Raw genomic sequence first — 46492 nt, 5'->3', positions numbered from 1 at the left:
TACCGCCGGCCTCTGGCCCGCGGCGCCGTCGGCTCACTCCGGCGGCACCACCACCCCGAGAACCCTGCCTGGGGGGCGCCGGGCAATCCGGCCCGGGCGCGCACCGCACACCGGTCGCCAGACAGTGAGGTGAGGCAGTGACGACACCGCCGTCCAGGAATTTCGACGAACCCGTACGGCTGCATCCGCTCACCTATCTCGAGGAGGGCGACGAAGTCACCGTCGGCCGCGCCGACATCGATTCCTACGGCCTCTTTCCGCCCGACGGTGCCGCACTGCTGCGCCGCCTGGAGGACGGCACGCCGCCGAACGCCGCGGGGCGGTGGTACACCGAGCAGTACGGCGAACAGGTGGACATGGCGGAGTTCCTCGACGTCCTCGACGAGCTCGAACTCGTCGTGAAGGAGGGGGAGGAAGTGGCCGGGCCCACGGGTCCGGTGCGCTGGCAGCGGCTCGGTCGCGCCGTCTTCTCCCCGGTCGCCTGGGGCGTGTACGGCCTGATCGTGCTCGCCGCGCTCGTGGTCATGATCAGACAGCCCGATGTGGCGCCGCACTACCAGAACCTGTTCTTCACCCGACGGTCCCTGGTGCTGCTCACCCTCGGCATCGTCCTCGGCCAGGTGCCGTGGATTCTGCTGCACGAGGCAGCCCACGCCCTCGCGGGGCGGCGCCTGGGCCTGAACTCCACCCTGTCGATCAGCCGGCGGTTCTACTACGTCGTCTTCGTGACCGCGCTGGACGGCCTGGTCGCCGTGCCCCGTCGCAAGCGCTACCTGCCGATGCTCGCCGGCATGATCACCGACGTCCTGGTCATCAGCGGCCTGACCCTCGTGGCCGCGGCCCTGCAGGGCGCCGGCGGAGCCACTGCCGTCGTCCGGCGGCTGCTGCTGTCGATGGCCTTCGCGGTCGTCCTCCGGCTGGTGTGGCAGTTCTACTTCTTCCTGCGCACGGACCTGTACTACCTCGCCATCACCGTGCTCGGCTGCAACGACCTGCAGACCACCGCACGCCAGATGCTGCGCAACCGCCTCATGCGGCTGCTGAACAAGCCCGAGCGCATGGTGGACGAGAGCAGCTGGGGCGACCGCGACCGGCAGATCGCCCGCTGGTACTCATGGCTGATGGTGGCCGGCTATGTCTTCCTCACCGTCACACTGCTCACCGCCGCGGTCCCCACCGGAATACGCCTCACCGAGGTCGCCGTGCACAAGCTCGGCAGCGATCTCTCACCGGCCAACGCGGCGGACGTACTGACGTTCCTCACCCTCAACTTCTGGGAGCCGGTCTTCGCCGCCTACCTGGCGCTGCGTGCGTGGCGGCGCCGCACCCGCACTCCCGCCACCACCGCAAAGGAGACCGCACATGCAGCAGGCTGACTCCGCGCCACCCGCCCACCTCGGGCTTCGGGGCGGAACACGGCGCGACCGGGCGGCAGCCCTCGACGGCCTTGCGCTGCCGCCCCTGCTCCTGCCTCCGGTCGACGCCCACCGCCGGCTGCGCGGCCCCTACACGGCGGCCGGCACCGTCGTCCGGGCCCTGGTCCCCGACGTACTCGCCGCCGATCCCGAGCTCGTGCGCCGGCATGACATCGAACTGCTGTCGGTGGCACCCGAGTTGGCGGCCATCGTGCCCAACTCGCGGGAGACGCTGACCTCCATGGCGCTGCCCGCCGAACGTACCCGCTTCTACGCCCGGCTGCGCACCCGGCGGATCGCCAACGGGCTGGTGGAGTTCGTCCGCGACGCGCTGCCCGCGCTCGGCCACGACGGGCCACGGCGCCTGGTGGTGGAGAACGCCGAGCACGCCGAGACCACGGACGAGGAGTTCCTCGCCGCGCTGGTGCGCCGCGTCGATCCCGGCACGCTGACCGTCGTGCTGTGCGGCGCGCACACCCCGGACCCCGACGGCGTCCTGGCCCCCGCGCTCGACCGTCACACCACCGCCGTGTCCGTGACACCGACCGAATCCGCCCCGGCAAGCGGCATGGGCGAGCCCGCATGGTGCTGGGTCGCCTCGGACGGGCTGCTCGACGGCCCCGACGGTACGGCCGCCCGCACCGCCTACGACGCCCTGCCCGCCGCCGAGCGTGCCGCCCTCCACGACCGGCGGGCCGCGCAACTGCGCCGGACCGAGGAGCTCTCGCTCACCCTCGGCGCGCTGCCGTACCACCTCGAGCGCGGCAGCGACCCGGTGGGCGAAGCCGTGCCCGTCCTGTGGGCCGCGTCGGACCACTGCCTCGTCAACGGCTTCTACACCGCCGTCGTCGACTACGGCCGGCGCGGACAGAGCCTGGTCGACGGCCGGGAGAACACCGCGCAATGGTGGAAGTTCGGCGTACAGCTCGGCCTCGCCCTGTCCATGCTCGGCAGGACAAAGGAGGCCGAGGCCGTCTACGACGAGGCGCGTCTGCTGTCGACCGACCCCGCTGTGCACATGGCGTGCGCCTACTCCACCGCCATGCTGTACACACGCCACAACGACCCCGCGGACCGGGACGAGAAGAAGGCCAAGTCGCTCCTCAACGGAGCGATCGCGACGGCCGCGTTGCTGCACGACAGAGTGGAGCAGGCCTTTCAGAGCGCCTTCTACAAGAACGGGCGCGCCCTGGTGGAGGTCAACCTCGGCGACCCCGAGGAGGCGCTGCGCCTGGTCACCGAGTGCATCGACGACCTGGACCGGCGGCTGACCCCGGACGAACACCGTCTGCACCGCTCGGTGCTCAAGAACAACCGGGCCCGGGTGTACGCGGGCCTGGGGCGACTGGACGAGGCACTCGCCGACTACGCCGTCGTCATCGGCCAGGACCCCAACCACGCCGAGCACTACCTGGAACGCGGCAACCTGCTGCGCAGGCTCGGCCGCGGCGACGAGGCCCTCGCCGACTACTCGCGCGCGCTGAGCCTGTCGCCGCCCTTCCCGGAGATCTACTACAACCGCGGCGACCTGCGGTTGAGCGAGGGCGACGCGGCCGGGGCGCTCGCCGACTTCAGCTACGTGATCGAGCAGGACCCCGAGTTCGTGGACGCGTACGTCAACCGTGCGGGTATCCACCTCGAGGCCGGCAACCTGTCCGCCGCGCTCGAGGATGCCCGGGCGGGGCTGCGGCTCGACCCCGCCAACGCCCATCTGCACACCGCCATGGGACAGGCGCTCGCGGAGGACGGCGAACTCGCCGAGGCGGAAGCCGCGTACGACCGTGCGCTGGATGCCGATACGACCCTGGTCAGCGCGCTGTCCGGACGTGCGGGGGTGCGCTATGAGGCCGGACGCCTGCCGGACGCCCTGGACGACCTGTGCCGGGCGGTGGAACTCGATCCCAAGGACGCCGCGTTGCGCTACAACCGCGCTTTCCTCTACCAGGAGAGCGGCAGGCGGCGGGAGGCTCTGGAGGACTTGGAGCTGGCCGTCGTACTCGACCCGGAGGACGCGGAGATCGCCGAGGCGCTGGCCGCGTTGCGCGGACGGCTGGACGCCGCGTGAAGGTGTCTCCCGACGCCGCGGTGACGGCCGAGGACACGGCGGGGCCGGCTGAGCTGCGGTGTGCCGCGCCGGCCGGCCCGGGCTCGCGTGCGCTGCGCGATGTCCTCGGCCGATACGCGACCGGAGTCACCGTGGTCACCTGCGTGGGCCCGAAGCGTGCCCCGGTCGGTGTGACGGTCAACTCCTTCACCTCCGTGTCGCTCGACCCGCCCCTGATCCTGTGGTGTCTCGCGCTGTCCTCCCACAGCCGGCCCGCGTTCACGGATGCCGAGTACTTCGCCGTCAACGTGCTCGCGGCCGATCAGCGTGAACTGGCGTCCCGTTTCGCCGGTCCCGGCCAGCGGTTCCAGGGCCTCGCCACGGAGGCCGGACCGCACGGTGAGCCACTGATACCGGGGGCGGCGGCGACGCTGTGCTGCCGCCGCGTCCGCCTCCTCCCGGCCGGTGACCACATGGTGGTACTGGGCGCCGTGCGGTACCACGCGCGTACGACGCACCGGGTCCTCCTCTTCGCGGACGGCGCCTATCACGAGGGCCCGCCAGGAAACCACCTCGCGCGATGAGGCCGAGCAGCAGAGGAGGATGGCGGCGACAGTCCCCAACTCCCGCCCGCTGCCAGGGCTCTGAGCCGGCTGGCCCACATGATCCTGCCGCTGGAGCAGGTCGCCGAGGGCTGCCGGGCCATGGACGAGCGCCGCGCCATCAAGGCACTCCTCAAGCCCTGATCCAGGCCGCGCCTCTGCGGCCGGGCGCTCGTGTGCGCGGGAGGCGGCGTGCCCCGCGTCGTCCCGGACACGCCGTCGCTCACGTGTTTCCGCGGGAGAGCGGCTCGACCGCGCCCGCCCACCCGCACCACTCACTGGGAAGGTACGACCTAGCAGATCACCCGGAGCTCGATCAACCCCCTCAAGGGACCCGCCGACTGGTTCACCGGCGACGTCTACCTCGACGCCGTGGCCGCTGCACCGGCGCCGTCGCGGGTCAGCGCCAACCTGGTGCACTTCATGCCCGGCGCGCGCACCCACTGGCACCGCCACCCGCTGAGCCAGACCGTCTTCGTCACTGGGGGGTCGGCCTGTGCCGGCGCCGGGGCGGGCTGGTCGAGGTCATCCGTCCCGGTGACCTCCTGTTCGAGGCCGGCGAGGAGCACTGGCACGGCGCCGCGCCGAACCGGCTGATGGTCCATGTGGCCATCAACGAGAGCGACGCCGACCACGACGTCGTGCACTGGCTGACTCCGGTCACCGACGAGGAGTACGCCGCCGCCCCAGCCGTCGACCGACACCTGGGCCGACCCACACCGCCACCGTTCCCGGGGAGTCCAGTGCGCGGCACTTGCCACTGCGAGGTCGGCGCAGACCTGAGTGGAGCGTTCAGACCGGGCTCGCGGGGTTCGCCGCCGTCGAGGACCGGGGCGGCCAGGCCTGTGAGGAGAGGATGCCGAGCACATAGGCTCGGGCGACCAGCGCCGGGCGGGTGGCGGCGTCGAGCAGGGCCCGCAGACGGCTCAGGTGGTAGTCCAGCGTCTGCCGGGACAGGCGCAGCGTCCCTGCGATGTCCGCGTTGCTGTGCCCGGCCGCCAGCAGCGCCAGTATGCGGACCTGGGCGGCCGTCAGGTCCGGTCGGGCCTGATGGCGCAGGCCGAGGTGGGTGCCGACGGCCCATACCCCGGACACACCGGGTGTCGTACCGCACACGGTGGTCAGGTGGATGCGGGCCCGGCGCCGCCAGCCGTCCCGGTCGACGAGTACGGCACAGGTGCGGGCGCTTCGGCGCCGGCCGCTGATCAGGTCGTCCCAGATCCGGTGCAGGGCGCTTCGTTCGGGTGTCCTGGCGAGGAGGGTGTCGGCGGGCAGGCCGATCAGGTCGGAGAGCCGGATGCGCAGGACGTCGGCGACCGCGGCGCCGGCCTCGCTGACCCGGCCGTCGGAGGTCAGGCGGACGCAGAGCAGTCCGCTGTGGTCGCGCAGGGCCTGTAAGTCGGCCTCGGCCTGGTGTCGTTGGTCCAGCACCTGGGTGTAGTCGGTGACGTCGACGTAGATGCCCGCGACACAGCGGTCCGCGCCCCAGCGCACGGGGAAGCGGTAGCCGGCCGCGCGTCCGGAGCGACCGTCGACGCGCCGGTAGGTGAGGGTGTGCCGTACCGGTCGGCCGCGGGTCAGGACCTCCTGGTCGAGGGCGAGGAACCGGGTGATGTCACCGGCTTCGTCGACATCGGCGAGGTGACGGCCGACCACGGCGTCGCGTGTGGTGCCGTACAGGTGGGCATAGGCGTGGTTGGCCCACAGGTAGCGGCCTGTGGCGTCGCGCACGAAGGCCGCGGCCGGGGCGAGGTCGGCGAACGTGGCGTAGGGGTCGTCGTCCGACCGGTCGACCATCTCGATCGCCACTCCCCTGCTGCTGTGCCGTCCCGGCCCGCCGCCGAGTTCCGGCCAGTGGACGTGGAAGGTTCTGCCCTCGAAACACGCGTGGTACGGGCCGCAGCCGGACGCGCCGGACGGACCGCCGCCGTCCGCGTGGAGGGCCTCGAGGAAACGGCGGGTGGCGCGCCGGTCGTCGAACGCGGCGCCCCCGCTGTCGACCACGCTCAGGCCGCTGTCGGCTTCCCACCAGGACACCGCAAGGGGCGCGAGTAACGCCTTGAAATCAGCCTCGTCCACGTCCAACTCCTTCAACCCTGCACCACATCACTTTGGGTGATACCTCATGCGTATCCCGTAAGGGATGGGGCATGCGAGCGGGGCGGACGCATCACGCTGTGGCGTCGTCGACCCCCTAGCGCATGACCGCACGTTCTCCCGGCGCGAATCGGCGGCAGCAGTAAGGCATTTGCCTGAGTGCTCCGGGAATCCCGGCGCCTCGGACGCGGGCGGGTGCTGGTTCGCTTGAAGGAGACGACGTGACCGTGGTCGATGTGCCGACGCAGCCGTGGACCGCACACCGGCGCGGCCCCGTGGCCGCCCGACGACATCAAAGGAGTTGGAGTTCCGTGAGCAAGGTGCTGTACGTGCATGCCAAGGGCGGCCCTCCGGTGGGCCATGCCCTGACGCGGGTGGCCGCGAGGTCCGCGGTGCACCTACTGGCCCTCAGTGAACTGCCCGCCTCCGTGGCCCATGACGCGGCGCGGCTGTGTGCGTCGGTCGTCACCCCCGTGGACGCCCGCGGTGCGGACCTGGTCGAGCTCATCACCGCCCGAGCCCGTGAGGTGGGGGCGGATGCCGTTCTCACCTTCTCGGAGTACGCGGTGGTCGCGGTCGCCGAGGCGTCCCGGCGGCTCGGGCTGAGGGGTGCCGGTCCCGCCGCCGCCCTCGCGCGCGACAAGCGCCTGATGCGCGCCGCGTGGGAGCGCCGCGGCATACCGCAGCCGCGGTTCCGCGCCGTCACCAGTGCGGCCGAACTGGAGCGCGCGACCATCGAGTTGTCATGTCCGCTTCTTTTAAAGGCGGCCTGGAGCGCAGGTTCGACCGCACACCAGATCATCGAGCGGCCTGCGGACGCGCTGGACACCTGGCAGCGGTCGCGCGCGGTGATGGCCGAGTCCGCGCTGCTCGGGTTCGCGGAACTGCACGTTCCCGGCGCCTCGGAGGACTTCATCGTCGAGGAGATCGTCAGCGGATGTGCCGAGGAGTGGTTCGACGGTCCCGGCTGGGGTGACTACGTCAGTGTCGAGGGCGTGGTCGTCGACGGAGAATTCCGTCCCGTCTGCCTGAGCGGGCGGATGCCGACGGTGGCGCCGTTCACCGAGCGAGCCGGTATCACCCCGGCCGCCGTGGGAAGCGGGGCCCAGCACACCATCGTGGACCTCGCCCGGCGCGCCGTGGACGCCCTGGGGCTGGAGGACTGCGGCACCCACACGGAGATCAAGCTGGGCAGGGAAGGCCGTATGTGGGTCATCGAGACGGCCGCACGGTTCGGCGGGGCGATGACGGTGCCGCAGATCGAGGAGGTCTTCGGCCTGGACCTGGTCGGTATGTTCACCGACCAGCTGCTCGGCGGCTCCCCCGCCTGGCCCGCACGGGCGCTGACGCCCGAGGATGCCACCGGCGCGGCCGGATCGCTGGTGGTCCTCGCCGTGCAGGGCGACGGCACCCCGTGGCCCCGCCGCCATCGATGGGACTCCTCGGCGGTCGTCCGTTCGGCGCCGGTCGGCGCCGGCAGCACGCTGTCCGTCGTCCGCGAGAGCTCCCTGCCGGACGGGGCTCCCGTGCCGGTCTACGAGCCCGCCGCCGGGGCCAACACCATGGCGGGCCTGTGCCTGTTGTCGGCGGACCGGCCGCAGTCGGTCATCCGTGACTTCACCGCCCTGGTCGACGCGCTGCCGCGCATCCTGCCCACGGACGCCGCCGAGGGGGTTCGGTCATGACCCGCGCACCGCACCAGGCCGACGTCCCCGACACGGCGGGCGATCGTACCGTCGTCGGCGCCAACCTCTCGCTGCCGTTGTTCCGCACGCTGTCCGGCGTGCTCGCCGGACACCCGTACCTGAAGATCGTGGTGGACAGGTCCGAGGACACCTGGCATCTGCTCGACACCTGGGTGCACCCCTTCCACGTCGACTACATCGCCACGCGCATCCTCGGCATGAGGATGGACGAACTCGACACGGCCCTGGACGCGTTCAACGCGTCCGTGTACATGGCGCCCGACCGCCGCTTCCTGCTCGGGGTGCTGTCCCTGCACAGCGACGAGGACACCGAGGGCGCCGAGCGGCCCTTCCTGGTCCTGGAGACGACCGAGGCGGACACCATGCACGCCGCGCTGCTGGAGGAGTTCTACGAGTATGTGCGCGCACGGGTGGACGGACGCCTCCCCCTGCTGCTGAAACCGGCGAACCACGGACAGGAGCACGAACTCGCCACGGTCGGTGAGGCACGGGTACCGCGCATCCTCAGCCAGGAGCTGTTCGGCAACCGGACCCGGACCTGCCTCAACCCGGGCGTGGCCGAAGGCCGGCTGCGCTACTTCCGCCATCCGGCGGAGTACCGCAGCGCCGCCCCGCAGCTCGGCTGGGCGGACATCGTCGCGATGGCCTGCCTGCCCGACGACGTGCCCCGGGTGGCGGGGTTCGTCAACACGGAGCCCACGACGCCGCTTTCGCACACCAACGTCCTGGCGTCGGGCTGGGGCATCCCGAACGCGATCGTCCGCGACCTGGACGCTCTGGTGCGGCGGGACGGACTGGACGGCGCGTGGGTCCGCTACCGGGTGTCCGAGGACGTCATCAGCCTGGAGCGGCTGTCCGCCGCCCCAGCTCTTCAGAGGCCGGTCTGGCACCAGCAGCGCATCCGCATCGACGCCCCCCTGCTGGACGAGGCGCCGATCATGGCGCTGCACCGGCTGCGGCACGCCGACCGCGACAGCTACGGCACCAAGGCCGCCCACCTCGGCGAACTGCACCATGTCCTGGACAGCCGCACGGCGGACCTGACCGCGTTCTACGCGCGCCCGCGCCCGCCGCGGCCCGATCTGCTCAGCCACCTGGCCGTGCGGCTCGGCGAGCCGGGGGCACCCGTGGAACGGCTGCGGGCCGCGGCGGCCGAACGCGTGGCGGCCACCGTCCGGGCACCCGAGGGGGTGGCGCTCCCGTTCCGCCTGCACCATCTCTTCCTGACCTCGTCTCCCGCTCTGCAACAGGGCATCGGCAAGCTGAAGATGGCGCTCGAACTCGAAGCGCTCGACGTGATCGACTCCCTCTGTCTGGACCTGCAGCGCCTGATGCACAGCACACCGGTCCCCGACGAGGTCGCGCGGGCCGTCACCGGCGCGGTACCGGGCCTGCTGGCCGACGGACGACGTCTCGTGGTGCGCTCGTCCTCCAACGCCGAGGACCTGCCGGGTTTCTCGGCCGCCGGGATCTACGACTCCGTGACCACCGTGCGCGGTGCGCAGCAGTTGCTGGACGCGGTGCGGCAGGTGTGGACGTCGCTGCTGTCGCCACGGAGCGTACGTCTGCGGCACGAGGCCGGCATCGTGCTGGACGACACCTACATGGGGGTGATCATCCAGGAGTACGTGCCCGCCGGCCTCGGGGGTGTGCTGGTGACCTGCAATCCGACCCGTCGGGAGGACTTCCGCAACGTGTACGTCAACTGCACGGCCGGTTCGCCGGAGCGGGTGGTCGACGGCACGGTCCTGCCCCACCAGTACCTGTACAACACGGTCGAGGGCGGCGGGCGCACCGTGGACGTCGGCTCGTCGGGGGAGGACCTCCCGTCGGACACGCGCGCGTCACTGGCCGAACTGGCCTTGGTGGGACGCCTGCTGCAGTCCCACTTCAGTGCGGGCGACCCCGACGACGCTCTGGACATCGAGTGGCTCATGACCGCTGAGGGGGCGTTCCACCTGGTCCAGGTCCGCCCGTACGCCCGGTGAGGCGCTCCATGACCTCGGTGTGGCGCCGCTCCCCGGATCCGGCCATGACCCCGGCCGCCCGTCGCATCATCCGCCTCAACAACGGATTCCAGCTGTTGTTCAACCTGTTGTGGTGGATGCCCGTGTTCTACGCCTACCAGCGTGCCGCGGGCCTGTCGGACGGCCAGATCTTCGGCATCCAGAGCATCTACTACGTCGCCTTCTGCCTGTTCGAGATACCCACGGGAGTCGTCGCCGACCGCGTCGGTGCCCGCACCTGCCTGCGCGCGGGCGCGGTGGTCATGACGGCGGCGAACATGGTGCCGGTGCTGGCACCCTCGTACACGGGCTTCCTCGTGCACTTCCTCGCGATCGCCGCCGGGCGCTCCCTGACCTCGGGCGCGGCGAGCGCCTGCCTGTACGACGGCCTGCGCGCCGAGGGAGCGGACGCCCACTACCTCAGGGCGGAGGGCACGGCGCGTGCCCTCGGGCTCGCCGCCAAGGTCGTCTGCTGGCCACTCGTCGGACCGCTGATGTCCCTGGCCCACCAGTCGCCGTACGTGCTCAGCGCGGCCAGTGCGGCGGGCTCGCTCGGCTGCGCCCTCGCCCTGCCCCGGATCGCCGCCGGTGACACGGCCGCGGGGGCGAGCACGCGGGGGCGGAGGAATGGGACTCTGCTGCGGGACACGGGCGCCGCCCTGCGCACCCTTCGGTCGTCGCCGTGGCTGGCCCTGCTCATGGTGCAGGGCGTGGCGGTCTTCACGCTGTCGCGGATCTGCCAGGTCAATCTGTTCCAGCCGGTGCTGCTCGAGCACGGCATCGCGGAGAGCGGCCACGGCGGTGTCCTCGCGGCGATGACGGTCGCCGAGGCGGTGGCCTCCGCCCGGCCCCAGTGGCTGAGCCGCCGGCTGTCGCCCACGGCCTGGGTGTCCCTGTTGAGCATCGCGCTCGCCGCCGCGCTCGCCGGCACCACGGTCGGCGGCCCCTGGGCCGTGGTCGGATTGCTGTGCGCGTTCGCTGCGATCACCGGGTTCGGCTATCCGGTGCAGCGCAAGCTCATCAACGACGCCATCCCGAAGGGGGCCCCGCGCGCCACGCTGCTGTCGGTGGAGAGCATCGTGGACCGCGGCGTGTGCGCGCTGGCCGCGGTGGCCGCGGGCGCGTATCTGGCGGCGGGCCGGCTCGACGCGCTTCTGTGGCAGTCCGCCGCGGTCACCTGCTTGCTGATGCCGGTGCTGCATCTGGCTCTGCGCCGTGCGGGACCGGCGTCGGCCGCGCGGGGGACGCGGGGAGCACACGGTGCCGGCGCGGCCTGCGCCGGGGCAGTCGCGCAGCCGGTGGAGGAGCCCGTTGCGCTGCCCGTCGACGAGGGCGTGGCCCCGCACCCCTGATGGGGGCCGAGGCGACTGGCCGCGCCTGCGACGGTGACCTGCGCGGGGTCCCGTAGCGGCAGCGACGCTGGGGGCCAGGGGCGGCGCCCGGGATGAGTCCCGGACGCCGCCCCTGGCCGGTGGGGATCAGCTCACGTTGACCGCGGACCAGGCTGCCTCGACCGTCTTGTACTCGGTGCTCGAGGCACCGTAGAGGTCGGAGGCCGCCTTGAGGGTGCCGGTGCGGGCGCCCTTGTAGTCGGTCGTCGAAGTGAAGTACGTGGTCAGCGCCTTGTACCAGATCTGCAGCGCCTTGTCCCGGCCGATGCCGGTGACCTTGGAGCCGTCCTGGGTGGGCGAGTCGTAGCTCACGCCGTTGACCGTCTTCGCGCCGCTGCCCTCGGACAGCAGGTAGAAGAAGTGGTTGGCGACGCCGGACGAGTTGTGCACGTCCAGGCCGCCCACGCTGGAGGACCAGTAGTCGGCGGAACCGCCGTCCTTGCTGGGCTTGTCCATGTAGCGCAGCGGCTTGCCGTCGCCGTTGATGTTGATCTTCTCGCCGATGAGGTAGTCACCCGGGTCGGACGAGTTGTTGGCGTAGAACTCCACGCCGGTACCCATGATGTCGCTGGTCGCCTCGTTCAGGCCGCCGGACTCACCGGTGTACTCCAGGCCCGCGGTGTTGGAGGTGACACCGTGGCTCATCTCGTGCCCGGCCACGTCGAGCGCGGTCAGCGGGTCCTTGTTGCCCTCGCCGTCGCCGTAGGTCATGCAGAAGCAGCTGTCGTCCCAGAAGGCGTTCACGTACGAGTTGCCGTAGTGCACGCGGGAGTACGCGGCCTTGCCGTCGTTCTTGATGCCGCTGCGGCCGAAGGCCTTCTTGTAGAAGTCCCAGGTCTCCTGCGCCCCGTAGGCCGCGTCCGCGGCGGCGGTCGCCGCGCTCGACACCGTGCCGTCGCCCCAGGTGTCGCTGGACTGGGAGAACAGCGTGCCGGTGCCGGAGGAGCCGTGGTTGAGGTCGTAGGTCTTGTGACCACCGCGCGAGGCGTCGGTGAGGGTGTAGGACGAGCCTGACTGCGTCGTCGACAGGTCCACCTTGCCGCTGTAGTGGGTGTTGCCGACGCCGGTCTCGACGCCCTGGTACTGGAAGAGCTTCTTGCCGGTGGCGGCGTCGGTGATGACGTGCAGCCGGCTCGGGGTGCCGTCGTCCTGCAGGCCGCCGACGACCGTCTCGTAGGCGAGAACGGGCTTGCCGCCCACCGCCCACACGACCTTCCGCGGAGCCTGGTCCGCGGCAGTCTTCGCCGACCCCGCCGCCTTGGCCAGGCCCAGGGCCTGCTTCTCGGCCTTGGCGGCGGCGATCTGCGGCTTGAGCGACGCGAGCTTCAGCTTCTGCGTCGTCGCTGTGGTCACGCCCTCGGTCCTGCCGGACTTGGCGGTGTGGACGACGAGGTCGCCGCCGAGCACCGGCAGGCCCGCGTAGGTGCGCTCGTAACGGGTGTGGACGGTGCCGTCCACGTCCTTGACGACGTCCTTGACGACCAGCTTCTCCTTGGCACCGAGACCTATGTGCTGCGCGGTCTGGGCCGCGTCGGCCTGCGCCTGCTGTATCAGACCCGTACGGGCGGCCGCCGACAGCGTCACCGGCGCTGCGGCGAGGCGGGCGGCGCCGCTGGCGGGCCGGGCGGTGGCCGTGGTGGTGAGCGTGGTGCTCAGAAGTGCCGTGGTGGCGGCGACGGCTGTGGCCGCGGCCAAGGCGGTGCGCCGGTGGCGTGTGTCACGGGAGGTCACACAAGCTCCTTTGTGGGGGGAACGCCCGGCCGGTATGGGGCCGGCCGGGACGGTTGTGGATGGTGTCGTGCTCGTGCGGCGGTGGGAGAGAGAGTGCCATGGATGTCATGGCCATGCCATTCATTTGAAGTTGGTGTTGATGGCAAAGCGCCAATCCGCGCACGAGGTCCGGGGCGGGCATCACGGCATGCCGACCGGGGCCCTCGCGGACGGTGCGTCCGCGGGCCGATTCCTCCTGGCCGGCGGCCGTCAGCCGCCAGACACACTTGAGGAGCGCGTCGCACATGGCGTACGCGCACCGGAAGACATGACCGCCGGATTCCTGGGCGGTACGGGAGGCTCAGTCAGGGCTCGCGGCGGCACCTGTTCCACTCAGGGGCAGGACGGTGGCGGGCAGGCCGAAAGCGGCGCGGCGCATGAAGTCTCCATGGAGCGTGGGGGGTTGGAGATACACACACGAGACAACCTCAGCCCCGGCAGGATCCGCTACGCGCGTGGACCAGATACGACAACTCCCCCACCCCGCCTTCACCAGGAGTGCACAGAGACGGACCCGGACCGCCCTCACACACGGCTTCGCCCCTCTTCCCGCCGCCGATCACACTCGACGAGGAGGAGATCGGCGCAAGTATGGCTGGAACGGCCCGGTCCGCTTGTCCCGCTCGATGAAGTACCGCCGGACGGGCCGGCGACCGGGCAGGGCCCGCTCCCCCGCGCGGCTCAGTGCGTTGCCTCACCGGGGTGACGATCGCCGGCTGTCAGGCCAGTTCCAGGACGAGCTTGCCGACGTTCTGCCCACGGAAGAGCATCTGCAACGTCTCGGGGAAGTCGTCCACACTTCCCCGCACCACATGTTCCTTGACCTTGATGCGGCCGGCGCCGATCCAGGCGGAGATGTCCTGTGCCGCCTGCGCGTAACGCTTGGCGTAGTCGAAGACGACGAAGCCCTCCATACGGGCGCGGCGCACCAGCAGCGAGAGGTAGTTGGAGGGGCCCTTGACCGGTGTGGAGTTGTTGTACTGGCTGATCGCACCGCAGACCACGACGCGCGCGTGCATCGCCAGCCGGGTCAGGGCGGCGTCGAGGATGTCTCCCCCCACGTTGTCGAAGTAGACGTCGATGCCGTCGGGGGCGTGGTGGCGCAGCGCCTTCCTGACGTCTTCGGCGCGGTAGTCGATCGCCGCGTCGAATCCCAGTTCGTCGGTGAGCAGCGCACACTTCTCCGGCCCTCCGGCGATGCCGACCACACGGCAGCCCTTGGCCTTCGCGATCTGACCCGCGATGGTGCCGACCGCGCCGGCCGCCCCCGACACCACGACGGTCTCGCCGTCCTTCAGTGCCCCGACGTCCAGCAGGCCGAAGTAGGCGGTCATGCCGGGCATGCCCAGCGCACCCAGATACGTGGAGGGCGGAGCGAGGGAGGTGTCGATCTTCATGGCACCCCTGCCGTCGGAGACGACGTACTCCTGGACGCCGAACGTCCCCACCACGTGATCCCCCGGCTGGAAGTCGGGGTGGCGGGATGTGGTGACCTCGACGACCGATCCGGCGCGCATCACCTCACCGATACCCACCGGCGGCAGGTAGGAGGGGCGGTCGTCCAGCCAGCCCCGCATGGCCGGGTCCAGGGAGATGGCGCGCGTCCGGCCCGCGAACCGGCCGGGACCCGGCTCGTCGACCGGTTCGGAACAGTGCTCCCAGTCCTCGGGTTTCACCGCTCCCACGGGGCGGGCTGCCAGACGGATCTGGCGGTTGGTCACGGACATCGCGCCTCCTGCCGTTCAGGGTTTCACCGAAGGGTACCGACCAGTGGGTATGTCGAGGGGTGTGACGCTTGGCACACACCGCGGTCTGGTGCTGCCGATCAGCCGCGGGCCGGACCCGTCAGCGAGTCGAGGTCTGCCGCTCGACCCGGCCCTTGCGGTTTCGCTCGTGGAGCAGTCGTGCGGTCTGTTCGGACACCGGGGCGGCGAGCAGCGCGGTGACCAGGTCGACCAGCCGGCTGGTGAACAACCGGTCGTCCCTGCGGGGGCGGCCGGCGGCCCGGGCGGCGAGTTCGGCATGACAGAACCGCATGGCGGTAAAGCGGGTGTGGAACACCTCGGTCGACTCGGGGGCCAGCAGCGGTTCCACCAGGCGCCGCCAGGGATAGATGCTCGACCCCTTCGTCACGACGGTCTCGACCAGGGGTTCGGGGCGGTTGAGCAGTTCGGCCACGATCTGCAGGAACTCGCGGCCCCCGTCGGGCTCGGCGAGTTTCGCGGCGGCCGGCAGCACCAGTGCGGCAGCGAGGGCCCGAAGGTCGGCGGCGCCACCGTCCTCGTACTGCTGCAGGAGTACCTCGCGCCCGGCGTCCACCGCGGGCAGGTGCTTGTCGAGCACGGCCCGCAGCAGCCCCGCCCGGTCACCGAAGTGGTACTGCAGGGCCATCGCGTTGCGCTGGCCGGCGGCCCGCTTGATCTCGTTGAGCGACGCACCGTCGACGCCCTTCGCCGCGAACAACCGCTCGGCGGCCCTGATCAGGGTGGCGCGCGTGTCACCGGCCTTCCGGCTTCGAGGCGACGTGGCCTGCGTCCCATGTGCTGTCACGGATGCCCATGCTAGCGTCACCCCGCCCAAGTAATACGCGTGCATTAACAACTGATAGAGGCGCCTTGGTGCGCCGCGGGAGTCAATCCAGTGAAGGCACTGACCTACCACGGCCCCCACGACATCCGCTACGAAGATGTCCCCGAGCCGGCCGTCACCAGCCCCACCGACGCACTCGTCCAGGTCACCACGGCCGGCATCTGCGGAAGCGACCTGCACATCTACGGCGGCAACGGGTTCAGCCCCCAGACCGGTTACACCCCGGGACACGAGTGCGTCGGCGTGGTCGTGGACACCGGCGACCGGGTCGCCCGCTTCAAGCCCGGCGACCGCGTCCTGGTTCCCGCATCGGTCGGCTGCACCTTGTGCGCGACCTGCGCGAAGGGACTCACGGCCAGATGCGAGCGAGCCCACGCCCCGACGGACCTCTGCTACGGAGTGGGTCCGCACCTTCCGGGCAGTCAGGCCCAGGCCCTGGCCGTGCCCCATGCCGATGTCAACCTGGTGCACCTGCCCGAAGGGATCTCCGACGAGGCCGCCGTCGTCCTGACCGACAACGCGCCCACGGCCTGGTACGGCTGCCGCCGGGCCCGGATCCAGCCCGGCGAGACGGTGCTCGTCATCGGCCTGGGCCCGGTCGGCCTCATGGCCGCCCAGTCCGCCTTCGTGATGGGTGCCGCCCGCGTGCTGGGCGCGGATCTGGTCGCGGAGCGCCGGGCCTTCGCCGCCACCCTGGGCGTCGAGCCGGTCGAGGGCGACGACGCGCGAGCGGCCGTGCGGGAGATGACCGCGGGGCGCGGACCGGACGCCGTCGTGGAGGCGGTCGGCTCGGACGCCACCATCGAGCTGGCCCTCAAAACCGTCCGGCAGGCAGGACGGGTCAGTGTCATCGGCGTCAGCCAGAGCAAGGCCTTCCCCTTCCACATGGGGCTGGCCCAGATCAAGGAGCTGGAGTTCGCCATCGGACTGTGCTCGATCCACTACGAACTCCCTGCCCTGATCCCCCTCGCCCAGGCCGGCCGGATCACCCCGGAGGTCGTGGTCTCCCACCACTTCGCCCTCTCCGAGGGCCCCGCGGCGTACGAACTGTTCAACAGCCGCACCGCCGGTGTCCGCAAGATCCTCCTCGACCCCACCCGTTGACCCGCCGCCGTGGCCCGAGCTCCGCCGGAGGCCGCGGCATCGACCCCGAAACGTGACCCACAGAAGACTTACAGCCATTCCAACCAGTCGGTATGGTGCGCCGCCTGAAGCATTCCCCACCCGTTCACCTGCACGGTTCGATGCGTAGTGGAAGGCCAGGCGATGACATACGCCGACGAGAACCCCCCATACCCGCCCCCAGGGCCGACGGGATGGCCACCGCCCCGTACCGCGCCCCGGTCGTACGGACACGACACACCCCGACACGGCTGGTACGACCAAGCGGCGCCCTGGGGCGAGCCGTACGCGCACGAGGCTCCCCCGCACCACACCGACCTCGCCGCGCTCCGGTCGGCCTACCGCCTGCTCCGCCGGGTCTCCACGCTGACCGCACTCGGCTCCTTCGTGGTGTACGTCGTGCTGTCCTGCTGTGCGCCGGGGCTGATGGGGTCCAAGCTCGCCGGGGAGCTGAGCCTGGGCATGGCCCTGGGGGTCCTCCAGCTCGTCGTCACCTTCGCGGCGGTCTTCTGGTACGGACGCAGCGCACAGCGCTCGGTGGATCCGCTGGCCCGCGCCGTCCGGGAGCGGGCGGTTCCCACGGGCCGGGACGCGGGAGTGGTGAGATGAACGGCTTCACCACCGGGACGCAGGCCACCGTCCTCGTTCTGTTCACGGCCCTGGTCACCCTCACCCTGCTGATGTGCGTGATGGCGGGTCCGGACCGCGACGACCTGACGAACTTCTACACCGGCTATCGGTCGCTCACCCCGTTCAAGAACGGCCTGGCGATCGCCGGGGACTACATCTCCGCGGCCACGGTGCTGAGCACCACGGGCATCGTCGCGCTCGCCGGGTACGACGGCTATGTCCTTGCGGTCAGCACGGCCCTGTCCCTGGTGCTGCTGATGTTCCTGCTGGCCGAACCGCTGCGCAACTCCGGCCGGTTCACCATGGGCGACGTCCTGGCCCGCACCATGCCCGGGCGGGCCGTGCGTGTCGCCGCGTGCCTGGTGACGCTTGCGGCGACCCTGCCCTTCCTCGTCGTCCAGCTCTCCGGAGCCGGGTCGCTGCTCACCTTCATCCTGAACCTGCCGCATGTGACGGGCGCCAGGACGGTGTGCATCGTCATCGTCGGCAGCCTGATGATCATCTACGCGGCCCTCGGTGGTATGCGGGGCACCGCGCTCATTCAGATGATCAAGATCGTGATCCTGCTCGGCACCAGCGTCGTCGTCGCCGCGCTGGTGCTGAACCGCTTCGACTGGAGCCCGGGTGAACTGCTCAGAGCCGCCCAGCACGGCAGCGGCGCCGGCCCCGCCTTCCTCCAGCAGGGCCTTCAGCTGGGCACCTCGGCAACCGAGCGGCTGGACTTCATCGGTCTGCAGATCACCGTGGTCCTGGGTGTGGCCTGCCTGCCCCACATCACGATGCGTCTGTACTCCGCACAGGACGTGCCGGCCGTGCGTCGCTCCATGTCGTGGGCGGTCGGCACGGTCACCACCTTCTGCCTGCTCGTGATCGTCATGGGGACGGGCGCGGCGGCGCTGGTCGGATCGCGGTACATCACCGCGGCCGACCCACAGGGCAGGACGTCGGTGCTGATGCTGTCGCAGGTGCTCGGCGGGGCACCGGGCTCCACGGGCACGACGATCCTCTACTCGGCCGTGGCGGGCATGGTCTTCATCACCTTGCTGTCGTCGGTCGCGGGGATGACCCTGGCCGCGGCCTCGTCGCTCGCCCACGACCTGTTCGCCCACGCGGTGCGGCGGGGACAGGCCGAACCGCGTACGGAGATGACGGTGGCGGTGTGGACGAGCGTGGCCGTCGGAAGCATCGCCATCGGACTCGCCATCCTGGTCCAGAACTGGAACGTCGGCGTGCTGACCACACTGGCCATCTGCATCGGGGCATCGGCGGTGGCACCCGCGCTCACCTACTCGCTGTTCTGGCGCGGCTTCACGCGCACCGGCCTGCTCGCCTCCCTCTACGGCGGAGCGGCCTGCGCGCTGCTGCTGATGGTCTTCTCCAAGGCCGTTTCCGGTACGCCGTCCGCCGTCTTCCCGAACGCCGACTTCGACCTGTTCCCCCTGCAGTCCACCGGGCTGGTCTCCGTCCCGTTCGGCTATCTGGCGGGCTGGCTGGGCAGCCGTACGGACCACCGGCGGCGCGCCGCCGGCAGCCGCGAGAACCGTCGGCTGTACGAGGAGAGCGAGGCACGGCTGCTCGCCGCAGCCGAATGACACGGCCGCGGGGCGGGCTGCGCAAACGGTCTCGAAAACGGTCAGGCGAGCGCGCCGGCCAGGGGTTGTTCGGTCCACACGGTCTTGCCCTCGCGGGTGTAGCGGGTGCCCCAGCGTTCGGTCATCTGGGCCACCAGGAACAGACCGCGTCCGCCCTCGTCGGTGGTGCGGGCACGGCGCAGGTGGGGTGAGGTGTGGCTGGTGTCGCTGACCTCGCACACCAGACACCGTTCACGGATCAGCCGCAGGGTCGCGGGGCCACTGGCGTAGCGGTAGACGTTGGTGACCAGTTCGCTGACGATCAACTCGGTCGTGAACGCCAGGTGTTCCAGACCCCATTCGCTCAGCTTGGCCGAGGTCAGGGCCCTGGCCCGGGCGGCGCTGGCAGGCTCCGGCGGCAGACGCCAGGAGGCGACGCTGTCGGGTGGCAGCATGCGGGTGCGGGCGATCAGCAACGCGACGTCGTCGGTGGGCCGTACCGGCACGAGTGAGTCGACCACCGCTTGGCATGTCCGTTCCAGCGCCTCCACGGGCCGGGCGAGCGCTGTGCACAGCTTGGCCAGACCGAGATCGGCGTCGATGTGGCGTTCGCCGATGAGTCCGTTGGTGTACAGGCACAGCAGACTCCCCTCGGCCAGTTCGACGTCCCGGGCCTCGAACGGCAGGCCGCCCAGGCCGAGTGGTGGGCCGGCGGGCAGGTCGAGCGGAGCCGCCTCTCCGCCCGGAGGGGTCACCACCGGCGGCGGGTGGCCGGCCCGGGCCACGGAACACCGCCCGGCGACCGGGTCGTAGACGGCGTACATGCAGGTCGCGCCGACGACCTGCTCGTCCATGGGCCGTTCGCCGGCTGCTTCCTGTTCGGCCGCCAGGAGGTTGACCAGGTCGTCGAGGCGGGAGAGGACCTCGTCCGGTTCCAGGTCGAGGCTGGCGAGCGTGTGTACGGCGGTACGCAGTCGGCCCATGGTGGCGGCGGCGTGGATGCCGCGCCCCACCACGTCCCCGACGACGAGGGCGACCCGGGCCCCGGACAGGGGAATCACGTCGAACCAGTCGCCGCCCAGGCCCGGGGCCGCGCTGGCCGGCAGGTACCGCAGGGCCACCTCGACGGCCGACTGGTCCGGTACCGCCCGCAGCAGCAGGCTGCTCTGCAGGGTGAACGCGGCCTGTTGCTGCTGGGTGAAGCGCCGGGCGTTGTCGATGGCGACGGCGGCGCGCGAGGCGAGCTCCTGGGCGAGGGTGAGATCGTCGGCCTCGAAGGGATCGGGGCGGCGCGAACGCCACAGGGTCATCACTCCCAGCACCAGGCCCCGTGCGGCAAGAGGTACCACGATCAGGGAGTGGACACCCAGGTCCGGAGTGTGGGCCCCCTGGCGGCCTTCCGTCGAGAACCGGTCGGGCGGGAGAACCGGTTCCAGGACGGGCCGCCCTTCGGCCAGGCACCTGGCCTGGGGAGTGTCGGGCGCGAACTCCACCGGCTCGCCCTGGGGGTGGGGCGGGCCGGTTTGCTGGGCACCGACGCTGCAGGCCCCCAGACGTACCATCGGCCCTGCCAGGGCCCGCGTCACCTCCTCACCGCGCGTCACCGGCTGCAACAGGTCCACGGACGCGTGGTCGGCGAGGTGAGGCACCATCACCTCGACGAGTTCCCGGGCGGTCTCCGCCGTGTCGAGTGTGGTTCCGATACGGCTGCCGGCCTGGTCGAGGAGCGCGAGCCGACGCTGGGCCCTGTGGCGTTCGGTGATGTCCTCGATCATCTCGGCCACACCCAGGATGCGGCCGGAGGCATCCTCCATCGGGAAGGACGAGACCATCGCGACCCGCTCCCGTCCCGGATCCCACTCCAGGCGAACGAACTGCTCGGAGTAGACCATCGGCCTTCCGGTCGCCATCACCTGGCGCACCCGGTCCACGGCCCTGCGCGCGTCGTCGGGCACGAGGAAACAGCCGGTGGGCAGCCCCCGGAACTCCGCTGCCGGGACGCCGGTGAAGCGTTCGATGGCCCGGTTGACCCGCAGGAGCCTCAGGTCGGGGCCGTGGACGACCAGGCCGATCGGGCACCGGCGGTACAACCCGTGGAGCACCGCGCGGTCCCTTTGCCACTCCAGGACGTCCACGGCGGGTGCCCCGGCGAGGAACCACTCACGAATCCGGTCATCGCGCGAGAGCGCGTGGGCCCTGAGCCCGATCTCCACGAGCCGCCCGTCCCGGTGCCGCACGGTGAGCATCCCCGACCAGCCGCCGGATCTCCTGCAGCTCGCCGCTGCCTCCTTCACAGCCGTCAGGTCGCGGGGGTCGACGAGGACCTCGAACGCCGGACGACCGATCACGGCTGTGGCCGGATGGCCGAGCAGTTCCTCGGCCCGCCGGTTCCATCCGGCGACCACTCCCCGGTCGTCGAGCACCGCCAAGGCGGCGAGGTGTGGGGTGAACGGATCGTCCTGACCTTCGCTGAGCTCCGTCATCCGCTTCTCCACTGCTGGACACCACCCTGTAGTCGGTCAGCGATGTTCCGCCGCGGCCGGTGACCGGCGTGACGGCGCCCCGAGCGGTGTGACTCGGCCTTCTCCCCTGCGCGTCCGACCTGCCGATGCACTGCAAGCCCATTGAACCCGGTGCGGCCGCGGCGGTCCCGCCTGCCGCATGGCACGGCGTGGCGGGCACGAGGGGGCGCGGCAGGCACGACGGTCCGCTCACCGAGCAGGTCCGGCCGGGCCTCGTGGAGGTGTCCCCAGCTGACGCGCCGCCAGTGCCCAGCTGAGCTCCACCGCGGTGTCGGGAGCGTCCAGGCTGGTTCCGGTCAGCTCCTCGAAACGACGCAGCCGGTAGCGGACGGTGTTGACATGGAGGTGTGAGCTGCGGGCGACTTCACGGATGTGCCGCCCCGTGTCCAGGTATTTCCGCACCGACTCCTCGATGAGCGCACCGAACTCCCCCTCCGCCTCCAGGGGGCGCAGATAGCGGTCGAGCAGCAACGCGCACAGTTCCGGTTCGGCGACGACGGCCACCCGCCAGGACAGGTCGCCCAGGTCGTACACGCCGCGCAGACCGTACGCACGGGCGGCTTCCAGGAGCCTGCCGGCGGCACGGAAGGAGCGGTGCACCACGGTCAGGTCGGTCGGCGGACCGAGCCCGGCCGTCACCTCCAGGTCACCGGCCTCAGGCTTGGCCTCGACGACTCCGGCGACCGCCTCGTCCAGCACGGTGAGCAGCGCACCCCGGCCGTTCCCGCGGCCGAGGGACTCCAGGAAGCGTTGCAGCGTGTCCGGACCGACGTCGCCGTCGGGGACGGCTCTGAGGGCCCGGTACGGCCGCGAGAGATCCAGACCGTAGATCGCCGCACCGCTGTGGATCTCCGCCGTGCTCAGCGTCCCGTGGAGCAGTCCCCGCAGGAAGTCGGCGCGGCGCCGGGCGTCGAGCAGGGCGGACGCGACCTCCGCCTGCCGGTGCACGGCGGCGATCTGCACGCTCGCGGCGTCCGCCAGCTCCCACAGGCCCCTGGTGCGGTCGAGGACGAGGCCGGTGTCCAGACCGATTCCGATCGCCTCGGCCATGAACAGATCCCGTATCGCGCTCAGCGCCCGGCGGAAGGCGCGGAGCCCGTCGCTGAGCGGCACGCCACGGGCGACCCGGTCCCAGGCCACTTCGGCTTCGTCGAAGTCCTCCGGCGCGGGCACCGTCCCCTCTCGCAGCACGGTCAGAGCCCGCTGGAAGTGCCGATGCCAGATCTGCTCCAGGAGTTCCCGCGGGACCGCGCGGTAGGACGGTATGCGGTCCGTCAGATCCACGTGCAACCGTGCGCCCACCTGCCGCTGCTGCGCGGCCATCGCGGCGATGACCCGTTCGAGTGGCGCCGCCGCGCCCGGCTGTCCGGGCATGGACCCACCTCCGCCCCTCGGATACGGCCGTTGTGCAACCGAACAATACGAGGGCCTCCCGCCTTGGCCGGACAGCCGTCGACAACCTCCCGCCGCCGACAGCACAGTGGCAGGCGGCGGGAGGAGTCCACCGGGGCGCAAGCACCAAGGCGCGCCGATCGGCCTCGGCTCCGCCCTTGTGCTACCGCCCAACCCCGACGGACCGTGCGGAGAACGCCATGACCGACGAACATCATCACCGTTTCCGGGACGCCGCCACGGACACCGGTCCGCGCCTCGCGCCCCTGCCCGAGGACGGCTGGGACGCGCCCACCCGGGAGCTGCTCGCCCCGATCGCCCGGGACGCCGACGGCCGCGTCCCCCGCGTCTTCACCACCTTGGTGCGGCACCCCGGCCTCTTCCGGCACTTCCTGCCGTTCGGCAGCCATCTGCTGCGCGACGGCCGTCTTCCGGGCCGGACCAGGGAACTGCTCATCCTGCGTACCGCGTGCAACACCCGGGCCGGATACGAATGGGGGCGGCATGTACCGCTGGCCCGGGCCGCGGGGGTCAGCGACGAGGAGATCGTGCGCGTCGGCGCGGGTCCGGACGCCCAGGGGTGGACGCCGGCGGACGCCCTTCTGCTGCGAGCCGCCGACGAACTGCACCGCGACGCACGCCTGTCCGCGACCACCTGGGCCGCACTCGCGGCGACCCACGACGAGGCACAGCTGATCGAGATCACCATGCTCGTCGGCCAATACCACATGGTCGCGTTCTTCCTGAACTCCGCCGGTACCCGCCTCGAGTCCGGCTACGACACCGAAACCCTGCCCGCGCCCACCGGAGCCGGCGCGGACGCGGCGCGAGGGGTGGACGGCGATGTCTGAGCCCCGGCACCCCGCGACCCACCCGGTCGGCCTCCTGGCCGGCAGGAACGTACTGGTCATCGGCGCGGGTACCCGCCCCAGCGACGATCCCAGGGCCCCGGTGGGCAACGGGCGGGCGGTGGCTGTGCTCGCCGCCCGCGAGGGCGCGTCCGTGGCCTGCGCCGACGTCTCCCCCTCCGCTGCGGCGACCACCGCCGCGCTGGTCGGTGAGGAGGGCGTCCGTGGTCTCCCCGTGGTCGGCGACGCCACCGATCCCGGCCAGTCCTCGGCCATGGTCGCCGAGGCCCTCCACGGACTCGGCGCACTCGACGCGATCGTGGTCAACGTCGGCATCGGTCTCGGCGCGGGCCTGGCGGACACCTCACCCCAGCAGTGGGAACACGTGCTCTCGCTCAACCTGAGGGCCCCCTTCCTCGCCGCCCAGCACGGACTGCCCGCACTCGCCGACGGAGGCTCGATCGTCTTCGTGGGTTCCGTGGCCGGACTGCGCGCGGCCACCGGCTCACCCGCCTACGACAGTTCCAAGGCCGGCCTGTTCGGGCTCACCCGCCATGTCGCCAAGGAGGGTGCGCCGCGCGGGATCCGCGCCAACCAGGTCGTCCCGGGCCTGATCGACACTCCGATGGGCCGCGAGGCCTCGGCCGGGCGGGCGTCGCGCTCCGCCTCGTTCAGCCGTGTACCGCTCGGCCGCCAGGGCACCGCCTGGGAGGTGGCCGAAGCCGTCACCTTCCTCCTCTCCGACCGCGCCTCGTACATCACCGGGCAGAGCCTGGTGGTGGACGGCGGGCTGACAGCCGTGTGAGGCGCCGGAGGCGGTGCCGGCAGGGGGGTGGGAGCGCGGGGCTGAGGCGCGGGCGGCCGTGAGACCGGCGCTCGGGCCGGAGGAGCGCTACGACTCCGGGGCGGCCGTCAGCAGTGTGTCGAGCACCGAGTCCAGGTAGCGCCTGCCGTCCTCGCCGGCCGGAAGTGTCTCCGGCACCGCGTGCGTGAGCTGTGTGTGCCCGAGGTAGCCGGTGTACGCCAGCAACGCGCGGCGGCGTGCCTGGTCCGGGGGGAAGCCCAGTTCGACGAAGAGTTGCGCCAGGTATCCGACCCGACGCTCCGTCACCCGGCGCAGTACGGCGGCGACCCGGGGGTGCCCGACCGAGGCCGGCAGGGAAACCTCCAGCGGGTCGTGGGCGGCGCGTGCGGACGCCTCGGAGAAGAGCCTGCGCAGCCGCTTCGCCGGATCCGGCTCGGCCGCGAGACCGGTGATGATCGCCTCGGTGGACTTCTCTTCCCAGCGGTCGAGCGCGGCCTCGATCAGCGACTCACGGTTGGCGAAATGCCAGTAGAAGCTGCCTTTGGTGGTGCCCAGACGAACGGCGAGCGGCTCGATGGCGACCGCCGTGAGGCCGCCCTCACCCATGGCCGACAGGGCCGCGTCCGCCCAGTCCTGCGCCGTCAGCCGCTTGCGGCCACCCTCGTGGGCGACCTCGTCACGCCGTTGCTCCATGGCCATACGCTACCGTATGGTCCACAACATACGACAGCGTATGGAGGAGCGCTATGCGCAGGTTCCGCACGATCCGCAACGTCCACCAGCGCACCATCGAGGCACCCGCCCCAGCCGTCGGGGCCTTGCTCGACCGCCTGTCCTCGCCCGACGACCCGATCTGGCCCGCGCCGGCCTGGCCCCCGATGCGCTTCGACCGGCCCCTGGGTGTCGGCGCGGACGGCGGCCACGGCTTCGTCCGCTACCGCGTCACCGCGTACGAACCCGGCCGCCGCGTCCGCTTCGACTTCCACCCGCCCGCGAGCGGCCACCACGAGTTCGTCATCGAACCGCTGGGGCAGGAGCGCTGCCGCCTGCGGCACACCCTGGAGCTGGAACGTCGCGGCCCGATGGCGCTGGGCTGGGCCCTGGCGGTGCGCTGGATGCACGACACAGTCGTCGAGGAGGTCTTCGACAACGCCGAAAGGGCCGCCACCGGTACGGCAACCGCCCCCGTTCGCTGGTCGCCCTGGGTCCGGCTGCTCCACCGGCTCATGTGGGACAGAGCGGCAGCCGGCGACCTCCCGGCGGGCGCGCGCCTGGCCCGGGGCGCCTTCGAGCGGATCCACTACAGCGACGCGTGGCGGATGACGATGCGTCCCGGGATGCCCCGGGACCCGGAGTCCTGGCGTGGTGTCCTGCGCGGAGCGCCCTTCCCGGTCGTGGGCCGCGAGGGCGGCGAGACACTGCTGGGTGAGGACGCCGGCCACCTCGACTTCCGTGCCTCGATCCTCGTCGACGACTGTGACGTCACGCTCAGCACGGTCGTACGCATCCACAACTGGCGCGGCCGGCTGTACTTGGCCGGAGTCAAGCGCGTCCATCCCTTCATGGCCCGCTCCATGCTCCGCCGCGTCCACCGGCGACTCGCCCTGACAGCTCCCAGCGCCGCCGAGCGCGCACAGCCGGCACTCGCTCCTGCCGCACCGGAAGGAAGTTGAACAGAGCCAGGGGCCATGGAGTCCGCAGACCGGTCGGCAGGCAGCCCCACGCCGTCACGCCTCAGGTCGGCAGCCGCTTCACCACCGCGTCACCGTACTGCGCCGTCTGTGTGTAGAACGCCCTCAAGCCGTTGTGGGTCGCGGCGAACGCGGCCCGTGTCTCGGGCTCCGCAGTCGCGCCGCCGTAGCGCGGCAGCAGTGCCTCGCGGGCGAAGACCCACAGCGTGTCGAAGTCGGCGGTGCTCAGGAAACCGGCCACCCGGCGGGCCTGGGCAGCCGTCAGCACCAGGAGCCGCGGCTCGTGCCGGTCGGGACGGAACACCGGCCGCCCGCCCAGCACCACCTGGGCTTGGGGCCGGTCCTCGGAGCGATGCGGGAGAGCGCCGGCGTAGATGCGCTCCTGGTCCAGATAGCGCTCGTCCAGCAGTTCCCCGCGGTGCCGGTCGCCCGGGTGCCGGACGGCCTCCAGACCCTCTTCGAACTGTCGTTCCAGCCAGGTTGTGCTGTTGCGCAGCGCCGGGGGCGGAACCGCGCGCAGACGGAGGTACGCACTCATGCCAGAAGGAGCGCACGGCGACGCCGAATCATCACGCGGCTGCGGGATCCGGCCTCGACAAGGCCGCTCACCGCTGTCCTCAGGACGGTGTGCCGGGTTGGGCGTCCGCCGTCCCGCCCCGCGGCCCCGCCGGCCCGGCGGTGGCCTTCGCCCAGCCCTGGGCGACCGTCTCCCTCGCCTTCTCCAGTTGCGCGTCCGTCGGGAACTGGGGCGTTCCCTCCACCGTCGGCAGCCGTGCGGCGGCGGCCTTGTCCAGGGTGCCGTCCTGCTTCATGACGTCCATCAGGACCGGGCGGGCGTAGCCGCGCAGCCGGAGGTTCTGGCCCTGTGGACTGAAGAGGTACTCCTGCCACAGGCGGGCAGCAGCCGGGTGCGGGGCCCTCTTGTTGACCGCCAGCGCGAAGTACTGGGCGAAGCTGCCGTCGAAGGGGATCGCGACCTGCCAGTTCACGCCGTGGCGGCGGAGCTGGTCGGCGTAGTGCAGGTTGATGTAGTCCCAGTTGATGCTGATGGGTGTCCGGCCGTCCGCGACCGTCGCCAGGTTGGACCTGAGCGGGTTGAGGTTGCCGACCTCGTTGAGCTTGGCGAAGAAGTCGAGACCGGGGCGGATGTCGGCGAACGACCCGTTGTTCGCCAGGGCGGCCGCGTAGACGCTGGCGAAGGCGGTAGCAGACCGGGGCGGGTCGCCCTCGAGTGCGACCTTGCCCCTGTAGACGGGCTTCAGCAGGTCGGCGAAGGTGTCCGGGCAGGGCTTGACCCGGTTGGCGTCGCAGCCGATGGAGATGTAGCCCCCGTAGTTGTTGGACCAGCGGGCCCGGGGATCCTTCTGGTTGTCGGGGATCGAGTCGTAGGCGGCGACCTTGTACGGCGCGAGCAGGTTCTGCGCCGCCGCGCTCCGCGCGAACGTGTCGCCCACGTCGATCACGTCGGGGGCGGTCGGCCCGTTCCCCCTCTTGCGCAGGGTGTCGATCTCGTCCCCGCTGTGGCCCAGCGGATTCTCGACCGTGACCTTGACGCCGTACTTCTTCTCGAAGCCGTCGATCAGGCCGCCGTAGTTGGCCCAGTCGCGCGGCAGGGCGATCGCTCGGAGCGTGCCCTCCCGTCGCGCCGCGGCGATCAGCGCGCGCATGCCGCCCATGTTCTCGGCGGAGGTGGCCACCGACGGCTTCGCGAGCCTGGCGGTCGGCGTGTTCTCGCAGGCGCTCGGTCCCAGTGCCGCGAGAGCGAAGCAGCCGAGGGCGGCCGCTGCTCGGGCACGGGATGTGGTCACGACTGCTCCAGGCGTGGGGATGAGGTTGTCACCGGGGGACATGTGCTGGTTGCAGGGCACGGCCACCGGAGGAACACCCGATGCCGCCATGGCGGTCTGGAGTCCCGGTCGCTCTCGCGGGCCGGGGTCCACGCGTCGGCGAAATCGTCGTCGACGTCAGGGTACCCGGCCGTCTCGACGACGGAATCCCGCGCGGGAAGCCGCATACGCTGTGCACGGCCGTGCTGGAAGGGCCCGTACACGCGTCCTCAGAGTGCTGTGTCGTCCCATTGGCCGAGCAGGACCTCGTCGAGTCCCTCCACCTCCGGCGCGGCGGCGTGGTCGAGGGACTGTTCCGCCCAGATGACCTTGCCGGTGGGGGTGTAGCGGGTCCCCCAGCGTTCAGCCGACCGGGCGACCAGGAAGAGTCCGCGGCCACCCTCGTCGGTGACTTTCGCCCGGCGCAGACGGGGCGAGGTGCTGCTGCCGTCGGAGACTTCGAAGATCAGGGTGCCGGCGGCGGAGCCGCTGATCGGCACCGTGCGGAGCAGCCGGACGGCGATGGGTTCGGCGCCGTAGCGGATGGCGTTGGTGATCAGTTCGCTGAGGATGAGTTCGGCGGTGAAGGCCACCTCCTCCAGGCCCCACTCCGTCAGCCGGCGGGCACAGGCGGTGCGCACCGGAGCCACCGCAGCCGGGTCACGGGGCACGTCCCACTCGGCGATCTGGTCCGGCCCGAGTCGGCACGTGCGGGCCACCAGCAGGGCGATGTCGTCCCTGGGCCGGTCGGACAGCATGGCGTCCATCACCGCCGCGCAGGTGGCGTCCGGTGTGCGCCCGGGTCCTGTCAGAGCCTCGCGCAGCGCCTCCAGACCGGCGTCCAGGTCTCGGGTACGGTCCTCGATCAGTCCGTCGGTGTAGAGCACCAGCCGGGAATCCTCGGGCACGATGAGCTCGGCGGTCTCGACCGGCAGGCCGGCGCCGAGCCCCAGGGGCGGGGAGACCGGCAGCTGAGGGAAGTCGACGGTCCCGTCGGGCCGGACCACCGCCGGTCCCGGATGACCGGCGGTGGCGAGAGCCAGCTGTCCGGAGGTGGGGTCGTACACGGCGTACTGGCAGGTCGCCCCGGTGATCATGCCCTGCCCGCCCTCCGCCGCGGCCTCTTCGGCGTCGATCTGGGCCACCAGTTCGTCCAGCCGGGTCAGCAGTTCCTCCACGGGCATGTCCAGGCTGGCGAAGTTGTGCACGGCGGTGCGCAGCCGGCCCATGGTCGCCGCGGCGTGCAGACCGTGGCCGACGACATCGCCCACGACCAGCGCCACCCGGGTGCCGGACAGCGGGATCACGTCGAACCAGTCCCCACCCACCCCTGCCTGGGCCGGCAGGTAACGGTAGGCCACATCGAGGGCGTACTGCTCGGGCAGCCCGCGGGGCAGCAGGCTGTGCTGCAGCGTGACGGCCATGGCGTGTTCGCGGGTGTAGCGGCGGGCGTTGTCGATGCACACCGCTGCCCGGGCGGCCAGCTCCTCGGCGAAGGACGCATCCTCTTCCTCGAACGGCGGGGAGCCCTTCGCACGCCAGAAGTCGACCACTCCCAGCACCACGCCGCGGGCCCGCAGCGGAACCACGAGCAGGGAGTGGATACGGTGGTCGAGGATCCACCCGGTGTGTTCGGGGTGCTGGGTCCTCCAGCCGTCAGAGGCGCTCAGGTCCCCGATCAGGACCTGCCGGCCCTCGGCCATCGCAACGGCCACGGGGTGGGCCGGGGCGAACCGGATCAGCCCGCCGACGGGATGGTCGAGATCGTCCGCGTCCAGACCGGCGACGGCGCTGCGGCGCAACTCGGTGATCACGGCGGTCGTGCCGGGGGCCTCCTCGCCGCGCAGGACCGGCTCCGGCAGTTCGACGGTGACGATGTCGGCGAACCGGGGCACCGCCACCTCGGCCAGTTCCTCGGCTGTGCGCTTCACATCCAGCGTGGTGCCGATCCGCAGTCCGGCGTCGTAGAGCAGCTTCAACCGCTCCCGCGCCACCTCGGCCCGGCCGGAGAGGGCCCGGAGCTCTGTGGTGTCCCGGAGCGTCACCACGCTGCCGACCGGCCCGTGAGGTGCGGTGAGCCGCTTGTTGACCGCGAGCAGCCGGTCACCCGCCAGGTGCACCTCGTCGGTGGCCGGTTGGTCGGAGGCCAGCAGCCCGGCGAGGTCCTCCCCCAGTCCCACCTCGGTGACATGTCGCCCGTCCGCGTCCGCCGGCAGGTCCAGCAGGCGCCGTGCCTCGTCGTTGACCAGCAGCAGCCGACCGTCACCGCCGACGATCAGCACTCCTTCCCGCACCGCGTGCAACACCGCGTCGTGGTGCTCGTACATACGGGTCATCTCGGTCGCCCCCAGGCCATGGGTCTGGCGCCGCAACCGCCGACTGACCATGCCCGACCCGCCCGCCGCGACGAGCAGGGCCGCGGCGGCGCCGCCGAAGAGGACCGGCAGCTGCCGGTTCACCCGGTGCTGCACCGTCTCGACCGTGACGGGCACGGAGACGATGCCGACGACCGAGCCGTCAGGCCCCCTGACGGGAACCGCCGAGATCACGGAGAGCCCCAGGGACCCCTGGAAGGTACTCGTGAACGGCTTGCCGGTCGCCGCCTTGGCGTAGGGCCCGATGACGTGTTTGCCGATCTGGTGCGGGTCGCTGTGGGTGAGGGTGACCCCGTTCAGCCCGTACACGATGATGGCGTCGACGCCCGCGGCCTTCCGGGCCGCCTCGGCGTGCGGCTGCAACACGGCGGTCGGGTGCGCGCTTTTCAGGGCCGCCACGATTCCCGGGGAGTTCGCGAACGTCTGCGCCGTGGTGAGCGTCCGCTGCCGGGCGTCCGCCATGACATCGCTGCGTGCCTGTGCCACGAGCGCCACCAGGGTGGCCGCGACGAGCAGCATCACGACCGCCAGCTGCAGCAGGAAGACCTGGCCGGCGAGGCTGTGCACGCTCAGCAGCGAACCCGACCGCCGGTCCTCTCCTCCCTGACGGGAACGATCGGGTCCTTCCTGACCGGACCGATCGGGCCGATGAGTCCTCCTGGACGCACGAGGCACATCACGCCCGGATTGACCCGAAACTCCACGCATACTCCCTTTCTATCCTTTGTAGGTGGCCGACCACTATCCGACCGGCACCGCCCGGAACGACGTGACCCGTGTGTCCGCGCGCGGTACGCAGTGTGGCCGTGGCGCCCCCGTCCGACCCCTACACTCATCAGCTGCGATGCGGAGTGACATCAACGACGGAAAGGTCTCGTGCCACGTGTTCCAAGACGCCCCGATCTACCACAAGCTCGTCGCCGAGCGCGGTGACGTGCCCGCGCGAGTGCGTGACGCCGCCGAGGGCATACGCCGCCAGCTCGAAGGGGTGATGCGGACAGGACAGCCCCTCGGCACCTACTGGCCCGACGCGTCCTCCGCGGGAACGCCGACGCGGCACTCCGCGCCTCCCGCCGACTCGCAAACGCAGTGACGCCGGGCGCACTGGCATCGTGGCAAAACCGATCAGGGTGCCTGACGACCGACGCCCAGGACGGTAGTGGTCACTCACCGTAGTGCGCATCTGTCGTACTGGGGCGTGCCCGGTCGGTCGGCACCGATCCGCCGGGCACGCCCCAGCCGGTGCGGCGATGTGGACCGGCGGCTGAAGCTCTGCCTGGGCACCGTCGACCTGCGCCGACTGGGTGCACACCGGCGATCCGGGTTCGGCGGGCCGGGACGCGAAACCGGCACCGGCTCCCACCGCCTCGCCGGCACCCGGGCACGCCCGGAGGAGCCCGCCGGGGCCGGCCGGCGCTTCCTCCCGCTCGGTGGCCTGCCGGCTTCTGATCTGTGCGGACCTGTACACCGACGGCGCCGGGGCATACCGCTCGATCTCCTGCACGTCCTCGCGTGTCTTGCGCGAGTGGTCGACCAGCTCCGCGAAGCGACGGTTCGACGCGAAGACCCCCGCGGCGCGTGTCCCGTCACCGTGGGGGTCTTCTGCCGTTCGGTCAGAACGTGCGCTTGGTGACCCAGGTCGCCTGACTGGCCGGGTTGTTCAGGTCGAACGTGGTCCCGGACAGACGCCCGTCCACGCCCCGGACCCCGGTGTAGCGGCCCACGGCCCCGTTCGACCAACTGATGGTGAAGTAGATGTTCTGGCCGTCCACGGCGCCGTTCAGGAGGGTGCCGACCATGTCGCCCTGGACGGCGGGGCCGTAGAGGTTCCCGCTGTCGTCCTGCGACAGTTTGACCGTCAAGAAGGCGTTGCTCTGGTAGATGTCCCAGACCCCGCCGGCGTAGAACCCTGCGGACCGCACGGAAATGGTCCTCGAACCGGTGCCGGTCGTCGCGCTCGCGGGGGCGGCGGCGTCGATCCCGGCGACGGAGAGGAGAACCGCGACGGCCGTCGCGGTGAGGAACCTGGGGGTGCGGCGTGAAGCGGACATGAATCCTCCAGAGGAGTTCGGATCGGTCTTGAGCAGCGGTGCCGCGGCGACCGCCGGTGAACCCGTGAAGCTGCCGCCGACCGCGAGCGCGGTGGTCGCCAGAAGCAGAGCCAGTCGTTTCGCAGCTCTCATGCTTTCCTCCCTCTAGCCATGGCGCGGTTGCACCGGCCCATGTCTAGCTGGCACGGGTTGTCCGGCGCCGGGACGTGGACGCCGGACATCAACCGCTGGACAACCGCCCCGTATCGCGGCTGCGGAAGGACCGTCCCTGCCATCCACCGAAGGGACGCTCGCCGACACCCGTGAGTGGACCCTGCGCCGCCTCGAAGAAGGCCTCACCATTCCCGAACTCGCCGACCGCGCCGGCGTCTCGCCGCGCGCCCTCACCCGCCTGTGGCGCCAGGAGACCGGTGACACCGATGGCTCGTGACCGCCCGCGTCGACCGTGCGCGAGAACTCCTGGAGGCCCCGGACCTCACGGTGGAACAGATCGCCACCCGGTGCGGTCCCGGCAGCGGCGCCAATCTGCGCGCCCGATTCCGTGACACCCTCGGCATCACGCCCACGGCGCATCGCCGCGCCTTCCAGCACCAGGCTGCCTGACGGCGTGGTCAGGCGGGGCGGCTCCAGAGCCGGCGCACGGAGGTGTGAGTGTCAGCTGAACACCACGGTCCGGTTGCCGTGGATCAGGACGCGGCCCTGGCAGTGCCAGTTGACCGCGCGGGCCAGTGCCAGGCGCTCGGCGTCGCGGCCGACGGTGACGAGCCGGCCGGGGCCGGCACGGTGATCGACGCGGATGATTTCCTGCTCGATGATCGGTCCTTCGTCCAGATCGGCGGTGACGTAGTGGGCGGTCGCGCCGACGAGTTTCACTCCGCGGCGGTGGGCTTGGTGGTACGGCTTGGCTCCGGCGAAGCTCGGCAGGAAGGAGTGGTGGATGTTGATGGCCCGGCCTTCCAGCCGCTTGCACAGGTCGTCCGAGAGGACCTGCATGTAGCGGGCGAGGACGACGAGATCGACGCGGTGTTCCTCGACCAGGGCCAACAGCCGGGCTTCTGCCCGGGACTTGGAGCCGGCCGCCACTGGTATGTGCTCGAACGGCACGCCCTCTGCCGCGGCCAGCGGCTGCAGGTCGGGATGGTTGGAGACCACCAGGACGATCTCGGCGTCCAGAACGTCGCTGCGCCAGCGGTAGAGCAGATCGGCCAGGCAGTGGTCGAACTTCGACACCATCACCAGGACGCGCGGTTTGCGGGCGGCGTCCCTGAGCCGCCATTCCATGCCGAACTCGGCGGCCACGGGCGCGAAGGTGTCCCGCAGCCGGCCCAGGGCGGTCCCGGCGTCGGGGGCGGCGAAGCTGGTGCGCGAGAACACCATGCCGTGATCGGTGTCGTCGAACTGCTGATGCTCGGTGATGTCGCACCCGTGCCGGAGGAGAAACGACGTCACGGCATGGAGGATGCCGGGGCGCTCTGGGCAGCTGAGGGTGAGGACGAATTCAGTCTTCATGGGGGCTCCTCAGCACTCCACGACGTCGAGGGCGAGACCGCCGCGGGCGGTCGCCCGGTACCTGTCCTTCATCGCGAAGGCGCTGATGCTCATCCGGTGCTTCCCCGGTATTCCGTGCAGGCGTCGAGCAGCCAGGTGGCCAGGTAGGGCGCGAACGACGCGCGGACCAGCAACCAGATGCTGGACGCTCCTTCCCCGCGCACCACGAGGGTGACCGGGGCCTGCGCCAGCAGCGTGGTCGGGCAGGAGCCGACGGGGGTCACCCGCGGATCGAGATCGATGGCACAGCCCTGGGCCAGTACCCGGCGGACGAGGTGCCCGGACAGGGCCAGGGTGGTGCGTTGCGCGGAGACGTCGGTGACGGTGGCGAAGTCGTCGTCCCCGACGGCCGACCGCAGCTGCGCGAGCAGGTCCTGCTGCCGGCCGTCGGGAGCCATGAGCAGCCATTCGTCCGGGCCCATCCACAGCACCTTGACGTCGCCCGACATCGCGGCGCGCACGGGACCCGGCAACGTGGTGTCCAGGCAGGCTTCGACGGCCTTCGCCGCAGCGCTTCCGGGTTCCACCCGCAGGCTGAGCTGCGTCAGGAAGGGCAGTTCCCGCACGTGCAAACCGGTCGGCAGCTGCGCGAAACTGTCCTGCCACTCGGACAGGGGGCTGAGGCGAGCGGGGGTCTCAACCGTCACGGCGGGTTCCCTCCTTGTCGAAGAGCACAGGGTCGGTCACGGTCACCGGGACGGTGCGGCCGTCCAGCGGGACGTAGAGGGTTTCACCGATGCGTTCGGTTCCCGAGCGCACCAGAGCCAGCGCGAACGTCCGCCGCAACGCGGCGCTGCGGTAGCTGGAGGTGACGTGGCCCAGCATGGGTACCGGCGGCTCCGGGACGTTGCTGGTGGCGATGATCTGGGCGCCTTCGGGCAGCAGGACCCGCTCGTCGGCCGGCAGCAGGCCCACCAGCTGCTTGCGGTCGCTGCGCTGGTTCTCCGCACGGGTGAAGGACCGCTTGCCGATGAAGTCCGGCTTCTTCTCGGACACGACCCAGGACATCCCCAGGTCCTGCGGGGTGATGGTGCCGTCGGTGTCCTGCCCGATGATGGGGTAGGCCTTCTCGGCGCGCAGTACGTGCATCGTCTCGGTGCCGTACGGGGTGATCCCGAACGCGCTGCCGGCCGCGAGGAGGGACTTCCACACCGTGATGCCGTACCAGGCGGGCACGTTGATCTCGTAGGCGAGTTCACCGGAGAAGCTGATGCGGCACACGCGCGCCGGCACCCCGGCGACCGTGGCGTCCTGCCAGGACATGAAGGGGAAGGCGTCGTTGCCGACGTCCAGACCGGGAGCCACCAGGGCCAGTACGTCGCGGGAGCGGGGGCCGACCAGGGGGATCGTCGCCCAGTGTTCGGTGACGGAGGTGAGGTGCACGCGCAGGTCCGGCCACTCCGTCTGCAGCCACTCCTCCATCCATTCGAGGACCTTGGCGGCGTTGCCGGTGGTCGTGGTCAGCAGGAACTCCTGCTCGGCCACGCGGATGACGGTGCCGTCGTCGAGGGCCATGCCGTCCACGCCGCACATCACGCCGTAGCGGATCCGGCCCACCTTGAGGGTGCTCATCATGTTCGTGTAGAGCCGGTCCAGCAGTACGCCGGCGTCCGGGCCCTGCACATTGATCTTGCCGAGCGTGGAGGCGTCCATCACGGCGACGCCGGTGCGGGCGGCCCGGCACTCGCGCAGTACGGCGTCCTCGATGGTCTCGCCCGGCTGGGGGTAGTACCAGGGGCGCTTCCACTGGCCGACGTCCTCGAACAGGGCGCCGTGCTCGACGTGCCAGGGGTGCAGTGCGGTCACCCGGACCGGATCGAACAGTTCCCCGCGGTTGCGGCCCGCGAGGGCGGCGAAGGACACCGGCACGGCGGGCGGACGCAGGCGCATGGTGCCGAGGTCGGCGACGTCCACCCCGAGCGCCTCGGCGACGATGCCCGAGGTCATCACGCCGGACGTGCGGCCCTGGTCGTGGGCGGTACCGATCGTGGTGTACCGCTTGACGTGTTCCACCGACCGCAGGCCCGCCCCGGTCGCCCGCAGTACGTCGGACACGAGGGCGTCGCGCTGCAGGTCGACGAACTGCTGCGCTCCGTCCTGACCGTCCTGCGGGCTCGGAACCCGCCACAGGACCCGGGTGGGCGCTGCGTCCGGGAGCGGGGCTGTGGTCGGCAGGGCGATCACCGGGCCGGTCCTGCCGGTGGCCGACAGAGCCCGGTGAGCGGCGTCCACGCCGTCGGCCAGACAGCCGGACAGGGTGAAAGTCCCGCTGGCTGATCCCGCCGTACGGACACGGTTCGGCGCGTGCGCGGGGACGAAGGCACCGGTCCCGGCGTCGTAGCGCAGGGTGCCGCGGGCCTGGCTGAACAGGGCCACGGCGGGGTTCCAGCCGCCGGAGACCAGCAGCAGATCGCAGTCGATGCCCTGTCTCTCGCCGAGGCGTCCCTGGCTGAAGGCGGCGACGTGGGCACGGGAGACGTGCTCGGGGCCGCTGGTGCCGGTGACGGCGTGGCCCGCGCGTACCTCGATGCCTCGTTCGTCGCAGGCCGTGCGCCAGTGCGCCGGCACCTGGTCGCGGGCGTCGATCACCGCTGCGATCCGCACGCCCGCCCCGGCCAGTTCGAGTGCTGCCGGATAGGCGCTGTCGTTGGTGGTGAACACGACGGCCCGGCGCCCGGGGAGGACACCGAAGCGGTTGAGGTAGGTGCGCGCCGAACCGGCCAGCATGATGCCGGGACGGTCGTTGTTGTCGAAGGCGACCGGGCGTTCGTGGGCGCCGGTGGCGTATACGACCTGCTTGGCGCGGATGCGCCAGATCCGCTGCCGCGAGAGGTGGGCGGGGGCGGCGGCGCCGAGGTGGTCCGTGCGCTTCTCCAGGGCCAGGACGAGTCCGTCGTCGTAATGGCCGAAGGCAGTGGTGCGCTGCAGGACCTGGACGTCGGCGCAGGCGTCGAGCTCCGCGATGACATCGCCGACCCACGCGGTCGCCGGTGCGCCGTCGAGCAGTTCCCGGGTGCCGAGCAGTGACCCGCCGGGCCGTGGGAGTTCGTCCACGAGGATCACGCGGGCTCCGGCGCGGGCAGCCGCCAGTGTGGCGGCCAGTCCCGCCGGGCCCGCGCCGACGACCAGGAGGTCGCAGTGGGCGTGCATGCTGTCGTAGCGGGCCGGATCCGGTCGGCTGCTCAGTCGGCCCTGGCCGGACAGGCCCCGTGCGACGAGGCCCTCGTACAGCTCGACGGTGGTGGCGGTGAGCATGGGCTCGGGGAAGGGGGCTTCGATCTGCACGAGGGCGTTGGGCTCTTCGGATCCGGCGGCCAGGATCCCGCGCGGCCGTCCGTACTTGATGCTGTCGGCCACGTGGTGCACGCCGTTGGCGAGCAGGGCCGAGGCGAGGGTGTCGCCGGGGTGCCCGGTGTAGGTGGTGCCGTCGAAGCTGAAGGAGAGGGCGGTGTCGCGGTTGACGTGGCCGTGACCGGGGGCGCGGAACGGGTTGTTCATCAGCCGGCCTCCTGGCCTGTGTGCTGCTCGGCACCGGGTCGGGCGCCCGGGGTGCGGGGGTGCCGGGCACGGATGTCGTGGACCGCGAGGAACTCGTGGGTGACGGTGTCGCGCAGGGCGTTGAACCAGCGTCGGCAGCCGGCCGCGTGCACCCATCGTTCGGCGAACGGGCCCTTGGGGTTGTCGCGGAAGAAGACGTACTGGGCCCACTGCTCGTCGTCGAGCGCGTACGGGTCGTCGGGGTAGGCGACGTGCGCCTGCCCGCCGTAGTGGAATTCGGTCTCTTCGCGCTCACCGCACCAGGGGCAGGCTATGAGCTGCATGTGAACCTCCTTGGCCGGCGCGGGCGTCAGTGGGCGACGGCGGCCGCGCCGTGCTCGTCGACCAGGGCTCCGGTGGTGAAGCGGGCGAGGGTGAAGGGTGCGTTGTAGGGGTGCGGCTCGCCGGTGGCGATGGTGTGCGCGTAAGCCCAGCCGACGCCCGGGGTGGCCTTGAAACCGCCCGTGCCCCAGCCGCAGTTGAGGTACAGGTTCTCGACGGGTGTGAGTCCGACGATGGGTGAGGCGTCGGGGGTGACGTCGACGATGCCGGCCCAGGTGCGCAGCATGTGGGCGCGGGCGAAGACGGGGAAGAGCTCCAGTGCGGCGGCCATCTGGCGTTCCAGGATGTGGAAGGAGCCGCGCTGTCCGTAGCCGTTGTAGCTGTCGATGCCGGCGCCCATGACGAGTTCGCCCTTGTGGGCCTGGGAGACATACACATGTACGGCGTTCGACATCACGACGGTCGGGTGCACCGGTTCGAGGAGCTCCGAGACGAGGGCCTGCAGCGGATGGCTCTGCAGGGGCAGCCGCAGGCCGGCCATGGAGGCCAGCACGGAGGAGTGCCCGGCGGCGGCGAGCGCGACCTTCCCGGCGACGATGGTGCCTCGCGTGGTCCGCACACCGTGGACCCGGCCGCCCCGGATGTCGAGGCCGGTGACCTCGCAGTCCTGGATCAGGTCGATGCCGTGGTCGTCGGCCCTGCGGGCGAAGCCCCAGGCGACGTAGTCGTGCTTCGCGATGCCCGCGCGGGGCTGGTAGGTGGCCCCGAGCACCGGGTAGCGCACATCGGGCGAGATGTTGACGATGGGGCAGACCTTGGCGACCTCGTCCGGCTCCAGCCACTGGGCGTCGATGCCGTTGAGCTGGTTGGCGTAGACACGGCGCTTGCTGTCGCGGATGTCCTGCAGGCTGTGGGCGAGGTTGAGTACGCCGCGCTGGCTGAAGAGGATGGGGTAGTCGAGGTCTTCCTCGAGGGTCTCCCAGAGCTTCAGGGAGTGCTCGTAGATGCCGGAGCTCTCGTCCCACAGGTAGTTGGAGCGGATGATGGTGGTGTTGCGGGCCATGTTGCCGCCCGCGAGCCAGCCCTTCTCCAGGACGGCGACATTGGTGATGCCGTGGTTCTTGGCCAGGTAGTAGGCGGTGGCCAGACCGTGCCCGCCGCCGCCGACGATGACGACGTCGTAGGACGGCTTGGGGTCGGGGTTGCGCCACAGGAAGTCGGGGTGGTCCGGCAGGACGTCTCCGGGGGCGGCGGGAGCGTGGTCGCGCGGGTGCATCACTGGGCAGCCTCCTGGGCCGCGGGCTGCGGATCGACGGGGTACAGCGGGAAGCGGTCGGTGAGGATCTGGACGCGTCGGCGGAGCGCGGCGGCCACCTGCTCGTCGAAGCCGGGCAGAAAAGCCGTGGCGATGATGTCGGCGACCTCCGTGAACTCCTCCGCGCCGAAGCCGCGGGCGGCCAGGGCCGGGGTGCCGATACGGACACCGGAGCTGACCATCGGCGGGCGCGGGTCGAAGGGGACGGCGTTGCGGTTGACGGTGATCCCGATCCGGTGCAGCCGGTCCTCGGCCTGCCGGCCGTCCAGTTCGGAACGGCGCAGGTCCACCAGGACGAGGTGCACGTCCGTGCCCCCGGTCAGCACGCTGACTCCGGCGGCCTTCGTGTCCTCGGCCAGCAGCCGCCCAGCCAGGATCGCCGCTCCTTCCAGGGTGCGGCGCTGACGGTCCGCGAACTCCGGTTGGGCGGCCATCTTGAACGCCACCGCCTTCGCCGCGATGACGTGTTCCAGGGGGCCGCCCTGCTGGCCCGGGAAGACCGACGAGTTGATCTTCTTGGCGAGTTCGGCGGTGGACAGGATCACCCCGCCGCGGGGACCGCCGAGCGTCTTGTGGGTGGTGGTGGTCACCACGTGGGCGTGCGGGACCGGCGAGGGGTGCAGACCGGCCGCGACCAGGCCCGCGAAGTGGGCCATGTCGACCATCAGGTAGGCGCCGACCTCGTCCGCGATGCGGCGGAACTCGGCGAAGTCGAGGTGGCGGGGATAGGCCGACCAGCCGGCGACGATCAGCTTCGGCCGGTGCTCGTGGGCGAGTTTGCGGACCCGTTCCATGTCGATGCGGTGGTCGTGTTCGCCGACCTGATAGGCCGCGACCTTGTACAGGCGCCCGGAGAAGTTGATCCGCATGCCGTGGGTGAGGTGGCCGCCGTGGGCCAGGTCCAGGCCCAGGATCGTGTCGCCGGGCTGCAGCAGCGCGGCCATGACGGCCGCGTTGGCCTGCGCGCCGGAGTGGGGCTGCACGTTGGCGGCCTCTGCTCCGAACAGATCCTTGACGCGGTCGATGGCGAGCTGCTCGATGGCGTCGACGTGCTCGCAGCCGCCGTAGTAACGGCGCCCGGGGTAGCCCTCGGCGTACTTGTTGGTCAGTACCGAGCCCTGGGCCTGCATGACCGCGAGCGGCGCGAAGTTCTCGCTCGCGATCATCTCCAGTGTGCCGCGCTGCCGGGCCAGCTCCGCGTCGATCGCCGTGGCGATGTCCGGGTCGAAGTCGTGGAGCCGAGCGCTGAGCACCGCGGACCGGGCCGCTCGCTGGTCGGGGGTGTGGGCAGTCATGCGAACTCCCTGCGGAGCGACTGAAAGATGACTGATATATCAATGTGCTGCTGCGCTACGCTAAGAGGACGGATCGGGTCACGTCAAGGGAGGGTTTCGGGTGACTGCGTCGACCGTCACCGGCCAGGGCGGTGGAACGCTGGCCGACCAGGCCTATCGCTCCATCTCGGACCGTCTGGTGACCCTGCGGATCCGTCCCGGAGAGCCCGTCAACGACGAGCGGATCGCCGCCGAACTCGGCTTCGGACGGACCCCCGTCCGGGAGGCCCTCAAGCGGCTGGAGCACGAGCGCCTGATCGTCTCCTATCCCCGGCGCGGGACCTTCGCCACCGAGGTGCAGATCGCCGACCTCGGACACATCTCAGAGGTCCGCAAGCAGCTGGAGCCTCTCGCCGCGAGCATGGCGGCCCGGCGCGCCGGCGACGGTGACCGAGCAGACCTCGACCGGTTGCTGGTACAGCTGGCGGACGCGTCCGACGGGGGCACGGCCCTGATCCGACTCGACATGGCCGTGCACCGCGCCATCTACGCCGCGACCCGCAACCCCTACCTTGAGGACACCCTGATCAGGTACGACAACCTGGCGACGCGGATCTGGTGCCTGTTCCTCGACCGGCTGCCGGGCCTGGCGGGCCACGTCCATGAGCACGGACCCCTGCTGCGCGCCATCATCGACGGCGACGCGGAGAAGGCAGCTGACCTCGCCGCGGACCACGTGGCCGGGTTCGAGGCGGCGATCCGCGGCGTCATCTGACCCGCGGCCGGCAAGGGACGCCGTCGCCCGATCGCGCTGCGCACATGGCGGGCGGTCACCGGCGCCGTGAGCCGCCGCGTGGACCGTGTTGGTCGTCCCCGTCAGCGCGCCGCGCCCCGCGGTTCCCCCGGACACAGGCGAGGCCCGCCGGCCCGGGTCGCCCACAGGTGCGGAGCGACGTCGTCCCGCGGGTTCCAAGAATCCTCTCGACGTACGGGGCTCCGTGCAGGGCGGGGTGTACGGCTCGTGTGGGATGTCATGCGCCCACTCGTCCGGAGTGATGGCGTCTCCCACCGCCGCACACAGGCTTCGCACGCCGTCCTCCGGGTCACTGCTCCAGACGTCCACCGTCTTGGAGACAGTGGTGACGAGGAAATCCCCGGTAGGACTGAAGGCGACGCCGAAGCCGTTCGCATCGGTCTGGTACGCGAGGCCGCCCTGCGGAAGCGGGAAGTGTGGATTGCTGACGTCCCACACTGCCACATGGCCGTGCTCGCTGCTGGGGCCCGTGGACAGGCCGATGTCGCCAGGGGTGACGAAGGCGATGGTGCGTCCGTCGGGGCCGAATGACAGGGTGCTGCCGCCGTACGCGGGAGAGTGGATGACGCCTGGTGTGCCGGTCAGCCGGTTGTCCGACACCTCCCACAACCGGATGGTCCCGCTGTCATCACCTACCGCCAGGAGGTGTCCGTCCCGGCTGAACGCGCTGGTCGAGGTCTTCGTATCCGGGCTCAGCGGCAGGCGCCGCTGCCGGCCTGTGATCGATGTTCTCGCGTCTGCCGACAGCCATCCACCGGGCCGTACGAGTCCTCGGACGGAACGCCTGTTGACGCAGGGGGTGGGCCGGGAGAGGCGCTCGGCCGCTCCCGTTGCACGCCGGACAGCGTCACCGCCGCCGCACTCCTCAGCCGGCTCCGGTCATGACCGGACAGACTGAGTCACGAGCGCGGCGAGTTCACCCAGGACTCGGGCCGCCGGTGCCGGGTCGATCAGCCACTTCAGGTGGCTGCCCTCGAGGGTGCGCACGTCGTACGGGTTGTCCGGCGTCAGCGCGTTGCCCTCGCGGATCAGCCGGTCCTGGAGGGCGAGCGGCAGGCTCGCGTCGTCGGTCAGACGCACGAAGGTCTTCGGGATGCGGCCCCAGGTCGCGGCCTGCGCCCGGTCGGCGGAGGTGCCGACGTCCAGGTTCTCGTCGGGCTGGAAGGTGTTCAGGAGGGCCAGGAACTCCTCGTCGGTGCCATCGGCGAGGAAGGCCGCCTTGAACGCGGCGAGAGCGCCCGGATCCGCGGTGCGGAAGTTGACGCGCAGCAGGCCGAGTTCGGCCGGGTTCCCGGCCAATGCCGTCGCCAGGGCCGCAGCGTCGACCGTGGCCATCTCCGGCTCGGCGTAGTAGTCGTTGACGTCGAGATCGACCGGGCACCAGGCCGAGACATAGACGATGCGGTCGATCAGGTCCGGCCGTGCGTTGGCAGCGGCGGTGGCCGTGATGCCGCCGCGGCTGTGCGCGACGAGGATCACCGGCCCGTTCTCCTTGGCCCGCTCCAGGATCCCGATCAGATGCGCGGCGTTGTCGGCGAGCGTGACGCCCTTGATGGAGCCGGGCGCGGTGGCGAGGGCTTCGAGGTCCTGCGGTGTCTGGTAGGCGCGCGGGTAGGTGGCCCCGAATCCGTGGCCCGGCAGGTCGACGGCGACCGAACGGTGTCCGAGGAGGCCCAGTTCGGCCTGGAGCGGCGCGAAGCAGAAGGAGTTCGCGAAGGCGCCGTGAACCAGTACGAAGGTCGGTTGCATGTGTTCTGACTCGCTTTCTCGCCCCGTCGCGCTGCGCGCCCTCGCCGCACGGACGTCCTCGGGCGCGGCAGCCGCCACGTGGTCAAGTGCGGAGTCTCAACGGCAGCGCGGACGGTTGCCCGGTATCCGGAGGTTCACACTACTCAACGAAAGATCATCCGCACTACCGTGCGAGCCCGACGCGTTCAAGACGTCACCGAACGCGCCTGCGTACGACGCGTCGACTCAGTTCGAGTGCGACCTGGCGTCTCGGACCCATGTCACCACGACCAGGGCCGCGGTGACGTACATCAGGACGCTGAAGGTGGCTACGGATTCGACGTACTGCTCGTAGCCTTCAGCGCGCAACTGGAGTGCGAAGGAACCGAGTGCGGTCCCCAGCGCCGCGGTTCCGGCTGACATGGCGACGAACGGGGCCTTCGTCATGGGTACTTCCTCCAAACCACGAGACGGTTGATCAAGACCGAGCCTACATGCACCGCGATGTCGCTGAAGAAGCGGTCTCGACGGTCGACCGACACCGAACTTGCCCGCAGCTTCCGTCAGTTGTCCTCACGTCACGGAAGAGGATCGGCCTCCGCCAACTTGAAGTCGCAGGCCGAGGGGTCCGCCCCGACAGGCGGCCGGAGTCAACGCAGAGAGCCGCCACCGGGCCCGGGGCGGTTCAGGCGTCGACATCCCAGGAACCCTGTGCGCGGGCCTGCCGGGTCGTCGCAACTCGTCAGATCGGAGTCCCTTGTGAGCAATACCGACCCTGCTTCCGGATACCAGACGTACAGCCGGCCCACGGACCCCGGCCGCCCGGTGCGCCGCCATGCCACCGGGCGGCGCACGGCTCTGACGGTGTGCACGGTCGCCGACATCGCGGCGGCCCTGCTGGGTCTGTGGATCTTGTTGTTTCTACTCGATGCGAACCAGGCGAATGTTTTCGTGAAATTCGTGCACGGAACGGCGGACTGGCTGGCCTGGTGGTCGCAGGACATTTTCACGATGGACACAGAAGGACTACGGGTCGTCCTCGATTATGGCCTCCCGGCCGTCATGTATTTGCTGATCGGTCACGGGATCGCCGCCAGGATCAACCGGGCCTGACGGCACTACGACCCCTTGCCGCATACGCCACGCGCTGGGCTCGAAACGCGGCTGGTCGTCGACCGGCCCTCCAGACGCGGGCGCCCTGTCCGGCAGCGGCTCAGTGGCGGGAGTGCCGTCCTTCGCCTCTTCCAGCGCCGTTCTTGTCGTTGCCTTCGTGGTCCTGGTCGTCACCGTGTTCCCGCCCGGACGGTGTCCTGACGGTCGGAGCGGCAGAAGGTGCGGTCGTGGACGGTGTCAGGGTTGCGGGTATGGAGGCGACCGTTGCCGGGACGGGAGAAGACGGCGGCGAGGGGGTGTGATCGCCGGAGTTCATCGACGCGCCCAGGGCTGCCGCGGCGACGAAGAGGGCCAGGCCCATGCCGCCGAGGGTGGCTCGGGTGACCAGTTTGCGGCGGCCTCGCGGACGGGAGTGCGCCGCACTCCTGGATGCACGGGTCTGCGGGCCGGGAGCGGCGAGCGGGACAGGCGTGGTGGTAGTGCTGCCCGGCGGGGTCAGATGCGGGGTCCGGTGGCATGCGGCGAGCCAGTCGGCGGCCTGCTCCGCTGTGGGCCGGAGGGCCGGGTCCTTGGCGAGCAGACGTAGTACGTAGTCGGAGAGTTGCCGCGACATCCCGGGGCACAGTCGGGCGGGCGGTGGCGGGGTGGCGTCGACGTGCTGCCGCACCACGTCCAGCGAGGTCGCACCGCGGAACGGGGGTCTGCCGGTGAGCAGTTCGTACAGCACGCAGCCGAGGGAGTAGACGTCGGACGCGGGCTGGGCGGGGCGGCCGAGGGCGCGTTCGGGGGCAAGGTAGTCGGCGGTGCCGAGAATCCTTCCGGTGGCGGTCAGGGTGCCGGCCGCCTCATCGGCAAAGCGTGCGATCCCGAAGTCGGCGATCTTCGCGATGCGGTCGCCGGTCAGCATGACGTTGGCGGGCTTCACATCCCGGTGGATCACTCCCTGCCGGTGCGCCGCGGCCAGACCGGCGGCAGTCTGGGCGGCGATGGCTGCCGCGTCTTGCGGTTTGAGGACACCGCGCAGGGACCGGTCCTGGGCGAGGCTCCAGCCGTCGACGAGTTCCATGACCAGGAAGAGCTGGTCATGGTGGGAACCGAAATCGTACATGCCCACCACGTTGGGGTGGTTGAGCCGGCCTGCGGTCCGTGCCTCCAGGCGAAAGCGCTCGGCGTCCGCGGCTTCCTCGGCACGCAGCAGCTTGACCGCCACGGGACGCCCGAGGAGTCGGTCCGCGGCCCGCCACACCTCCCCCATCGCGCCGCGCCCCAGCCGTTCCTGCAACTGATAGCGGTCCGCCAGCAGCCCCTGCACACACACCTCGATCGTCACGACGTTCCTGCTCCCAGCAGACCCGGGCCCGGCGGTCAGCCGTTCGGCTGCAAGGAGCCGTCCGACCGGGCCCCTGCCCGGCCGGACGGCCCTCGCCGGGGTCGCGTACGGGGCAGGCGGACGACGGGGGGACGTACCTGCCTGCCCGTGGGACGCGACTGCCCGCTCACAAGGGGACGAGCGAGCACCACGAAACCTACGGTCCTGGGTCCATCCCTTACAGCGCACGAGAGTCCGGCGGTGTCACACTCCGCACCGCCATCCCCGCAGGCGGGCGCCACGTCCCTGCGCGGGGTCACGTCGATCAGTACGCGGCCGGCTGGATGTCACGGGTGAACAGGCCGGTCGGGCACCTCCAGGTGGGAGGCCATCAGGCGGACGATCTCGGTCTGGTGCTGGGCCAGGAAGAAGTGGCCGCCGGGGAAGACCTTCAACGTGAAGGGGCCGTCGGTGTGCTGGGACCAGGCGGCGGCCTCCTCCACGGTGACCTTCGGGTCGTCGTCGCCGACGAGGCAGGTCACGGGGCAGCGCAGGGGCGGCCCGGGTTCCCAGGTGTAGGTCTCGGCCGCGCGGTAGTCCGCCCGGATGGCCGGGAGGATCATGCGCAGCACTTCCTCGTCGCCCAGCAGCTGGGGGTTGGTGCCGCTGAGGCCTCGCATCTCGGCGACGAGGCCGTCGTCGTCGCGCAGGTGGACGGTCTCGTCGCGGTGCGTGGACGGGGCGCGGCGGCCGGAGGCGATGAGGGCGGTGGGCACGATGTCCCGTTCCTGCTCCAGCCGCCGGGCGACCTCGTAGGCGAGGGAGGCGCCCATGCTGTGGCCGAACAGGGCGATGGGCCGGTCGGTCCAGGGCAGGAGGGCCTCGTAGACCTTGTCGGCGAGCGCCGGTACGGAGTCCAGGAGCGGTTCGCTGCGGCGGTCCTGGCGGCCGGGGTACTGCACGCACAGCACGTCGACGCTGTCGGGCAGGGACCGCGACACGGGGAAGAAGAAGCTGGCGGAGCCGCCCGCGTGGGGCAGGCAGACCAGCCGGGCGCGGCTGTCGGGACGCGGGTGGAACCTGCGGATCCACAGGCCGTTGTCCTCGGTGAGCGGGGAG

General features: G+C 71.1%; 37 protein-coding genes and 2 pseudogenes (1 of these 39 running past the window's edge). 17 read left to right on the top strand and 22 right to left on the bottom strand.

Annotated elements, in window-relative coordinates; translation table 11 throughout:
* The first annotated feature begins 137 nt into the window (after positions 1-137).
* From ACWC94_RS33370 to ACWC94_RS33355, 4 genes and pseudogenes are all read left to right on the top strand, one after another.
* The gene (locus ACWC94_RS33370) at positions 138-1376 is read left to right on the top strand and encodes a hypothetical protein (protein ID WP_450801047.1); all 1239 of its coding nucleotides are present in this window, start codon (positions 138-140) and stop codon (positions 1374-1376) included.
* Entirely contained in the window at positions 1363-3480 is a 2118-nt protein-coding gene (locus ACWC94_RS33365) for a tetratricopeptide repeat protein (RefSeq protein WP_450801046.1), read from the top strand. The genes ACWC94_RS33370 and ACWC94_RS33365 overlap by 14 nt, the downstream gene beginning before the upstream one ends.
* Positions 3477-4043: a flavin reductase family protein gene (locus tag ACWC94_RS33360; RefSeq protein ID WP_450801045.1), complete on the top strand. Its 567-nt coding sequence runs from the start codon at positions 3477-3479 to the stop codon at positions 4041-4043. The genes ACWC94_RS33365 and ACWC94_RS33360 overlap by 4 nt, the downstream gene beginning before the upstream one ends.
* A gap of 318 nt (positions 4044-4361) precedes the next feature.
* A pseudogene (locus ACWC94_RS33355) lies at positions 4362-4759 on the top strand ((R)-mandelonitrile lyase); the annotation flags it as partial.
* A gap of 94 nt (positions 4760-4853) precedes the next feature.
* Here ACWC94_RS33355 and ACWC94_RS33350 read toward each other — a convergent pair.
* On the bottom strand, positions 4854-6140 hold the full coding sequence (locus ACWC94_RS33350) for a PAS domain-containing protein (RefSeq protein ID WP_450801044.1): 1287 nt from the start codon (positions 6138-6140) through the stop codon (positions 4854-4856).
* A gap of 329 nt (positions 6141-6469) precedes the next feature.
* Between ACWC94_RS33350 and ACWC94_RS33345 the strand changes: the two genes are divergently transcribed.
* The 3 genes from ACWC94_RS33345 to ACWC94_RS33335 are packed head-to-tail and all read left to right on the top strand — an operon-like array spanning position 6470 to position 11222.
* Positions 6470-7843, top strand: coding sequence for an ATP-grasp domain-containing protein (locus ACWC94_RS33345; protein WP_450801043.1), 1374 nt, complete (start codon positions 6470-6472; stop codon positions 7841-7843).
* Complete coding sequence (locus ACWC94_RS33340) at positions 7840-9852, top strand: PEP/pyruvate-binding domain-containing protein (RefSeq protein ID WP_450801042.1); 2013 nt, start codon at positions 7840-7842, stop codon at positions 9850-9852. Before ACWC94_RS33345 ends, ACWC94_RS33340 begins: the two co-directional genes overlap by 4 nt.
* 8 nt (positions 9853-9860) lie before the next feature.
* Positions 9861-11222, top strand: a complete 1362-nt coding sequence (locus ACWC94_RS33335) for an MFS transporter (protein WP_450801041.1) — start codon at positions 9861-9863, stop codon at positions 11220-11222.
* Between the two features lie 126 nt (positions 11223-11348).
* Here the strand turns inward: ACWC94_RS33335 and ACWC94_RS33330 are convergent, their stop codons facing one another.
* From ACWC94_RS33330 to ACWC94_RS33320, 3 genes are all read right to left on the bottom strand, one after another.
* Positions 11349-12992 carry a M4 family metallopeptidase gene (locus tag ACWC94_RS33330; protein ID WP_450801040.1) on the bottom strand — a complete coding sequence of 548 codons (1644 nt, stop codon included), beginning with the start codon at positions 12990-12992 and terminating at the stop codon, positions 11349-11351.
* Positions 12993-13750: 758 nt separating this feature from the next.
* Complete coding sequence (locus ACWC94_RS33325; protein WP_450801039.1) at positions 13751-14758, bottom strand: NADP-dependent oxidoreductase; 1008 nt, start codon at positions 14756-14758, stop codon at positions 13751-13753.
* A gap of 118 nt (positions 14759-14876) precedes the next feature.
* Positions 14877-15581 (bottom strand): TetR/AcrR family transcriptional regulator, encoded by a 705-nt coding sequence (locus ACWC94_RS33320; RefSeq protein ID WP_450801038.1) that lies wholly within the window; start codon positions 15579-15581, stop codon positions 14877-14879.
* Between the two features lie 90 nt (positions 15582-15671).
* Here ACWC94_RS33320 and ACWC94_RS33315 point away from each other — a divergent pair, with 90 nt between their 5' ends.
* From ACWC94_RS33315 to ACWC94_RS33305, 3 genes are all read left to right on the top strand, one after another.
* Positions 15672-16724, top strand: coding sequence for an alcohol dehydrogenase catalytic domain-containing protein (locus tag ACWC94_RS33315; RefSeq protein ID WP_450801037.1), 1053 nt, complete (start codon positions 15672-15674; stop codon positions 16722-16724).
* Positions 16725-16886: 162 nt separating this feature from the next.
* A complete protein-coding gene (locus ACWC94_RS33310) occupies positions 16887-17351 on the top strand; it encodes a DUF485 domain-containing protein (RefSeq protein ID WP_450801036.1) in 465 nt (154 codons plus the stop codon).
* Entirely contained in the window at positions 17348-18964 is a 1617-nt protein-coding gene (locus tag ACWC94_RS33305) for a sodium/solute symporter (RefSeq protein WP_450801035.1), read from the top strand. The genes ACWC94_RS33310 and ACWC94_RS33305 overlap by 4 nt, the downstream gene beginning before the upstream one ends.
* A 41-nt stretch (positions 18965-19005) precedes the next feature.
* Here the strand turns inward: ACWC94_RS33305 and ACWC94_RS33300 are convergent, their stop codons facing one another.
* A complete protein-coding gene (locus tag ACWC94_RS33300) occupies positions 19006-21426 on the bottom strand; it encodes a SpoIIE family protein phosphatase (RefSeq protein WP_450801034.1) in 2421 nt (806 codons plus the stop codon).
* A gap of 228 nt (positions 21427-21654) precedes the next feature.
* Entirely contained in the window at positions 21655-22839 is a 1185-nt protein-coding gene (locus tag ACWC94_RS33295; RefSeq protein WP_450801033.1) for a PucR family transcriptional regulator, read from the bottom strand.
* Between the two features lie 218 nt (positions 22840-23057).
* Between ACWC94_RS33295 and ACWC94_RS33290 the strand changes: the two genes are divergently transcribed.
* Together ACWC94_RS33290 and ACWC94_RS33285 are read left to right on the top strand one after the other, a co-directional pair.
* On the top strand, positions 23058-23708 hold the full coding sequence (locus tag ACWC94_RS33290) for a carboxymuconolactone decarboxylase family protein (protein WP_450801032.1): 651 nt from the start codon (positions 23058-23060) through the stop codon (positions 23706-23708).
* The gene (locus tag ACWC94_RS33285) at positions 23701-24510 is read left to right on the top strand and encodes an SDR family NAD(P)-dependent oxidoreductase (protein ID WP_450801031.1); all 810 of its coding nucleotides are present in this window, start codon (positions 23701-23703) and stop codon (positions 24508-24510) included. Before ACWC94_RS33290 ends, ACWC94_RS33285 begins: the two co-directional genes overlap by 8 nt.
* Before the next feature lie 87 nt (positions 24511-24597).
* Here the strand turns inward: ACWC94_RS33285 and ACWC94_RS33280 are convergent, their stop codons facing one another.
* On the bottom strand, positions 24598-25203 hold the full coding sequence (locus ACWC94_RS33280; protein WP_450801030.1) for a TetR/AcrR family transcriptional regulator: 606 nt from the start codon (positions 25201-25203) through the stop codon (positions 24598-24600).
* A gap of 53 nt (positions 25204-25256) precedes the next feature.
* On the opposite strand from ACWC94_RS33280, the gene ACWC94_RS33275 reads away from it, so the two are divergent.
* On the top strand, positions 25257-26183 hold the full coding sequence (locus ACWC94_RS33275) for a DUF2867 domain-containing protein (protein WP_450801029.1): 927 nt from the start codon (positions 25257-25259) through the stop codon (positions 26181-26183).
* A 61-nt stretch (positions 26184-26244) separates the two neighbouring features.
* On the opposite strand, the gene ACWC94_RS33270 is transcribed toward ACWC94_RS33275, so the two are convergent.
* The 3 genes from ACWC94_RS33270 to ACWC94_RS33260 form a co-directional block, all read right to left on the bottom strand.
* Complete coding sequence (locus tag ACWC94_RS33270; protein WP_450801028.1) at positions 26245-26739, bottom strand: DUF1877 family protein; 495 nt, start codon at positions 26737-26739, stop codon at positions 26245-26247.
* Between the two features lie 79 nt (positions 26740-26818).
* Positions 26819-28009 carry an ABC transporter substrate-binding protein gene (locus ACWC94_RS33265; RefSeq protein ID WP_450801027.1) on the bottom strand — a complete coding sequence of 397 codons (1191 nt, stop codon included), beginning with the start codon at positions 28007-28009 and terminating at the stop codon, positions 26819-26821.
* Positions 28010-28257: 248 nt separating this feature from the next.
* A complete protein-coding gene (locus ACWC94_RS33260; RefSeq protein ID WP_450801048.1) occupies positions 28258-30921 on the bottom strand; it encodes a SpoIIE family protein phosphatase in 2664 nt (887 codons plus the stop codon).
* Between the two features lie 364 nt (positions 30922-31285).
* Between ACWC94_RS33260 and ACWC94_RS33255 the strand changes: the two genes are divergently transcribed.
* A complete protein-coding gene (locus tag ACWC94_RS33255) occupies positions 31286-31495 on the top strand; it encodes a hypothetical protein (protein ID WP_450801026.1) in 210 nt (69 codons plus the stop codon).
* 520 nt (positions 31496-32015) lie between these two features.
* Here the strand turns inward: ACWC94_RS33255 and ACWC94_RS33250 are convergent.
* Entirely contained in the window at positions 32016-32585 is a 570-nt protein-coding gene (locus ACWC94_RS33250) for a hypothetical protein (RefSeq protein WP_450801025.1), read from the bottom strand.
* A 294-nt stretch (positions 32586-32879) separates the two neighbouring features.
* On the opposite strand from ACWC94_RS33250, the gene ACWC94_RS33245 reads away from it, so the two are divergent.
* Positions 32880-33056 (top strand): helix-turn-helix domain-containing protein, encoded by a 177-nt coding sequence (locus ACWC94_RS33245; protein WP_450801024.1) that lies wholly within the window; start codon positions 32880-32882, stop codon positions 33054-33056.
* Positions 33057-33107: 51 nt separating this feature from the next.
* Here ACWC94_RS33245 and purU read toward each other — a convergent pair whose 3' ends face one another.
* The 6 genes from purU to glyA form a co-directional block, all read right to left on the bottom strand.
* Positions 33108-33962, bottom strand: coding sequence for a formyltetrahydrofolate deformylase (gene purU, locus ACWC94_RS33240; RefSeq protein WP_450801023.1), 855 nt, complete (start codon positions 33960-33962; stop codon positions 33108-33110).
* An 89-nt stretch (positions 33963-34051) separates the two neighbouring features.
* Positions 34052-34648, bottom strand: coding sequence for a sarcosine oxidase subunit gamma (locus ACWC94_RS33235; RefSeq protein ID WP_450801022.1), 597 nt, complete (start codon positions 34646-34648; stop codon positions 34052-34054).
* Complete coding sequence (locus ACWC94_RS33230) at positions 34638-37499, bottom strand: 2Fe-2S iron-sulfur cluster-binding protein (RefSeq protein WP_450801021.1); 2862 nt, start codon at positions 37497-37499, stop codon at positions 34638-34640. Before ACWC94_RS33230 ends, ACWC94_RS33235 begins: the two co-directional genes overlap by 11 nt.
* Positions 37499-37822, bottom strand: a complete 324-nt coding sequence (locus ACWC94_RS33225; protein ID WP_450801020.1) for a sarcosine oxidase subunit delta — start codon at positions 37820-37822, stop codon at positions 37499-37501. Before ACWC94_RS33225 ends, ACWC94_RS33230 begins: the two co-directional genes overlap by 1 nt.
* A 26-nt stretch (positions 37823-37848) precedes the next feature.
* Positions 37849-39096 carry a sarcosine oxidase subunit beta family protein gene (locus tag ACWC94_RS33220; protein WP_450801019.1) on the bottom strand — a complete coding sequence of 416 codons (1248 nt, stop codon included), beginning with the start codon at positions 39094-39096 and terminating at the stop codon, positions 37849-37851.
* Positions 39096-40430 carry a serine hydroxymethyltransferase gene (gene glyA, locus ACWC94_RS33215; RefSeq protein WP_450801018.1) on the bottom strand — a complete coding sequence of 445 codons (1335 nt, stop codon included), beginning with the start codon at positions 40428-40430 and terminating at the stop codon, positions 39096-39098. Before glyA ends, ACWC94_RS33220 begins: the two co-directional genes overlap by 1 nt.
* Positions 40431-40530: 100 nt before the next feature.
* On the opposite strand from glyA, the gene ACWC94_RS33210 reads away from it, so the two are divergent.
* Positions 40531-41184, top strand: a complete 654-nt coding sequence (locus tag ACWC94_RS33210) for a GntR family transcriptional regulator (RefSeq protein WP_450801017.1) — start codon at positions 40531-40533, stop codon at positions 41182-41184.
* Between the two features lie 645 nt (positions 41185-41829).
* Here the strand turns inward: ACWC94_RS33210 and ACWC94_RS33205 are convergent.
* From ACWC94_RS33205 to ACWC94_RS33195, 3 genes and pseudogenes are all read right to left on the bottom strand, one after another.
* Positions 41830-41919 (bottom strand): annotated as a pseudogene (locus ACWC94_RS33205) (hypothetical protein); the annotation flags it as partial.
* Positions 41920-42102: 183 nt separating this feature from the next.
* Complete coding sequence (locus ACWC94_RS33200) at positions 42103-42972, bottom strand: alpha/beta fold hydrolase (RefSeq protein WP_450801016.1); 870 nt, start codon at positions 42970-42972, stop codon at positions 42103-42105.
* A gap of 225 nt (positions 42973-43197) precedes the next feature.
* Complete coding sequence (locus ACWC94_RS33195; RefSeq protein ID WP_450801015.1) at positions 43198-43398, bottom strand: SCO3870 family protein; 201 nt, start codon at positions 43396-43398, stop codon at positions 43198-43200.
* Between the two features lie 312 nt (positions 43399-43710).
* On the opposite strand from ACWC94_RS33195, the gene ACWC94_RS33190 reads away from it, so the two are divergent.
* Positions 43711-44064, top strand: a complete 354-nt coding sequence (locus tag ACWC94_RS33190) for a hypothetical protein (protein ID WP_450801014.1) — start codon at positions 43711-43713, stop codon at positions 44062-44064.
* Between the two features lie 100 nt (positions 44065-44164).
* On the opposite strand, the gene ACWC94_RS33185 is transcribed toward ACWC94_RS33190, so the two are convergent.
* Positions 44165-45394 (bottom strand): serine/threonine-protein kinase, encoded by a 1230-nt coding sequence (locus ACWC94_RS33185; protein ID WP_450801013.1) that lies wholly within the window; start codon positions 45392-45394, stop codon positions 44165-44167.
* 326 nt (positions 45395-45720) lie between these two features.
* Positions 45721-46492, bottom strand: partial view of a thioesterase II family protein gene (locus ACWC94_RS33180; RefSeq protein ID WP_450801012.1) — the 3' portion only. It continues 5 nt past the right edge of the window; the window shows 772 of its 777 coding nt (coding positions 6-777); its start codon lies off the right edge, out of view; its stop codon occupies positions 45721-45723.

It is taken from the genome of Streptomyces sp. NPDC001135, assembly GCF_053598395.1.
The sequence above is the reverse complement of the archived record's forward strand: the minus strand, read 5'-3'. Positions and strand labels throughout refer to the sequence as shown.

Coding starts and splice junctions, on each gene's coding strand:
- ACWC94_RS33365 (WP_450801046.1), top strand. CDS start 1,363: ATGCAGCAGGCTGACTCCGCGCCACCCGCCCACCTCGGGCTTCGGGGC.
- ACWC94_RS33340 (WP_450801042.1), top strand. CDS start 7,840: ATGACCCGCGCACCGCACCAGGCCGACGTCCCCGACACGGCGGGCGAT.
- ACWC94_RS33335 (WP_450801041.1), top strand. CDS start 9,861: ATGACCTCGGTGTGGCGCCGCTCCCCGGATCCGGCCATGACCCCGGCC.
- ACWC94_RS33325 (WP_450801039.1), bottom strand. CDS start 14,758: ATGTCCGTGACCAACCGCCAGATCCGTCTGGCAGCCCGCCCCGTGGGA.
- ACWC94_RS33310 (WP_450801036.1), top strand. CDS start 16,887: ATGACATACGCCGACGAGAACCCCCCATACCCGCCCCCAGGGCCGACG.
- ACWC94_RS33305 (WP_450801035.1), top strand. CDS start 17,348: ATGAACGGCTTCACCACCGGGACGCAGGCCACCGTCCTCGTTCTGTTC.
- ACWC94_RS33300 (WP_450801034.1), bottom strand. CDS start 21,426: ATGACGGAGCTCAGCGAAGGTCAGGACGATCCGTTCACCCCACACCTC.
- ACWC94_RS33295 (WP_450801033.1), bottom strand. CDS start 22,839: ATGCCCGGACAGCCGGGCGCGGCGGCGCCACTCGAACGGGTCATCGCC.
- ACWC94_RS33290 (WP_450801032.1), top strand. CDS start 23,058: ATGACCGACGAACATCATCACCGTTTCCGGGACGCCGCCACGGACACC.
- ACWC94_RS33285 (WP_450801031.1), top strand. CDS start 23,701: ATGTCTGAGCCCCGGCACCCCGCGACCCACCCGGTCGGCCTCCTGGCC.
- ACWC94_RS33280 (WP_450801030.1), bottom strand. CDS start 25,203: ATGGAGCAACGGCGTGACGAGGTCGCCCACGAGGGTGGCCGCAAGCGG.
- ACWC94_RS33275 (WP_450801029.1), top strand. CDS start 25,257: ATGCGCAGGTTCCGCACGATCCGCAACGTCCACCAGCGCACCATCGAG.
- ACWC94_RS33270 (WP_450801028.1), bottom strand. CDS start 26,739: ATGAGTGCGTACCTCCGTCTGCGCGCGGTTCCGCCCCCGGCGCTGCGC.
- ACWC94_RS33260 (WP_450801048.1), bottom strand. CDS start 30,921: ATGCTGCTCGTCGCGGCCACCCTGGTGGCGCTCGTGGCACAGGCACGC.
- ACWC94_RS33250 (WP_450801025.1), bottom strand. CDS start 32,585: ATGAGAGCTGCGAAACGACTGGCTCTGCTTCTGGCGACCACCGCGCTC.
- purU (WP_450801023.1), bottom strand. CDS start 33,962: ATGAAGACTGAATTCGTCCTCACCCTCAGCTGCCCAGAGCGCCCCGGC.
- ACWC94_RS33230 (WP_450801021.1), bottom strand. CDS start 37,499: ATGAACAACCCGTTCCGCGCCCCCGGTCACGGCCACGTCAACCGCGAC.
- ACWC94_RS33225 (WP_450801020.1), bottom strand. CDS start 37,822: ATGCAGCTCATAGCCTGCCCCTGGTGCGGTGAGCGCGAAGAGACCGAA.
- ACWC94_RS33220 (WP_450801019.1), bottom strand. CDS start 39,096: ATGCACCCGCGCGACCACGCTCCCGCCGCCCCCGGAGACGTCCTGCCG.
- glyA (WP_450801018.1), bottom strand. CDS start 40,430: ATGACTGCCCACACCCCCGACCAGCGAGCGGCCCGGTCCGCGGTGCTC.
- ACWC94_RS33200 (WP_450801016.1), bottom strand. CDS start 42,972: ATGCAACCGACCTTCGTACTGGTTCACGGCGCCTTCGCGAACTCCTTC.
- ACWC94_RS33195 (WP_450801015.1), bottom strand. CDS start 43,398: ATGACGAAGGCCCCGTTCGTCGCCATGTCAGCCGGAACCGCGGCGCTG.